Raw genomic sequence first — 55514 nt, 5'->3', positions numbered from 1 at the left:
CAGGAGCGGTTGCAGCACGCGCTTCGGCTCTCGGGCGAGCTGGACAAACTGCCGTTCAAGATCGAATTCGCGAACTTCGTCGGAGGGCCAGCGATCCTGGAGGCATTCAGGGCCGGGGCGGCCGATGTTGGCCAGGTCGGTGACGTACCGCCGATCCACGCACTCGCGGCGGGACAGGACGTGCCGATCGTCGGCTCGTACCAGACCAATCCGCAGGCGCTGAAACTCGCTGTCGCCCCGGGCTTGTCGATCACGAAGCTCACGGACCTGAAGGGGCGCAAGATCGCCTACGCCGAGGGCACCGCCCAGCAGGCGGCGGTGTTGAAAGCGTTGAGCAAGGCGGGTCTGAAAACCGGTGACGTGCAACTGATCCGGTTGCAGCTCGCGGAGTTCCTCGACGCGGTGCGCACGGGACAGGTCGATGTGGCGCCGCTGATCGAACCGAATGTGACCAGGTTGCTGCGCACTCCCGGCACGTCGCTGATCCCGGATTCGGAGACGAGCGGCATCTACAGCGGGCTCGCCTATCTGTACGCGCGGCGTGCCGTGGTGCAGGATCCGGCGAAGGCGGCCGCGACCCGGGCGTTGGTCGGCGCGTTCGTGCGGGCCTGGCACTGGACCAACACCCACAGTGCCGAATGGGCCGACGCGTACTACGTGCGCAACCAGAAGGTGAGCCCCGACGACGCGCGGCGGATCGTGGAATCGCTCGGCACCTATACGTTCCCGCACCTGGACCAGCAGTTGGTCGCGCGTCAACAGAGCACGATCGACGCGATCGATGCCGCCGGTGAGTTGCCGAAGAAGATCACCGCCGCCGACGGTTTCGACCTGCGTTTCGACGCGGCGGTCACCGAGGCCGTCACCGCGAGCGGCGCGGCCTTCGCCGGGGCGGTGAGCTGATGGCGACCCTCGAAGCCGGTGTGGTGCGGCGTGTCCGGGCACACCGGACCGGCGAGCCCGAATTGGCTCCGCGTGGCCGCGGCAAGCGAAGGCTCGGCCCCGGCAAGCCCATTCCGTTCGGTTTCGCGCTCGGTCCGGCGTTGCTCGTCGGCGCGTGGGTCGTCGGATCGGCCACGGGTGCACTGGATCCCGAGACATTGCCCGCACCGTGGACGGTCGCGCGGACGGCGGGGGAGTTGATCGCGGACGGGCGATTGCAGTCCAATCTGCTCACCTCGCTGCAACGGGCGGTGATCGGGCTGGTGCTCGGTGTGGTGATCGGGGTGGTGCTCGCGCTGATCGCCGGGTTGAGCCGGGTCGGGGAGGCGCTGGTCGACGGCCCGGTGCAGATCAAACGCGCCATTCCGACGTTGGCGCTGATCCCGCTGTTCATCGTGTGGTTCGGGATCGGCGAGGAGATGAAGCTGATCGTCATCACGACCAGCGTGCTGATCCCGATCTACCTCAACACCCATGCGTATCTGCGCGGTGTGGACGCGCGCTATGTGGAGCTTGCCGAGACGGTCGGGCTGTCGCGGTGGGGATTCCTGCGCCGCGTCGCACTGCCCGGGTCGTTGCCCGGCTTCTTTCTCGGGCTGCGGCTCGCGGTGACGATTTCGTGGCTGGCGCTGGTTGTCGTCGAACAGGTGAACGCGACCAGCGGCATCGGATATCTGATGACGCAGGCGCGCACCTACGGGCAGATCGACGTGATCGTCGTCGGCCTGGTGATCTACGGACTTCTCGGACTCTTCGGCGACCTCGCCGTGCGGACAACGGAACGGAAGGTACTGGCATGGCGACAGACGCTGGGCGACTGATCGAGCGCGACGACCGCGCGGTGGTGCGGACCAGGGGCCTCACCCGAGGCTTCGGGCAGCGTGTCATATTGCGGGGTATAGATATTGCGATCCGTCGCGGAGAGTTCGTGGCGCTGCTGGGACGCAGTGGGTCGGGTAAGAGCACGCTGTTGCGCGCCCTGGCCGAACTCGACGGACAGGTACCGGGCTCCGGAGAACTGAACGTGCCCGGACGGCGCGCTGTGGTGTTCCAGGATTCGCGGCTGCTGCCCTGGGCACGGGTACTCGACAATGTGGTGCTCGGACTCACCGGCCGCGACGCCGCCGAGCGCGGCCGGTCAGCGCTGGCCGAGGTGGGCCTCGGTGGACGCGAGAAGGCTTGGCCCCGTGAGCTTTCCGGTGGCGAACAACAGCGGGTGGCGCTGGCCCGATCGCTGGTGCGCGAGCCGGAACTGTTGCTGGCCGACGAACCGTTCGGCGCGCTCGACGCCCTCACCAGGATCCGCATGCACTCGCTGTTGCAGGCGCTGTGCGCACGGCATCAGCCCGCCGTGTTGCTGGTGACCCATGACGTGGACGAGACACTGCTGCTGGCCGACCGGGTGCTGGTCCTCGACGAGGGCCGTATCGCCATCGATCAGCGCATCGACATCGCCCGACCGCGCAGGCACGCCAACCCCGAGTTCATCCGGTTGCGTGAGGTGCTGCTGGCCGGGCTCGGCGTGGACACCACCGACCTCGAGACAGTGAAGCAGGCATCGTGAACGCACCGCGGCAACTGAGTCTGAACGCCTTCATCTACCCGTCCGGTCATCACGAGGCCGCTTGGCGGCATCCCGACAGCCGGCCGGACCGCATCTACGACGTGACCTACTACCAGGAGATCGGGCGCACCGCGGAGGCGGCGAAGCTGGACGCGGTGTTCTTCGCCGACGGCCCCGCCTTGCGTACCGACGTGCGCCACAATGCCGCCCCCGGGCTCGAACCGATCACGTTGCTCACCGCGATCGCCTCCGCCACAACGCATCTGGGGCTCATCGCTACCGCGTCGACCACGTACTACGAGCCGTACAACCTCGCACGGTTGTTCTCCTCGCTCGACCACATCTCGGGTGGTCGGGCCGGCTGGAACATCGTCACCACCGGAACCGACCTGGCGGCAGCCAATTTCGGTCTCGACCGGCATCCCGATCATCGTGAGCGGTATGCCAGGGCGCGTGAATTCGTCGACGCGGTGGTCGCGCTGTGGGACAGCTGGGAGGACGACGCGATCGTGCTCGACCGGGCGGCGGGCATCTACGCGGACGCGGACAAGATCCATCCGATCGATTTCGTCGGTGAATACCTGCGGGTGCGTGGACCTTTCAACTCGGCCCGGACACCACAGGGGCGGCCCGTGCTGGTGCAGGCCGGTGCCTCCAACGAGGGCCGTGCGTTCGCCGGCCGGTACGCCGAGGCGATTTTCACGGCGCACCAGCGCCTTTCGGATGCCCAGGCCTTCTACGCCGACATCAAGGCCAAGGCCGCGGAGTACGGGCGCGACGCCGAGGAGGTGCGGATTCTGCCGGGCATCAGCCCGTTCACCGCCGACACCGAGTCCGCGGCGCGGCGTCTGGAGCGTGAGTTCAACGAGCTCACCGTGCCGGAATACGGGTTGAAGCAACTGGAATCGATCACCGGGACGTCGCTGCGCGGGTACGCGCTCGACGAGGTGGTGCCGGTGGAGGTCTTCGCCGGGGCAGGCGATGTCACCGACAATGCGCGCAGCAGGCTGCAGGTGGTGGCCGGAATCGTCGAGCGCGAACGACCGACGTTGCGCGGATTGCTGCACCGATTGGCCGGTGCGCGCGGTCACCGGGTGATCGCCGGAACCCCCGAACAGGTCGCTGACACCATAGAGGAATGGTTCACCCACGGCGCGGCCGACGGATTCAATGTGATGCCGCCCTGGTACCCCGGCGGACTCGAGGTGTTCACCTCGACGGTGGTGCCGATCCTGCAGGAGCGCGGGCTGTTTCGCACCGAGTACTCGGGAACGACATTGCGCGACCACTTCGGACTCGCCCGACCCGCGAGCCGATTCGCGCCCGAACCGGCGAGTGTTGGATGAGCGACGAAAGTTGTTGTCCGGCTGATAGCGGTGGATCGGTTGCCGGGCGGTGATGCTCGACGATTCTCCTGTTCGGCTGCGGACGCTTGTTCTGCCGGTCTTCGCGCCGATGGTGTTGTACGGCATCGGGACCGGTGCCGCCGCGCCGATGTACGCGCTGCGGGCCCTCGACCTCGGTGCGTCGGCGGGTGCGGCCGGGTTGATCGTCGCGTTGAGCGGGCTCGGCATGGTTCTCACGGACCTGCCCGCCGGGCGGATCGTCGCGCGGATCGGGGAGCGGGCCGCGATCGGTGTCGGCAGCGGGCTCGGTCTGGTCGGCGTGGCCGCGGCGATCCTCGCGCCGAATATCGGTGTGCTGGCGGTGGGTTTGCTGCTCATCGGTGCGGCCGGCGCGGTGTGGGGGCTGGCCCGGCAGACCTATCTGGTTTCGGTGGTGGCACCGGAGCAGCGCGGGCGGGCCCTGTCGACATTGGCTGGTGCGCACCGGTTGGGGTTCTTCGGTGGGCCTTTCCTCGGCGCGGCACTGGTGCACGGGTTCGGTCCGATCGGGGCACTGTGGTTGCAGCTCGTGACCACCGTGCTGGCGGCCGCGGCGATGCTGACGATCGGGTCGGGCGCCCCGGACGAGCCGTCGTCGCGGCCACTGCACACGGTGGTCTCCGAAAACCGCAGGGCACTCGGCACTCTCGGCCTCGCGGCGGTCGCGGTCGGGGCGGCGCGCGCGTCGCGATCGGCGCTGCTGCCGCTGTGGGCCGTGCACCTCGGTATCGACGCCGCGACGACGAGTCTGCTGTTCGGGCTGGCGGGTGCGCTCGACGTGCTCATGTCCTACCCGGCCGGAGTGTGGCTGGACCGGGCGGGCAGCCGCGTCACCGGCGTCGCCTGCGGCATCTGTTTCGCCGCCGGTTACGCGGCATTGCCTTTCACCGATTCCGTGCTCACCATGGGCGCGGCCACCATGCTGCTCGGCCTGGCGAACGGACTGAGCAACGGTCTCATCATGACCGTCGGGGCGTTCGCCGCCCCACCGGACCGGCGCGCCGAATTCCTCGGGGCGTGGCGCGTGACCCACGACGCCGGGATGTTCGCCGGGCCGGTCGCGGTCGGGCTGGTCGGCGCCTTCGCCGGGCTGGCCGCCGCTGGTGGGCTACTCGCGGGCATCCTCGGGCTCGGGACGGTCGCGATGTATCGGTGGTTCCCCGGGCCGATCTCGCGTACCGACGGCTGACCAGCCTTGCGGCCCACGGCTGTCGGCTATCGAACCGGTGGCTGCCACCCGGGATCGCGACCGGTGACACCGAGGATTCGGTCGATGAGCGTGGCATCGGGGGAGACCGGTACTTCGGGCCCGTAGATTCCCATGCCGCGCCCTTGCTCGGCGGTGGCCGCGGTTTCGGCGTAGACGTCCGCGAGGAGATCGTCGTCCCACGACACCGGCGTGCCGAGCGCTCGGGACAGGTCCCAGCCGTGCACGATCAGCTCGCCGACGACCATCCCGCCGATCATCGCCGAGGGCAGTTCCGTCGGTCCACCCATGTGGGTGACGCCCGCCCACGCCGCGGGCTCACGCCAGATGGTGGCGAGTTCGTCGAGCTGCGTTTCGAGGGCGGCCGCCCACTCTGCGGTGACCAGGTCGACGTCGGATTCGGCAGCGGCAGGCGGCGGAACACTTTCCTTACGACCCGCCCCGATCAGCGACGGGCCCCAGAACAACAAGTGATTCAGCAGAGCTCGCACATCGAACTCGGCACACGGTGTCGGCGCGTTCAGCTGATCCGGTGTGACAGTACGGATGATCTTCGACAACGGCACCGCAGCGCGGGCCACACGTTCGTTCTCGGACATAGGGCGAGCAAACCACCGGCCGCCCACCCGTGTCTTGAACAAACGCGACATACACTGCCGGCGTGCAGCGAGACCCACGGGAACTCGGCGGTGCGTGGCGCACCTCGCAACGCCACACCTTCACCGAGCCGCCCGCCGAACTGGCGGGATACGTGGAACGGTTCTGGGCGGTCGCCTGGAATTACGACCGGCCCTACCGCCAGCTCGTCGTACCGCTGCCCAACGTCCACCTCACCTGTCGGGACGGGCGTGTCGAACTGCACGGCCCGTCGTCCGCACACGTGTATCGCGAGCTCTCCGGCATCGGTTCCGTGTTCGGGGTCGCCTTCCGACCGGGGATGTTCCGGCCGTTCCTCGGCGCATCCGTCGCGTCGTTGCGCGACCGAACGATCGACGCCACAACGGTTTTCGGACCCGGCGTGACAAGTCTCACGGATCCCGCAGCGGCCTGCCGGTTCCTCGAAGCCCGGCTGCCCGCGCCCGACTCCCGCGCCGATCTCGCCGCGCGGGTGGTGGCCGGTATCGCCGCCGACCCCACCGTGACCAGGGTCGACGAGGTTGCGGATCGGTTCGCGACCACGGTGCGTGGGTTGCAGCGGCTGTTCGCGGAGTACGTCGGAATCGGTCCGAAATGGGTGATTCGGCGGTATCGGCTGCGGGAGATCACCGAGCGGCTCGAGAACGGAGGCGAGGTCGACTGGGCGGGGCTGGCCGTCGACCTCGGATACGCCGATCAAGCCCACCTCAGCCGGGATTTCCGCACCGTTTTCGGGGAACCGCCGACGGGTTACGCCCAGCGATACGACGGCTTCGGCGGCTGACGCTCGTCGGGCCGGGGCCGCGGCGGCCGCCCCTACAGTGGAGATATGTCGACGTTCGAGCGGCATCCGTCCACCGTCGCGGACTACGACGACGCGCGACGGCGGGAACGGCTGCGTGAAACCCGGGCAGGACACGGGCGTTGGGGGCGCGCCCGACTGGTGGTGATGCGCGCGGTCGGTGTGGTCCTGATCGGGCTCATCGTGTTCGCGCAGTACTGGAAATACGATGTGACGCCCGAGCGGGCTCGGCTCGAACAGACCGCGCCCGACCTGCTGCCGGTTGCGTTGCCCGCCGATTCCCGGAACTGGGACACCGCCGTGGTCGATCTCGTCGGCCTCGGCGGAGTGAACGCCGTCCCGACCGCGTCGGCGCTGCCCGTGCTGAACCAACTCGGTGTGGTGTGGGCGGTGCGTTACGACGACGCCGGTATCGACACCAAGGTCATCGCCGACATGATCGTGCGTGCCGCCCGCTACGGCGCCGTGCGCAATATCGTGCTGGTGGGGCACAGCATGGGCGGGGTGGTCGCGCTCGAGGTGGCCCGCCACATCCACCTGGGCAGTGACCGGCGATTGGTCGGAGTGGTTCTCGACTGCACGCCGATCGACCTCCACGCCGTTCGCCCCGAAAGCCGCAGTCGCGGAGCCGAACTGCTGCGCTGGACCGGCTGGCTGCCGGGCGCGCGGGAGAGCAGACTGCTGCGCTTCACAGTCGAGATGGCCGCCCGGCGTGAACGTTTCACCGTTCCCGGCGCACCGCTGCCCGGGATCGACTTCGGTGAACTTCGCGAGGTGGCCGAAGAAGTGCTGCGCGACAAGATCTTCTCCGAGAACGCGGCGAGCAACGGCCTGATCGAATCGCAGTTCCTGGCCATCGTCGCGGGTGGTGGCGCCGCCGATCTGCGCGCGCTCGCCCGGCCGAACCCCGATCGCGAAAGCCCGGCCGTCGTGTTCATCCGCCCCGGCGACGCCACGCGCGACGACGTCGTCGATGTCGAGTACTCGCGCCGGGTGCTGGCCGAGCACGCGGGCGGGGTCGACGGCAACCTCCTCGTGGTGCGGGCGGCCGGAACCGGTCACGCGAACCCGATACAGCGACCGCGCGAATACAACGCCGCGATCGAGTCGCAGGTGCTGCCGTTCCTGTTCCGCTATCAGCAGGCGGTCCGCGACCGCCGGTGAGGAATCAGCGCACCCGGGAGCCGAGGATGGTGCGCACCCCGGCGATGAACAACTGCAGGCCGAAGTCGAATCGTGCGGTGGCGTCCGGTGTCTCGAACAGGGGAGTGTTGTCGGCGGGCAGGGCGCCGACCGAGTCCATCTGCATGCGCGACTGCTCGTCGACGGTCTGGCCGAGTACGTAGTAGAGCAGGGTGTAGGCCGTGAGTTCGGCTTCCTCCCTCGTCATGCCTGCCCGGATCACGATGCCCGCCAGCCGTTCTCGCGCCTTGCTCGTGGTCAACCGCGACGCGTAGGTCGCCGAGACCAGTTCGGCACCGTCACGGTAGGCGAGCAGGCAGTCGCGCAGCCGATGCGCGAGCTCGGTGAGCTGCTCGGGCCACTCGGTGGCGGCGATCGGCTCGTCCATGGGTGCGAGGATCCGGTCGGCCACCGCGCCGAGCAGCGACTGCTTGTCCTTGACGTGCCAGTACAGGGCGCCCGGCTGCACCTGCAGCGACCCGGCCAACCTGCGCATCGTCAGATCCGCCAGCCCGTACTGATCCAGAATCGTCACCGCGGCGTCGACCACGTCCGTCTTCCGCAGCTGCACAGGTGTCCTTCCGCCGATTCGCGACCCGAGTGTCGTGACTCACTACTTCCCGCTACCCTATCCTGAACACCGTTCAAGTTGCACGGCCACCACCATCACCAGCGGCGCGTGCACGCCCCCGACGAAGGGACATCACGTCGTGACGCAGGCACCCGTCCGTACCGACATTCTCGCCATCGCCCGTGAGCAGGTGCTCGAGCGCGGCGTCGGCCTCACCGAGGAACAGACCGTCGAGGTGCTGCGCCTGGGCGACGACCAGCTCGAAGCCCTGCTCGAGCTGGCCCACGAGGTCCGCATGAAGTGGTGCGGGCCCGAGGTCGAGGTCGAGGGCATCATCAGCCTCAAGACCGGCGGCTGCCCCGAGGACTGCCACTTCTGCTCGCAGTCGGGCCTGTTCCAGTCGCCCGTGCGCGCCGCCTGGCTCGACATCCCCAGCCTCGTCGAGGCCGCCAAGCAGACCGCCAAGACCGGCGCCACCGAGTTCTGCATCGTCGCCGCCGTGCGCGGGCCCGACGAGCGGCTGATGGCGCAGGTCGCCGCAGGCGTCGAGGCCATCCGCAACGAGGTCGACATCCAGGTGGCGTGCTCGCTCGGCATGCTCAACCAGGAGCAGGTCGACCAGCTCGCCGCCATGGGCGTGCACCGCTACAACCACAACCTCGAGACCGCGAAGTCGCACTTCCCGAAGGTCGTCACCACCCACACCTACGAGGAGCGCTGGGACACCCTGCGCATGGTCCGTGAAGCCGGCATGGAGGTGTGCTGCGGCGGCATCCTCGGCATGGGCGAGACCATCGAGCAGCGCGCCGAATTCGCCGCGCAGCTCGCCTCGCTCGAGCCCGACGAGGTGCCGCTGAACTTCCTCAACCCCCGCCCCGGCACCCCCTTCGGCGACCTCGAGGTGCTGCCCGCCGCCGACGCGCTACGCGCCATCGCCGCGTTCCGGCTCGCGCTGCCGCGCACCATCCTGCGGTTCGCGGGCGGTCGCGAGATCACCCTCGGCGACCTCGGCGCCAAGCAGGGCATGCTCGGCGGCATCAACGCGGTGATCGTCGGCAACTACCTGACCACCCTCGGCCGACCGGCCGAATCCGACCTCGACCTGCTCGGCGAACTGAAGATGCCGATCAAGGCGCTCAACGAAACGCTGTAAATCGCTGTGTACGATCGGGAATCGACCAGGGCCGAGACGGCGACCGAGGAGGTGACCGCCATGGACGAACGCTACAACCCGTTCACGGGCAAGCGGATCGTGCCAGGGCTCGACGACGCGATGCCCGCGGCCGCCGCGCTCGGGCTGGAACCACCACGGTTCTGTGAGCAGTGCGGGCGCCGGATGGTCGTGCAGATCAGCCCGGACGGCTGGTGGGCCAAGTGCTCGCGGCACGGCGTCATCGAATCGGCCCAGCTGGAACGCCGGTAGTGGACGCGGTGAGCGAGCCACGGCCGCAGGTGCTGCGCCGCGAGGTGATCGGCGTCGGTGCCGTGATCGTCGCCGTCCTCGCGGTGAGTGCTGCTGCCGGTGTGGTGTGGGGTCTGCTCGCGCCGACCGAACGGTTGCGGGTGACCCAGCCCGGCCGGGCCGCGGTGCTCACCGGGGAGAGCATGCATCTGTTCGACGCCGTCGGCATGTTCCTCTGTATCGGTGCGGCGGTTGCGGTGCTCACCACGATCGCGGCCTGGCGGGTGCGGATCGTGCGTGGGCCCGCGCTCGTGCTCGGCCTGCTGTTCGCCTCGGCGCTCGGGGCGGCGATCATGATGTGGACGGGGGAATGGGTTGCGGGCCTGCGGTATCCGCGTCCCGATGACCCGCCCGTCGGTCAGATCATCGCCCTGCCCGCCGAAATCGGTACGGACATGGCGCTGCTCGTGCAACCGTTCCTCGCCGCGCTCGTGCTGCTGTTCCTCGCTGCCCTGCATCCCGCCGCCGATCTCGGGTCGGGAGCGGTGGGGCTGCTCGGCGATCTGCGCCCCGCCGATTTCGACGACGACGAAGAAGACTATCGCCTGCCCTACGGAGCCGAACAGTATCGGCCCAGCGGCGATTTCGACCCGAGTTCGCAACCTCGGGGCTGAGCCTTCCCACCGCGCTACCATCGGCATATCGGCAGGTAGAGAGACTGCGCGCGGCTCGAGAGGAGCAGTCGTGGCATTCATCGGTGGTGGTCCCGTCGTCGAGGGGATCGATGCGAAATTCTGGCGGCTCACCCAGCCGCTCACCTATCGAGGTGCGGTCGAAACTTTCACCGTGCCCGCGGGATTCCGCACCGACTTCGCCTCGGTGCCCCGTGCGCTCGTCTGGCTCATACCCCGCTACGGCGCCTACACCCGCGCGGCGATCCTGCACGACTATCTGTGCCGCACAGGTGAAGTCGGGCCGGCGGATGCCGACGGACTGTTCCGGCGCAGCCTTCGGGAAGCCGGTGTATCGGTGCCGCGTCGCTGGATGATGTGGGCCGCAGTGCGATTCGGTTCGCGCCTGCGTGGGGCAACCGCGGGCGATGTCCTCGGCTGGTTCCTGATCGCCGTGCCCTCGGTGCTGTTCCTCGCCGTCCCGGTCGTGGTGGTGACCACCGCACTCGTGGTGTTCTGGTTCGTGGAGCTGCTCTTCTGGGCAGTCGGCCGGGTCGCCACCCGCAGCGAGGTTCCGCCGCCCGCGCCTCAGATGAAAACGGCCTGACCCACGTCCGTGCGGGCCGGAAAATCGGTGGAATCCGTCGGACCCGCTGCCTACCCTGGGGACGACGAATTTTCGGGGGAGGACCTGGACATGAAGACCGAAGACAAGCAGGCACCACCCGCCGAGCGGCCCGACCTGGCAGCTTGGCGCAAGCGCCACGCGCTGCGCAGCTCGTCCGCGGCGACCGCGGTGCCGAGTGGCCGCACCTATCGACGCTCCACCAAGCACCGTGATCGGCGCTACGAATCCTGACGGCTACGCGGTTTCGCGGGTCAGCACCACCAGCGGCAGCGGCTTGTCCACCTTGGACTGGTAGTCGGCGAGCAGGGGGTTCTCGGTGAGCGCCCAGGCGGCGAACTCGTCGTACCGCTCGCCGGTGAGCACGTCGGCCCTGGCTTGGAACTTCTCCCCACCGAGCTCGATCGTCACACTCGGGTTCGCCTTGGCGTTGTGGTACCAGGCCGGGTACCGGTCCTCGATGAACGAACTCACATACAGCACATCGCCCCGATACAGCGCGCCGAGCGGAACCACATGGGGCTTACCGCTTTTCGCGCCCGTGGTCGTGAGCAACAGCAAGGTTGCGCCCGCATAGTCACCACCCACCTGGCCACCGTTCTCCCGGAACTCGGTGATGACATCGTCGTTCCAGCCGGTCATCTCCTCGGCCGAGAACTCCTTGTTCCAGGGGGCATCCGGATCGTCGTAGGAGGTGACTTTTTTCGTATCCGCCGCGTTGTTGTCCATGCGAGCAGTGTGACAGCGACCACCGACAAGTTCGGGCCGCCGACAACGTTCGCCGAGGTCAGGTGGGTGGGCGAAGGGCGGCGAATTCGTCGGTGACGCGCAGGCCCGAGTCGGTGAAGCGGTAGAGGGCCGCGGGGCGACCACCCGCGCGGCCGGAGGGTGCCGTCGCGCCGGTGGGGGTGATGACCTTGCGGCGGGTGAGGACGCGCTGGAGGTTGGTGGTGTCCACGTCGTATCCCAGTGCGGCACAGTAGATTTCGCGCAGCGTCGACATGGTGAAGGTGTCGGGGGCCAGGGCGAAGGCGATATTGGTGTAGGAGAGTTTGGCGGCCAACCGGGTACGGGCATGGTCGACGACGGTGCGGTGGTCGAAAGACATGTCCGGCAGGTTCGACACCGGGTGCCAGGTGGTGTCGGCGGGTAGTTCGGGTTCCGTGGTCAGCGGGACCAGACCCAGATACGCCGAGGCGATGCGGCGTGGGGCGGGCACGCGATCGGGCGCGCTGAACACCGACAGCTGCTCGAGGTGGGCCAGTTCGCGCACGTCGACCTTCTCCGCGAGCTGGCGCCTGGCCGAGGTGTCGAGATCTTCGTCGTCGCGCAGCCTGCCGCCGGGCAGCGACCACGTTCCCTTCTGCGGATCGAGCGCGCGTTCCCACAGCAAGACCGCCAGCTCGGGGTGCTTACCGTTTCTACCTGCGGAAACGTCGGAGCCGAAGCGGCGAACCTGGAACACCGCGGTGAGCGATTCGTGGATGGTGTTACTATGGGGCACGTTTTCGATTCTAAGTCGAAAACCTGGTTTGGTGCGAATCGTGGCGCGGATGCCGCTCGCACGAGGAAGGGAGCCACCATGGCGACGACGACTACGCAGCCGACGCTGATGGGTTCGGTCTTCGACGGACCCGGCGGATACGCGGGTGTCGAAGCGACGCCGGAGTGGGCGAAGGAGGTGCGGCGGCTGGCGCGCGAGCGCAACGCCACCATCCTGGCGCACAACTACCAGCTGCCCGAGATCCAGGACGTGGCCGACCACGTCGGCGACTCGCTCGCCCTCTCGCGGATCGCGGCCGAGGCGCCGGAGGACACCATCGTGTTCTGCGGTGTGCACTTCATGGCCGAGACCGCCAAGATTCTCAGCCCGGCCAAGACCGTGCTCATCCCGGACCAGCGCGCGGGCTGCTCGCTGGCCGACTCCATCTCCGCCGAGGAACTGCGCGCCTGGAAGGCCGAGCACCCGGGCGCGATGGTGGTGTCGTACGTGAACACCACGGCCGAGGTGAAGGCGCTCACCGACATCTGCTGCACGTCGTCCAACGCCGTCGACGTGGTCGCCTCGATCGACCCGGACACCGAGGTGCTGTTCCTGCCCGACCAGTTCCTGGGCGCGCACGTCAAGCGGGTCACCGGCCGCGAGAACATGCACATCTGGGCCGGTGAATGCCACGTGCACGCGGGCATCAACGGTGACGAACTCACCGAACAGGCCCGCACCCACCCCGACGCCGAACTGTTCGTGCACCCCGAGTGCGGCTGCGCCACCTCGGCGCTCTACCTCGCGGGTGAGGGCGCTTTCCCGGCCGAGCGGGTGCACATCCTCTCGACCGGCGGCATGATCGACGCGGCCAAGGCCTCCACGTCGAACCAGGTGCTGGTAGCGACCGAGGTCGGCATGCTGCACCAGCTGCGCAAGGCCGCGCCCGGCATCGACTTCCAGGCCGTGAACGACCGCGCCTCCTGCAAGTACATGAAGATGATCACCCCCGCCGCGCTGCTGCGCTGCCTGGTGGAGAACGCCGACGAGGTGCACGTCGACCCGGCGATGGCCGAGGCCGGTCGCGCGTCGGTGCAGCGGATGATCGCGATCGGCAATCCCGGCGGTGGGGAGTGATCTCCCCCGCGCGATCGAGCGGATAGACGATCATGAACGTCTCGTGGGAGGCCGAGGCCGACCTGGTGGTGATCGGCGGTGGCGTCGCCGGGCTCACGGCGGCCCGCACCGCCTCGCTGCGCGGCCTGCGGGTGCTCACCCTCAGCAAGGGCGGCCCCACCGACACCTCCACCCAGTACGCGCAGGGCGGCATCGCTGTTGTAGCGCCGCAAGGTGATTCGGTCGACTCGCATGTGCACGACACGGTCGAGGCCGGTGCCGGGCTGTGCGATATCGACGCGGTGCGCTCGATCGTCGAGGGCGGGCAGGCGGCGATCGCTGCGCTGACCGATCTGGGCGCGGTCTTCGACCTCGGCCGTGACGGTCAGATCTCGCGGACCCGCGAGGGTGGGCACAGCACGCGGCGCATCATTCACGCCGGTGGTGACGCCACCGGCGCGGAGGTGCAGCGAGCGCTCAATGCCGCCGGGCTGCCGGTGCTCTTCGGTGCAGCCGCGCTACGTGTGGTGACCGGTCCGGAGGGTGTGTGTGGTGTTGTCGCCGTGTCGGACAACGGTTTCGGCGTGGTGCACACACCCGCGGTGCTGCTGGCCACCGGTGGGCTCGGGCAGCTCTATGCCGCGAGCACCAATCCGCCCGGAGCCACCGGTGACGGGGTGGCGCTGGCGCTGTGGGCGGGAGCGGCGGTGGCCGATCTCGAATTCGTGCAGTTCCATCCGACGGTGCTCTTCACACCGGGTGGGGTCGGACGGCGGCCGCTGATCAGTGAGGCCGTGCGCGGCGAGGGCGCGAAACTCGTTGACTCCCACGGTGATTCGGTGACCGCCGGGGTGCATCCTCGCGGTGATCTCGCACCGCGTGACGTGGTTTCGCGGGCGATCGCGGCGCGGATGCGGGCGCTCGGTACCGATCACGTGTTCCTCGACGCGCGTCATCTCCCCGGTTTCGCGCAGCGGTTCCCGACGATCACCGCATCCTGCCTGGCCGCGGGTATCGACCCGGCCCAACAGCTGATTCCGGTCGCGCCCGCCGCGCATTACCAGTGCGGCGGAGTATCGACCGATACGTACGGGCGCACTGCAGTGCCCGGGTTGTACGCGGCGGGTGAGGTCGCCCGGACCGGGCTGCACGGGGCGAACCGGTTGGCGTCCAACAGTCTGCTCGAGGGGCTCGTGGTCGGTGAACGTGCGGGCGCGGCCGCCGCCGAACGCCTCGGGGTGCGCGCGCGGATCACGGAGATCGGTTCGTGGACAGCCGAATTCGCCGAGCGGGCGGTTGTACAGCAGGCGATGACCGAACATGCCTCGGTGGTCCGCGACGGGGACGGTCTGGCGCACGCGCTCGAGCGCATCGAGGCGGAGATCGGAACCGTGACGGTGCCGGATCCCGGTTCCGGTGAGGGGCGGCCGCCTGCTTCCGACGTGGTGTCGGTACCCGGTGCGGCCGGGCTGACCGACTCTCGCGGGGTGATGCAGTCCGAGCCCGGTGTGGCTTTCGGGGACGCCGGCGAATCCGTGTCCGTGTGGGCGCGACATCTGCGGTATGTCGAGGACGCGGCGTTGACCGTCACCGCTCGGGCGTTGTTGCGTGCGGCGGCGGTGCGCGCCGAGAGCCGAGGGTGTCACACCCGCTCGGATCACCCCGATGCGGTCGACGCCCAGCGGCACAGCACGATCGTCCGCCTCGATCCGCGCGGTGGTTTCGATGTGTCGGCTATGCCGGCAGCTACCGCGGTGGTTTGCGTGCGATGAGCGTCGTCGGCCGTTCCGATGGCAACCGCAGTGCGGGGAGGTCGTCGACGGTCTCACGCAGGCCGATCCGTCGACGGCCCCTCGTCGGCGGCCGCTCACTCGGGCGGCCCGGCGAAAACCTGTAGTACCCCGATTAATTGGTGAGGCGACGACCTCCCGCTCGACCCGGCGCGAGGTGCGCCCCGAGAACAGGAGTGCAGCAATGACTCTCGATGCCGCGTTGGACCAGGACGAACTGCTGGCCCTGATTCGCACCGCCCTCGACGAGGACCTGCGATACGGACCCGATGTCACCACGATGGCGACCGTGCCCGCCGACGCCGTGAGCAAGGCGTCGGTGGTTTCGCGCCAGCACGGCACCGTGGCGGGTATCGAGGTCGGTCTGCTCGTGCTCGACGAAGTGCTCGGCGCGGGCACCTACGAGATCACCGGCCGGGTGGCCGACGGGACCCGGGTGGAGCCTGGCACCAGCGTGCTGAGCATCGTCGCGCCGACGCGTGGCCTGCTCACCGCCGAGCGAACCATGCTCAACCTGGTCTGCCACCTGTCCGGCATCGCCACCGCCACCGCGGCCTGGGTGGACGCGGTGGAGGGCACGCGGTGCCAGATCCGCGACAGCCGCAAAACCCTGCCTGGCCTGCGCGCACTGCAGAAGTACGCCGTCCGTGTGGGTGGGGGAGTCAACCACCGCATGGGCTTGGGCGATGCCGCGCTCATCAAGGACAACCATGTCGTCGCGGCGGGCTCGGTCGTCGAGGCCCTGCGCGCGGTCCGGGAACTGGCACCCGACATCGCCTGTGAGGTCGAGGTCGACAGCCTCGAACAGCTCGACGCCGTCCTGGCCGAGAACGTCGAACTCGTCCTGCTCGACAACTTCCCCCTCTGGCAGACCCAGGCCGCCGTCCAGCGCCGCGACGCGACCGCCCCCGACACGAAACTCGAATCCTCGGGCGGCCTCTCCCTCGACCAGGCCGCCGACTACGCGAGCACCGGCGTCGACTACCTCGCCATCGGCGCCCTCACCCACTCCGTGCGCGTTCTCGACCTGGGTTTGGATATGTGAGCTGCCACCAGCGCCGAGGCGCTCGGCGGAGCTCTGCCAGTGCTACGAGCCGAGCGCTTGCTCGAGCTCGCCGCGACGTAGGCGCAGCTCGCGGCGCGCTCGGTTCAGCGGTGAACCGGTGAAGGGAATCCGGTCAAGATCCACCGCAGCAGCCGCGCGGAGCGCGAGTCGTTGCGCCGAAGCCGAGGCTTTGGCCGGCAGACCGATCTCCGTGGCGAAATCTGCCCAGTGCCGGGCGCGTAAGCCCTTGGTCCGACCGGCGATCGGCAGTGCCATGGATTCGTCGTCGTAGATCAAGGTGCAGGGAATGTCGTAGATAGGCGCGATATCCCAGCGGCCCTCGCTGTCCTGAAGGACGCCGACATTCTTCGCGTGCAGGTCGCCGTTGCCTGTCAACCAGGCGAACAGGAACTGTAGGTAGAGGTTTCGTGCCGCGAGGAGCGGGGTGCGCACTACACCGGTGACGGCTGCGACAACCTGGACCGCGTCGACATTGTATTTGGCGGACGGCGGCATACCCAGCAGCTGGGTGGCGTCTTCGAACGCGAGGCGGCGCCAGGTATCTCCCTCGCGAAGGCGGTCGAAGCGGCGGACGAGCAAGCCTGATTGCCCCGCTTTGTCGTGCACAAGATCCCAATCGGCGACTGCGAGTTTCAATGCGCGAGCCGCGGACAGGTGCGTGGCCTCGTTCTCGATCAGGTAGGGGTACTCCGGCTGTGGGAGTTTCAGGATGAACCGACCGAAGCCGGCTGCAATCGGTGCGCTGATCATGGACGCGCTGGCCTTGTTCTGGACGCCGGGGATGGCCTGCCGGTCGACATGATCGATCAGACGGCCGAATTCGAGCTCTCCGGGCGACATGCAGTCGACGAGCGCTGGAACGTCTATCGGGTCTGTGCCGTGGGGAAACACCTGAACGTCACCGGGTGCGTCCGCCCCCACGGCCAGGAGCAGGCTGAGCTCGTCGTCGGCGCTCGTCTTCACCGCGCGGCGAAGCACGGTCAAGCGGTGGCCCTCGGGCAGGAGTCCTGCGAAGAACGGCGGAACGGACCCCGATCCGCTGACAACCGGTGCGGTGTGAAGAGGCAAGGTAGAGGCGAGCGGATCACCGGAGTAGTCGGGTTCGTAGCGAAATTCGGTGCCTCCGTCGGCCGTCCTGCTGATCCTGGCGGCGAGACGGCCCGCTTTGTAGACGTCCGCGCTGCGGGCTCTGCGCAATGCTTCGAAATCGGTCACGGCACCACCGTCAATGCCAGTCCCACAGCGTCGGCCACCGCGGCGACCGTTCCGATACTGGTCGAACCGCGGCCGTGTTCGATATCGCGAACCGTGCGGGTGGAAGTTGCCGCAATCTCGGCGAGTTCCTCCTGGGTCAGTCGATGACGTCGCCGCTCCGCCCGGATCTTCCCGCCGATGTCTTCGAGTGTGCCCACCATCGCCTCCGATCGGCAGAATGTTGCCGAAATGATCGTCTCGCTCCGAAGCATACGCTCGGCACCAGGTAATCGGCAATATTCTGCCGAATTCGCAGATTTCGGCTGTATTCGTCAACATGATGCAGCAAATCGGCAGGATATTGCCGGATGGACAGGCTGTCAGGCCGTGAGTTCGCGTTGGAGTGGGGTGCGGAAGCGGGGGATGGCGCGGGTGGTGCCGAACCAAGTGGTGGTGCGGTCGATTTCGGTGTCGATGAGTTTTCGGGTTTCGGGGGAGACGTCTTCCAGGAGGCGGGTGACTACTTCGCCGTCGGGGCGTTGGGCCCAGCCGCCGACGATGCGGCCGTCGGCCCAGATGGAGGGGCCGATGTTGCCGTTGGTGTCGAAGAGGGCGGGGGCGTGCGGGCCGAGGAACCAGTTGCGGGACTGCCAGCCCATGGGGGTGGGGTCGAGGGCGGGGAGCAGGGCTGCCCAGGGCTCGGGGGTGAGGACAGGGGCGAGGTCGTCGGACAGGATGATGCCGGGGGTGCCGTCGAGATCGACTTCGGTGGTGTCCAAGGGGGACAGGGCCTTTCGGACCTCGGCGAGAGTCCAGCCGGTCCACCACTTCAGGTCGCTGACGGGGGCGGGGCCGAAGGCGTAGAGCCACCGGCGGACCAGTTCGGTGCGGGCATCGTCGGCGGGCATCGGTGTAAAGCCTTGGGGGAGCCAGGTTTCCACCGGGGACCAGGTGTACTGGCTGCTCGTCCAGCCGCCGTTGGGGCGGCCGCGGACGATGCGGCCCTCGGCGCCGAGGATCACCAGGACCCAGGTGGTGATGCTCGTGGGCTTGGAATACGACTTGCCGGGCGCGGTATCGATCTTGGTCTGCAGCCGGGGGACGTCCTTGCCCAGCTGCGCGCCGGTGGCCGCGCCGCGCGCCAGCAGCGCCGCGTGGGTCTCGGCCTCCACCTCGCGCAACCAGGCGTCGACGTCGTCGATCCCGGCCTGCTCGAGATAGCGGCCGTAGGCGCGGCGCTGCTTGCGGGCGAGCGCGTCGCAGGTGGAGGCTTGCAGGACCGGGAGCAGCTCGGTGGGGGCGACGAACATGGTGCGGCGCATGGCGAGCAGACGCAGTAGGGTGCGGTCGGCGTAGAGCGCCTTCTCCACATCCGCCGGGGTGAGGTCGATACCGCGCGCGCCGACCGACAGGAACACCGTCGCGGGGTCGGTGGCGTGCAGGACGACCATCGACCGGGCGATGTCGACCGGGTCGGTGGACCGGGCGGAGGGAGCGAGGCGATGCCGGATCGCCAGGCGGGCCCGCCGCTGCGCGCTATCGATCGAGACCATGCGCGGCATCCTAGGCGGGGCCACCGACAGAAACGCCCGCCCGCTTAGTGTCCATTTTGTGCAGACCGCCCGGTCACCGTTTTCGCTCCGACGCCCGAATCCCGTTGCTATCGTCCGCACATGAGCGTTGCGCCACCCGTTGTCACCGCGGCTGAGCTGGGCGTGGACGACGAGGAACGGCCCGCACGGTCCCTGTCGGGATTCCCGGCCAGGCTGGTCGGGATCGTCGCGCTCGCGGTGGCGCTGCTGTCGATCTGGCAGGTGTTCCGGCCGCTGGCCCAGGGCAGCCAGTACTACCTGGTGGTGTTCCTCGGGATCGCCTTGCCGCTGGTGTATCTGAGCTATCGGTCCTGGTGGGGCAGGCTCGACCGGGCCGACGCGCCCTCGGTGCTCGACTGGGTGCTCGCGGCGATCGCCCTGGTGGTGTGCCTGTATCCGATCCTGCCGGTGACCTTCGGTGACGCCGGCGGCGGCTACAACGCCTTCCTCGACCGTCAGGGCATGCTCGCTCCACTCGATGTGGCGATGGGTGGGTTGCTGCTTGTCCTCGTGCTCGAGGCATGCAGGCGCACGACCGGTGTCATCCTGCCGATCGTGTGCCTGGTGTTCCTGGCCTACGGCTACTACGGCGGGCTGCTGCCGCAGGACTGGGCCATCGCGCATGCCGGGCTGGACGTCGACCAGATCGTCGACGCGCTGTACAACTCCGGCAGCGGGTTCTACGGCACCCCGCTCGACGTAGCGGCCAGCTACATCGTGCTGTTCACCCTGTACGGCGCGGTACTCGAATTCTCCGGCGCTGCAAGGTTCTTCGTCGACCTGTCGGTGTCGCTGTTCCGTCGCTCGCACAGTGCGGCCGGGCGAACGGCGGTGGCGTCGGGATTCCTGCTCGGCACCGTGTCCGGGTCGGGCACGGCCACGGCGGTGAGTACCGGTGCGGTCACCTGGCCGATCCTGAAGCGAGCGGGGTACCGGCCGGAACAGGCGGGCGGCATGCTCGCGGCGGCGGGTGTTGGCGCGATCCTGTCACCGCCTACGCTCGGGGTTGCGGCGTTCATCGTCGCCGAGTACCTCGACGTGTCGTATGTGACCGTCCTCGGCTGGGCGCTCATCCCGACCCTGCTGTACTACCTCGGCATCCTGCTGTCGGTGGAGATCGACGCCCGTCGCATCCATGCGGAAGGCCGGGCCCCGGCCGATCTCGCCGACGGCCCGCTGCCGACTCCGTGGTGGAAACTGCTGGGACGCTTCGGGTATCACTTCTCGTCGCTGATCGTCATCGTGGTGCTGCTGCTCGCCGGCGTGAGCGCGACCCGTGCCGTCGTCTACGCCACGGCGCTCGCCTTGATCCTGGCCGTGCCGGACCGGATGCTGCGAGCTCGCGAGGCGACCGGAGTCGTATCGTCCTCAGGCGCAACGGCGACGAAGCAGGCGGCCACCACTGGCGTCTGGACGCGAAAAACACTGCTGCGGTTCGCGTTCGAAGCCCTTCGCGCGCTCTCACTCGGAATGCGCTCGGCGCTGCCGGTCGTCGCCGTATGTGCCGCAGCGGGTGTGATCACCGCGATGACCACCAAAACCGGCCTCGGCGCCCAGCTCGCCTCGCTGCTGGTGCGGGCAGGCTCGGTGCTCTCCGACGACCCCGCCGTCGTGCTCGCCACCACCGCGCTGCTCGCCGCGATCGCGTTGTCGCTGCTCGGTCTCGCGGTTCCGGTGACGGCGTCGTTCGTGATCGGCTGGGTCATCATCGGCCCCGCCCTGCTCGACCTGCACGTCGCCGCGCCCGCCGCCGCCATGTTCGTCTTCTACTTCTCGGTGCTCTCGGAGGTGACCCCGCCGACCGCGCTCGCCGCCGTCGGCGCCGCCGCCGTCACCGGGGCGAAGGCCATGCCGACCATGTGGTCGGCGCTGCGCTACGCGCTGCCCGCGTTCCTCGTGCCGCTGATGTTCGTGCTCACCGATTCCGGGCAGCACCTGCTCGGCCGTGGCGCGCTGCTCGACGTGCTGTGGGTGACCGCGGCCGCGTGCGTCGGCGTCGCGGCGCTGGCGGCCGCGACCGGCGGCTGGATCCTCGGCATCGGCGCGGTGGGGGCGGTGCCGCGCGTGCTCGCGGGCGCCGCCGGTCTCACGCTGCTGTACCCGCATCCGACGGCGACGGCGATCGGGCTCGGTGTGCTCGTAGTCGCCGCAGCGGCGGGGGTCGTCGAACGCGTGCGTCATCGAAAAGCCACGGGCACACCGTGATCGGTCAGCAGGCGGCGCCGCCGTCGAGGAGAGAGGTCGTCATGATCAGAACACTTGGCATCGTTGTCGCGGCGAGCACCGCCGCCGCCCTGCTCACCGGCTGCGGCGGCCGACAGGACTCGCCGACGGCGGACAGCGGCGGCGAGGTGAGCTGTGAAGTGAAGCAGGACACCAGAATCGGCATCGCCACCGGCAATGCGACCGGCGTGTACTTCGCGCTCGGCAACGCCTACGCCGAACAGATCTCGGCCGCCACCGACGGCAAGGTCAAGGCCACCGCGGCCGAGACCGGCGCCTCGGTGCAGAACATCCAGCAGGTGGTCGGCGGCACCTACCAGGTCGGCTTCTCGCTGGCCGACTCCGCCGCCGACGCCGTGCAGGGCAAGGGCAGCTTCACCAGCGTCCAGCCGGTGCGCGCGCTGGCCCGGCTCTACGACAACTACACCCAGGTGATCGTGCGCGCCGACGCGGGCATCAACTCCCTGGCCGACCTGCGCGGCAAGCGGGTCTCCACCGGCTCGCCCAAATCGGGCACCGAGGTGATCGCCCAGCGCGTCCTGCAGGCGTCGGGTCTCAACCCCGACACCGACATCTCCGCCCAGCGCCTCGACCTCACCAAGACCGTCGACGGTCTCAAGGACGGCTCGATCGACGCCATGTTCTGGTCGGGCGGCCTGCCGACGCCCGGCATCACCGACCTGTTCACCACCGCGAAGGACAAGGTCAGGTTCCTCGACATCACGGGGGCACTGCCGAAGCTGAAGGAGATCAACCCCGTCTACGAGGCGGGCTCGATTCCGGCCGCCACCTACGGCCTGAGCGCCGACGTGCCGACCGTGGTCGTGCCCAACCTGCTCGTGGTCCGCGACGATCTCGACGCGAACCTGGCCTGCGTCCTCACCAAGACCCTGCTCGACCGTAAACCCCAACTCGAGCAGGCGAATCCGGCCGCCAAGGGAATCAATGCCGACACCGCGAGCAAGACCGCGCCGGTACAGCTGCACCGCGGCTCGGAGGTAGCCCTGCGCTGACGTCGCCCGCCGCCACCCGCGCCCGACACGCGGGTGCCACGGTCCCCGCCACCCTCGGCTACCGGGGGTGACGGGGACCGTGTGCTGTGCGGGAACAACCCGTGGCGAGGCTCGGTTGTGCGAAACAGACGCCGACCGAAACGAGGATGCGATGACCGAGGCCGTGGCACGCGACGAACGCTGGCTGGGCGAGGAGCTCGATCTGGACGCCTATCTGGCCCGGATCGGCTACGACGGGCCGCGCACGGCCTCGGTCGACACCCTGCACGCCCTCGTACGCGCCCACACCACAACCATTCCCTTCGAAAACCTCGAGATCATCCTCGGCCGCGGCATCCCGCTCGACCTGAAATCCCTGCAGGACAAACTGGTCCGGCACGCTCGCGGCGGATACTGCTACGAGAACGCCGGACTCTTCGCCGCCGCGCTGGAACGCCTCGGCTTCGAGGTGCGCGGCCTGAGCGGCCGGGTGACCTTCGGTTCGCTGGCCACGGGGGCGATCCGGCCCGCCACCCACGCTCTGCTCCGCGTCACCGCTCCAGACGACGACCGGGTCTGGATCTGCGATGTCGGGTTCGGTGCCGGCCCGCTCGCACCGTTCGAATTGGCCGACAGCTCGGGCGAATTCACGGTGGGCGACTGGCGCTTCCGGCTCGAGCGCCGCGACAACCTGTGGGTGCTCTACCAGTTCGGCCGTGACGGCTGGATCGATCGCTACACCTTCACCGAGAACCCGCAGTACCGTATCGACTTCGCGGTGGGGAACCACTTCGTGTCGACCTCGCCACACTCACCGTTCACCACCCGGCCGTTCCTGCAGCGCTTCCGACCCGACGTCCACCACGTGCTCGACGACCTCACCCTGGTGACCGAATACCCCGACGGCACCAGCGAAAGCCGCGAGATCGCTGCCACCGACCTGCCGAAGGTGCTGACCGACGTCTTCGACATCGAACTGGAACCCGCCGACGCGGACGTGCTCGTCACCACACCCTGGCGCACCAACTGAGCTGATTTCGGTCCCACCGACACGGCTCGGCAGTTTGCTTCCACCGTGTCGCTACGGCAAATTGATGGTTACTTGCCGGGAAACAAACCCCGATCGCTGCGGTGGGGTCCGAATCAGTGGGGTCGTTCGTGCCGAAGGTTCATGTCGCGTTGCCGGGTCAGCCGGAGCAGGGGGTCCGTTCGAGCGGGGCCGCCGCCCGGCCCGGCTGGCGGTCGGACCTGGACGGGCTGCGCGGCGTGGCGATCGCCCTGGTCGTGGCGTTCCACGTGTGGGCGGGCCGGGTCTCCGGTGGCGTCGACGTGTTCCTCGTCCTCTCGGGTTTCTTCTTCACCGGCGCGATCGTGCGCGGGGTGGAACGCAGCGGCCGGGTAGCCGCCACCGACACCGCGCGCCGGACCCTGCGCAGGCTCACCCCCGCGCTGGTCGTCGTCCTCGCGGCGATCGCGGTCGCGACGATCACCCTGCGGCCCTACACCCTGCTCGGCGAAACCGCCGCACAGACTCTCGCCTCGATGTTCTACGTCCAGAACTGGTATCTGGCCGTCGCCGAACTCGACTACACCGCGCCCGACCCGACCGTGAGCCCGCTGCAACACCTGTGGTCGATGTCGGTGCAGGGACAGTTCTATCTGGTGATCTTCGCGCTCCTGGCCGGTTGGGCATGGTTGCGCCGCCGGGGCAGGGCCGACCGGGCGACGCTCATCGCGGCGCTGACCGGAATCGGGTTGCTCTCGTTCTGGTACGCCGCGGCCGGCACCGGCCACCATCAGGCCTGGACCTATTACGACAGTCTCGCGCGCGGGTGGGAACTGCTCGCGGGCGCTGTACTCGCCGTCGCCGCGCCCTGGCTGCGCCTGCCGTCCCGGCTGCGCGGCCTGGCGGCTGCGGTCGGGCTCCTCATGGTTTTCGCGTGCGGTCCGCTCTTCGACGGCGCCACCCAGTTTCCCGGCGTCGCCGCCCTGTGGCCGGTGACCGCCGCCTGCCTGGTGATCGCCGCCGGATTCGGATCGGGCACGACACCGGGCACCGCGACCCGCCTGCTGTCGGGACGGGTGTGCACCGAACTGGGCGCGATGGCCTATCCGCTGTACCTGTGGCACTGGCCGATTCTCATCTTCTACCTGGGCGAGACCGGGCGGACCGACGCCGGTGTCGTCGACGGCCTGGTGGTGATCGGTGTCTCGCTGATCCCCGCCTACGCCACCGCGCGCTGGATCGAGGCACCCCTGCGGATGGGGCCGCGCGGGCAGGAGACACCGCCGCACCGGGCCACCGGGACGCTCGTCGGCGCGCTCACCGTCGCCGTGCTCGCCTCGGCCCTCGGCTGGCAGATGGTGCTGCTCGCCAACCCGGCCGTGCCGCCGGAAAACCTCGACAGCCTGCGCTACCCGGGAGCAACCGCGCTGCTCTCCGGCGCCGAATTCCCCAAAGCTCCCATGCGTCCCACCGTGTTCGAAGGTCACGTCGACACCCCGTCGCCGACCACCGACGGGTGCATCACGCCCAACCGCGAGGTCCGCACCTGCGTCTACGGCGACCCCGACGCCACCCGCTCGATCGCGCTCGTCGGCGGCTCCCATTCCGAACACTGGTTGCCCGCACTCGAGGTGCTCGGCGCCGAACACGGCTTCCGGGTGGTGTCCTACCTCAAGGAAGGGTGCCCGCTGGTGCTGGTCGACGAGCCGTCCTACGCCGAATGGCCCTTCCCCGAATGTCACGAATGGTCGGTGGAAGTGCTCGACCGGCTGGCCGCCGAGCAACCGGACTGGGTGGTGACGCTGTCGACCCGCTACCGCCAGGACGCACCGGGCGACGAGGTGCCCGGCGAATACCTCGAGGTGTGGTCGGCGCTGCAGGATCGCGGGCTCAATGTGCTCGCCCTGCGCGACACGCCGCGGCTGCGACGCGACGGCGTGTTCTACCGGGCCCCGGACTGTCTGGCCCATCGCGGCGACCCCGACAGTTGCGGGATGGACCGCGCCGAGGCGCTCGACGCGGTCGACCCGGCCGCCGAACCGGCCGCCGGCTACCCGAACATCTACCTGCTCGATCTCTCCGATGCCGTGTGCCGCCCGCAACGCTGCCGGGTCGTCGAGGGCAATGTGCTGATCTATCGCGACGAACACCACCTCACCGCCAGTTACGCCCGGTCCCTCGCCCCCGAACTCGGCCGCCAGATCGCCGCCGTCACCGGCTGGTGGTGAGAGCGAGATCACCACGCACGCCGCGGGTCCGGCTACCCTCGGACCGGTGCGCATACCCCGCAAGGCATCGGTCCTGCTCGTCGCGCTCGCTGTCGTGCCCGTCGCGTGTTCGTCCGGACCGGACCAGCCACAGACGGTCGCCGAGGCCTTCGCGAAGGCCCTGAGCAGCGGTGACGCGGCGGCCGCCGCGGCCCTCACCGACGCGCCCGACCAGGCCCGCCAGACGCTCACCACCCTGTTCGAGAACCTCGGCAAGAACGACACCGTGCGGGTGAGCGCCACCGACGAGTCGAGCTTCACCCTCGAATCCACCTGGAAACTCGGCACGGGCGGTCAGGACGAATGGACCTACACCAGCACCGGAACGGCCGACGAGAACGACTGGACGATCGACTGGAACCCCGCCACCGTGGCGCCCGGCCTCGACCTCGGCCCGCTCAGCTACAGCCCCGTACCGCCGAAACCCGCACGCGTACTAGACGCGAGCGGTGGTGAGTTGATGACCGAGCAGGTGGTGACCCTGGTGACCGTCGCCCCGGACGCCGACCTGCCCGCCGTGGCCGCCGCGCTCGCGCCGCACGGCGTCACCGAGGCCACCCTGAGAACGGATCTCGATGCGGCCCAAGGCAAACCGATCACCGCGGTCGCCCTGCGCGAGGCCGACATCGCACCGGTTCGTGACACGCTGACCGGGTTGCGCGGCGTGACCCTCGCACCTCAGCCGAGGCTGCTGACCGTCGACAAGACCCTCGCGGCACCGACTCTGGCCGGACTGACCGAACTGTGGCAGCACCAGGCCGACGACGCGGCGGGCTGGGCGGTACGCGCCCACACCCCCTCGGGGACCCAGCGCATCGCCGGTCCCGACGCCACCGCGACCACCGACATCGCCACCACCCTCGACATCGACCTGCAGAACGCCGCCGAAGGCGCGCTGGCGCCCGTGCCGACACCCGCCGCCATCGTGGCGCTGCGGCCCTCGACGGGCGAGGTGCTCGCCGTCGCGCAGAACGCACCCGCCGACGCGCAGGGCCCCATCGCGCTCACCGGGCTCTACCCGCCCGGTTCGACGTTCAAGACCGTCACCGTGTCGGCCGCGTTGCAGGCGGGCGGCGTCACCGCCGACACCGTCCTGCCGTGCCCCGGCCGCGCCACCATCGAGGGCCGAACCATCCCCAACGACGACGGTTTCGACCTCGGTGACGTGCCGCTGCACACCGCCTTCGCCCGGTCCTGCAATACGACGATGGCGCAGCTCGGTGTGCGCCTGCCCGCCGACGGGCTCACCCAGGCGGCCGCGCAGCTCGGTCTCGGCGTGGACTATGTGACACCCGGCTTGACGACAGTCACCGGGAAAGTTCCCGCCGCGCAGAATCCGGCGCAGCAGGTGGAGGCGAGCATCGGACAGGGCACGGTCACCGCGTCACCGTTCGGGATGGCGCTCGTCGCCGCCTCGCTCGCCCACGGAACCGCACCGACCCCCTCGGTGATCGTGGGCCGTCCGGGCACCGCCGACCGCCGGACCGAACCGGTGCCCGCCGCGGTGACATCGCAGGTGGAAGCCATGATGGCCGAGACCGTGAGCGCCGGAACCGCCACCGCCCTGCGCGACATCCCCGGCCTGCTCGGCAAGACCGGCACCGCCGAGTACCTCGACGACGAACACGCACACGGGTGGTTCGTCGGAATCCGCGGCGACCTCGCCTTCGCGGTGTTCGTCGCCGACGCGGGCAGCTCCGGACCGGCGGTCGAGTCGGCGGGCAGGATGCTTCGTGTGACACGATGAGCCATCTCACTCTCCGCAGGCGTGCAATCCCCCCGCTGCCGCACGCGGTCACCACCAGTCGAGCTACACTCGTCGGCGGGCCATACCCATGGTCAATACGCGGGATGTCACAATTTCGAGAAGGTTCGGAGTAGGCGCCATCGATACCGGTCAGAAGATCGCGGAGCATTACCGCCTGGTCGAGCGTATTGGTAGCGGCGGCACAGGCGTTGTATGGCGCGCTGTCGACGAACGCCTCCAACGCTCGGTTGCGGTGAAGCAGATCCACATCAAGCCGAGCCTGCCCGAGGCCGAGCGAGATGTGCTGCGCCAGCGTGCGATTCGCGAAGCTCGCAACGCGGCACGCTTCCAGCATCCCAATGCCATCGTCGTTTTCGACATCACCGAGCACAACGGTGATCCGTGCCTGGTGATGGAATACCTGAAGTCGGTGAGCCTCGCCGCGGAACTGGGCCAGAAGGGCCCGCTGCCGCTGCTCGAGGTGGCCCGCATCGGTGAGCAGGTGGCGTCCTCGCTGATCGCCGCCCACCAGGCCGGGCTCGTGCACCGCGACGTGAAGCCGGGCAACATCCTGCTCGGCGAGCACGGTGAGGTGAAGATCACCGACTTCGGCATCTCGCGGGCCGCGGGCGATGTGACCCTCACCGAGACCGGCCTCATCTGCGGCACCGCCGCGTACCTGGCGCCCGAAGTGGCGCGCGGCGCCGACCCGACACCGGCCGCCGACGTGTTCGCCCTCGGCGCCACCCTGTTCCACGCGCTGGAAGGCGAACCGCCCTACGGCGCCAACGCCAACCCGCTCGCCGTGCTCTATGCGGCCGCCAACGGCCAGGTGCGCGAACCGCACAATGCCGGTCCGGCCACCGATTTCCTGCTCGACCTGCTCAACCCGGAACCGCTCGATCGTCCGACGATGACCGAGGCCCGCGACGCGCTGGCCGCCTTCGCCGACGACGCCGACGCGGTGCCCGCGGGATTCGTCCCCGCCAGCGAGGCGTACGGCCGCCGCAATTCGGCGGCCACCACGCAGGTGATCCGGCAGTCCGGCGGCAGGCGTGCCTCGCACGCGGGTGCGTCCAGCGCGGCGACCCGTCAGATCCGTTCGCAGCCGCGCCCGCAGCCGCGCTACGACACCGCCGCGCATCCGCCCACCCAGGCCCAGCCGGCCCCCGCGCCCCGCAAGCAGCCGGGCAAGGGTCGTGCGGTGCTGATCGGCTCGGGTGTGGGTGCGGTGATCGCCGCGATCGCCGTCGCGATCAGTGCCATGAGTGGGTCGGACTCCGATTCGCCTCAGGTGCAGGCGAATTCGACGACGACGGCCCAGGCCGCCGTCGCGCCGACGACGACCTCGGCGATCCCCGCGCTGGGTCAGGCGCCCAATACCGGCACCGTGAACATCGGGTCGGCCGGTCTGCTGGTGGAGAACTTCTTCAGCGATCCCGCCGGGTCGTGGTCGATGCTCACGCCCGCCGCGCAGCAGGTGTACGGCAGCGAGGCCGAGTTCCGGCAGTACTGGAATTCGCGCGTCATCACCAGCTTCACCAGCATCACCGCCGTCAGCGGCAACAACGCCGACGGTTCGACCGATATGCGCCTGGCCAGCATCACCATCGACGGCCAGACCAAGTCCATGGTCATGCGCGTGGTGAACTACAACGGCAACCTACGCATCGACGGCGACACCCGCTAGCTCAGCCGCCGAAAACCGCTGGTCCGCCCGATACACACGGGCGGATCGGCGCGCGAGGAGGATGTGGCGGAAAACCGGTGGTTGCCGCCCATTAGGCTGGTACCTGACCTGATGCCACGCACAGAACAGGACCGCACTCCGATATGACTCCCCGCATCGAGCTCGCCCGCGTCGATCTGCGCGGTCGTACTCCCTCCGCCGCCGAGCTGCGCACCGCGCTGCCGCGCGGAGGGGTCGACGTCGACTCGGTGCTGCATCATGTGCGGCCGGTCGTCGAAGACATCCGCGACCGGGGCGCCGAAGCCGCGCTGGACTACAGCGAGAAGTTCGACGGTGTCCGCCCGAGCGCGGTCCGGGTACCGGTCGCCGAGCTGGGCAAAGCCCTCGACGCCCTCGACCCCGCCGTGCGCGCCGCGCTCGAGGTCGCCATCGAGCGGACCAGGAAGGTGCACGCCGATCAGCGCCGCACCGACTCGGTCACCGAGGTGGTGCCCGGCGGCACCGTCACCGAGAAGTGGGTGCCGGTCGAACGGGTCGGCCTGTACGTGCCCGGTGGTAACGCCGTGTACCCGTCGTCGGTCGTGATGAACGTTGTCCCGGCGCAGGCCGCGGGCGTGGAATCGCTGGTGGTGTCCTCGCCGCCGCAGGCGCAGTTCGGTGGGCTGCCGCACCCGACGATCCTGGCGGCCGCCGCGCTGCTCGGTGTCGACGAGGTGTGGGCCGTCGGCGGCGCGCAGGCCGTGGCGCTGCTGTCCTACGGCGGCACCGACACCGACGGCGCCGCGCTGGAACCGGTCGACCTCATCACCGGTCCGGGCAATATCTATGTCACCGCCGCCAAGCGGCTGTGCCGTGGCCTGGTCGGTATCGATGCCGAGGCGGGTCCCACCGAGATCGCCGTGCTGGCCGACGCCACCGCCGACCCGGTGCACGTGGCCGCCGACCTGATCAGCCAGGCAGAGCATGATGTGCTCGCCGCCAGCGTGCTCGTCACCGATTCCGTCGCCCTCGCCGACGCGGTCGATGCCGCCGTCAATGCCCAGCTGGCCGTGGTGAAGCACCACGACCGGGTGCGGGAAGCGTTGAGCGGCAAGCAGTCCGGGATCGTGCTCGTCGACGACATCGCCCAGGGCCTTCGCGTGGTCGACGCCTACGCCGCCGAACACCTCGAGATCCAGACCGCCGACGCGTCGGCCGTGGCCGCGCGGGTGCGCAGCGCGGGCGCGATCTTCGTCGGTCCGTGGGCGCCGGTGAGTCTCGGCGACTACTGCGCCGGGTCCAATCACGTGCTGCCGACCGCGGGCTGTGCGCGGCACTCCTCGGGGTTGAGTGTGCAGACCTTCCTGCGTGGCATCCACATCGTGGAATACACCGAGGCGGCGCTCAAGGATGTCGCCGGACACGTGGTGGCGCTGGCCAACGCCGAGGATCTGCCTGCGCACGGTCAGGCTGTGCAGGCGCGGTTCGAGGCGTTGTCATGAGCACTCCCACCGTGCCCGGAGCCTCGGCGACCCTCGACCAGCTGCCGTTGCGCGACAACCTGCGTGGCAAATCTCCGTACGGCGCACCGCAATTGACGGTGCCGGTGCAGCTCAACACCAACGAGAACCCGCACCCGCCGAGCCGTGCGCTCGTCGACGATGTCGCCGAGTCGGTGCGGGCCGCCGCCGCCGACCTGCACCGCTACCCGGATCGGGACGCGGTCGCGCTGCGCCACGACCTGGCCGAGTACCTGACCCGCCAGACCGGAGTCGCCGTCGACACCAGCAATGTGTGGGCGGCCAACGGGTCCAACGAGATCCTTCAGCAGCTGTTGCAGGCCTTCGGTGGACCGGGCCGCAGCGCACTGGGTTTCGTGCCGTCGTATTCGATGCACCCGATCATCTCCGAGGGCATCGACACCGAATGGCTCGAGGCCGCGCGCGGCAGCGACTTCTCCCTCGACATCGACTACGCCGTCGCGCAGATCGCCGAACGCCGTCCCGACGTGGTGTTCGTGACCAGCCCGAACAATCCGACCGGGCACAGCGTCCCGATCGACGACCTCGAGCGGGTGCTCGACACCGCGCCGGGCATCGTGGTGGTGGACGAGGCGTACGGGGAGTTCTCGGCCGCGCCGAGCGCGATCACCCTGATCGACCGGTACCCGACCAAACTGGTCGTCACCCGCACGATGAGCAAGGCGTTCGCCTTCGCCGGTGGGCGCCTCGGTTACCTGGCGGCCTCGCCCGCCGTGATCGACGCGATCCTGCTCGTCCGGCTGCCGTATCACCTGTCGGTGGTCACCCAGGCCGCCGCTCGTGCCGCCCTGCGCCACGCCGACGAAACACTCGCCAGTGTGGCCGAATTGGCGTCCCAGCGCGATCGGGTCGCCGCGGCGCTCGCCTCGTTCGGGTTCCAGGTGATCCCCAGCGACGCCAATTTCGTGCTGTTCGGCCGGTTCACCGACGCGGCCCGCGCCTGGCAGCACTACCTCGACGCCGGGGTACTCATCCGCGATGTCGGCATTCCCGGCTACCTGCGCGCCACCATCGGGCTCGCCGCGGAGAACGACGAGTTCCTGCGCGTGAGCCGCGATATCGCCGCCACCGACCTCACTCACTAAAAGCGTGGAGAAACAGACCATGAGCAGAACAGCGCGGGTGGAACGGGTCACCAAGGAATCCTCGATCCTGGTGGAGCTGAACCTCGACGGCAGCGGCAAGACCGAGATCTCCACCGGTGTGCCGTTCTACGACCACATGCTCACCGCCCTCGGCGCCCACGCCGGGTTCGACCTGGTGGTGCGCGCCGAAGGCGATATCGAGATCGAGGCACACCACACCGTCGAGGACACCGCCATCGTGTTCGGGCAGGCCCTCGGGCAGGCGCTGGGCGACAAGAAGGGCATCCGCCGGTTCGGCGACGCCTTCATTCCCATGGACGAGACCCTCGCCCACGCCGCCGTCGACGTGTCGGGCCGGCCGTACTGCGTGTTCACCGGCGAACCGGAACACCTGGTGCACACCATCATTCCGAGCGCGGGGCCCGGTGCGTCGTACTCGACGGTGCTCAACAAGCACGTGTTCGAGTCGATCGCGCAGAACGCACGGATCGCCCTGCACGTCCGGGTGCTCTACGGGCGCGACCAGCACCACATCACCGAGGCCGAATTCAAGGCTGTCGCACGGGCTCTGCGTGCGGCCGTCGAGATCGACCCCCGCGTGAGCGGTGTGCCGTCCACGAAAGGTGTGCTGTGAAATCCGTCGTGCTGCTGGACTACGGCTCCGGCAACCTGCACTCCGCCGAACGCGCCCTGGTGCGGGCCGGTGCCCAGGTGGAGGTCACCGCCGACCCGACCGCGGCGTTGGCGGCCGACGGGCTCGTCGTCCCCGGTGTCGGCGCGTTCGCGGCGTGCATGGCCGGGCTGCGCGCGGTGCGTGGTGAGCGCATCATCGGGCAGCGGCTGGCCGGTGGACGCCCGGTGCTCGGCATCTGCGTCGGCATGCAGATCATGTTCGACCGGGGTGTCGAGTTCGGGGTGGAGACCGAGGGCTGTGGTGAATGGCCGGGCACGGTCGCGGGGCTCGAGGCCCCCGTCCTCCCGCACATGGGCTGGAACACGGTGAAAGCGCCCGCCGACAGCACCCTGTTCGCCGGCATGGACGCCGACACCCGCTTCTACTTCGTCCACTCCTACGCGGCCCAGCAGTGGGAACTGCCCGAAGCCGACCACATTCCGCCGCCCAAACTCACCTGGGCCGAACACGGCGTGCCGTTCCTCGCCGCCGTCGAGAACGGCCCGCTCTCGGCCACCCAGTTCCACCCGGAGAAGTCCGGCGACGCGGGTGCTCAGTTGCTGCGCAACTGGATCGGGTCGCTGTAGGTCAGCCGACCCTGGGGTCGTCGGCGGTGGATTCGATCGTCTCGCCCGGGGTGTAGTACAGCTCCACGACGTTGTCGATGTCGAGGTGGCGATGCCAGTGGCCCTTCGGCACGACGACGAATTGTCCTGCGGTGAGCCGGTTCCGGTGACTGCTGTCGTCGGTGAGGATCTCCACGGTGACACTGCCGTGCAGGACCATCAGGAATTCGTCGGTATCGGGGTGCAGTTCCCAGTCGGAGCCGGGGAGTTCGGCGCCGTGATACATGCAGAACGCTCCGGTGTTGAACGGGGCCAGTTCGCGGAAGTCGAACTGGTCGAGGGTTTTCGCGGTGGTGATGGGGTCGTGTTTGCGCATGGTTCGGCCCTTCTGGGACGGGTTCTGTCGGTGGTTGTCAGGGGGTCGGGTGGGGTGCCGGGCCGGTTTCGGCGCCGTGCCCGGCGGTGACGAAGGCATGGATCGGGGTGGCGCAGGCGACCGGGTCGTCGAACCAGGGGTTGTGGCCGCCGGGCACGTCTTCGAGGTACGCCGTGGGGATGTGTTCGAGGCTGGGGAGAGCGTCGGTGGGGGAGAGGATGACGTCATCGCGGCCCCAGACGAAGAGCAGTGGGATGTCGAGTCGGCTCAATTCTGTTGGGGTGAGGATGTTTTCGGGGCGTGGTGTACGGCCGTCGAGGAGTCGCGTCAGCAGCGAGCGATAGGCGGCGGCTCGGCCCGGTCGGCGGAGGGGGAGCCGGTGCAGGTCGACGAGGTCGTCCGACATGGTGGCTACCGCCTGCTCGCCGAGGGCCTCGGTGAGGGCGGCTTCGGCGAGGAACCGGGGTGAGGGCAGACCCATGAGCGCCTGTTCCATCCGGCCGCGGAGCGGAGTGGTGAGGGAGACCATCGCGGGGATGGGCCGGGCGCCGGGGAGGGCGGTAGCCGGTGCACCGATGAGTACGGCGCGCGAGAGTCGGTCGGGCGCGTCCAATGCTGTCCAAAGTGCGCACAGGCCGCCCAGGGAGTTGGCGATGACGGTCGCTTTCGGCAGGCCGAGCGCGTCGAGAGTTCCGGTCAGCGTGGCGACGGCGAATTCGCGCAGTGAATGGCCGGTCCAGCGCGGTGAAGGGGCCAGTCCGTGGCCGGGGAATTCGACCAGGATGTGTCGGTAGCCGGGGAGTTCGGCCAGAAGCGGTGCGAAGCCTAGCGCTGGTGCGGTGATGCCGTTGAGGTAGATCAACGGACTTCCCGAGCCGACGCTGAGCACTCTGGCACGCGGATCACGCTGCGGCAGCGGATGTTCGGTGATGGTCAGACCGTGTGCGCTGGCAACCCGCTGTTCGATCGCGCGAATCCGATTGTCGAGAGTGGGCGTCATGGATCAACTGTCGCGCGGGGAGTTCGCGTAGGTCTTGAACGAATGTCCGCTCTGGGGCGGGGGTGCAATGCTCGTCAGTGCGTCAGTGCGTCAGTGCGTCAGTGCGTCAGTGCGTCAGTGCGTCAGTGCGTCAGTGCGTTGGTGCGTGATGGGGTGAGGGGTGGCGGACGCGGGGATGTGTGCGCGATGACGCCGGGCGGCGGTATGTGCGGGTGGCGGTGGGTGTGCGCCGGTCGATCAGTGGGTCAGTGTGCGCGGCGTGGTTCCGGCGAAAGCGACGATCTCGCGATGGAGGTGGGGCTGGTCGGCGTAGCCACAGATCGCGGCGACGTCTGCCACGGACTGCCCGGCGGCGAGGCGATCCAGTGCGCGGCGGAACCGCACTATCTTCGCGGCCTGCTTGGGGGCGACACCTGTTTGTGCGGTGAATCGGGACCACAGTCGCTGGCGGCTCCACCCGGTCCACTCGGCCAGCTCCTGCACCTGTACTCGGCCACCGGTGGCGACGATGCGGTTCCAGCATGCCGCGACCTCGGGGTCGGCGGCGCCGACTGGTTCGCGGTGGGCGAGGAATGTCGTCAGGATGGTGAATCGCGCTGCCCACGTGGATGTTTCGGACAGTTGCTCGCGCAGTAGGGTTGCTTCACGTCCCCACACGGCGTCGAGATCGACCACCTCGCCGCGCAATTCGGAGGGAGCGGCGCCCAGTAGAGTGCGCGTGGACAGGGGCGACAGGCGTATCTCGAGGCATTCGATGCGGTCGGCCGTCACCTGCTGTGGCATCGGTGCCAGTCCGGCGACGACACCGCCGAGCTGCCGCTGTTCACCACCGGCTGTGACCCGCAGCGGAGCATCGCCGAACTGGATCACCACGGTCACCTCCGGCCGCGCGCACACCCGCATCGGCGCGCCTGCCCCGAAGCGCTCCAAGAACCCGCCCATCATTGCGCCCGGAACCCGGTTGGAATCGGGAGCCGCAACCTCCCAGTCCCCACCCAGTTCCGCTTCGGACACGATCGGGCGCATCTCACCAGCGTAGGTGGGTGGTGACGTATGCGCCGCCGATCAGTCGCAGCGGGGCGCTGCACGCGCTCGGGGCGTGTCGACCGTCGTAGTGTCGTCGAGGCGGTATGGGCGGCCACCCAAATGGCGGGGTCGATGGGCACGCCGCACAGATGAGGTCGAAACCCTTACTGACCGGCTATATGTCGATCAGGAGTGGTCGACGCGGGCTTCGGTGGCGGCCTCGGTGCCTGCGGCCCAGCCTTCGGCGCTGCGGATGGTGATGCCTTTCGCGCGGGCGGTGGGGAAGAAGGTGTCGAAAGCCTTGTCGATTTGGTGTTGCCGGGCCGCCAGGACGGGGAGGAGGTGGTTCGGGGCGTGGGCGATCGTGGTGTCGGTGGCCTCGGTGAGGCGCTCGCCGATGCGGGTCGCGTAGGCGGTGAGGAAGGCTTTGCGGTAGTGGCGGGAGCGGGATTCGCCGGTGTCGGCGGTGTCGATCATCGTGCGGGTGGCCTGGACCAGCAGGGAGGTGGACAGGAGCTCGACGAGGTCGAGGTCGGTGTCGTCGCCGACCACGGTGACGAAACCCCATTCGGCGGCGAAGATCGCGCGGCAGCGATTGGCGTGCGCCACCCGGTCGATGAGCAGGGCTTTGGCGTCGGTGTAGGGGGTGTCGAGCCAGATGCGGCGGGTGGCGGGGAGATCGCTCGACGGCTCGAGCAGCAGGTGATCGATGGCGTACTTGGTCATCAGCTCCTGCGCCTTGGCCGACAGCGTCTCGGCCTCGTCGGGGAACGAGGTGGATTCGGCCTTGGCGAGCAGACCACGCACCCGGCCGAGCACCTTCTCGTCCACACCGTGTCGGGGCCGGACCGGCCCGGACGATTCGAGCTTCGGCAGTCGCAGCAACAGCGCGAGCGCTTCGATCACCGTTGTCAGCGCCTCGCTGCCGGTGAGCAAGGCACGATCGGCCCACGCCCGCAGATGCGGAGTCGTCCACCAGACGGAGGCATCGAGCTCGTCGAGCTCCGCGTCCCACCTCGCATCGGGATGATGCTCCGCCATCAGATCCAGCAGATACCCCACCGCGAACTCGTCGAGGCGTCGGCGCGCGGCCTGATGGATGTCCCCCGGCAGCCAGCCGAGATCAGAGGCGTGGGCAATGAGCCGCCGACCTGCCAATTCGACACCTGCGGCGAGCTCGTCGGTAACAGTCACCGTGCCGATCGACTCGGTCCCGCCCCGCGCGGCAGCGGCGATGACCGCCTCGGCGATGGTCGCCGGATCACCCGACAGCGCGTCGAAAGCGGTCGGCGGAGCGGGTTTGCGTCCGGTGCGACGCCGACGGTTCTGTTTGGCCATGGTCTACCGATCGTCCCCCGCGCCCGGTCCGGTCAACAAGCGGGCCGGATCTTCCGCTCGGTAGGCCTCGTACCCGTGCGTCATCACCGATCAGGACCGTCCGCCGCATCGGAAGCTGTCACAGGTTCAGCCGAGGTGCGAGCGGTCTCGGTGACCGTGCGGACGAAAGCGGTGCCGGCAGGCGACAAACCGGAGGCGCGCCAGACCAGGCCGTATTCGATGGGTGGGAGGTCGTCGAAGGGGAGGTAGACCAGGCTGGGGCGAGGGTAGAAGTGACCGGCTTGGGCGGCGGCGAGGGCTGTGCCGTTGCCCGCTGCCACCTGGACCATGACTTCCTGCCAGTACGGCATGGTCATCGAGCGATGGATCGGTCGCCCCGAGGGGGTGTGGGTGGGGAAGTGGTGGTCGAGGAAGTAGCCCGCCAATCCCCGTGCGGTGAGCAGTGTTTCGTCGGCCAGGTCCGCCACGGAGACCGAGGTGCGGGTCGCCAGGGGGTGGGAGGTCGAGACGACGAGGACCTTCGCGTCACGCAACAGGACCGGGCCGCTCACCAGATCCGGTTCGACGGCGGGGTACTCGAGGAAGACCAGGTCGAGTTCGCGGCGCCGCAGCTGACCGAACCGGTCCGACAGCTGGACCTCACGCAGCTCCACCGTGCACGCGGGCCGCTCGGCGCGGAACGCCGTGGCGGCCGACATCAGCATCTCACTGCCCAGTGGGTGCGTGAAGCCGGCCCGCAACACCTCCGCGGCACCCGCGCTGTCGGCCGCCCTGGCCAGTGCGGCCAGAATGCCGTGATGATGCGGAGCGAGGGCGTCGCGCAGCTGAGTCCCCAAGGGAGTCAACGACACCCGTCGACTCGTCCGCTCGAACAGTGGTGCGCCGATGCGCCGTTCCACGGTGTGGATCATCTGACTCACCCGGGCCCGCGATACCGCGAGCCGCTCCGCCGCGCGCCCGAAGTGCAGTTCCTCGGCCAGCACCAGGAAGGTTTCCTGCTCCTGCCAGTTCACCGTGTGCTCCCGGCGCACTTCACGGCGGTGCGGACGAAGGCCGCCGCACGCGCCGACAGACCCGACGCGCGCCACTGCAGACCGTATTCGATCGGCGCCTGCTCCTCGAACGGCACATAGACCAGGTCGGGTCGTGGGTAGTACTCGATGCCCTGGGCGGCCGTCACGGTGACACCGATATCCGCGGCGACGTGGGCCAGCAACTCCTGCCAGTACCGTGTCGTCGTCGAACGGCGGATCGGCGACGCGGCGGGAGTCACCGGCGGAACCACGTGATCGAGGAAGTAGTCCGGCACCCCGCCGATGAACAGCACGGTCTGCCCGGTCAGATCCTCGACGGTGACCGAGCGTCGCCGCGAGAGCGGATTGCGGGTGGACACCGCCAAAACCCGGGCATCGCGCAGCAGCACCGGACCGCACACCAGGTCGGGTTCGGTGGCGGGGAATTCGATGAGCTGCAGATCCAGCTCGCCCGAGCGCAACGCGCTGTAGCGATCGGAGAGCTGCACCTCGCGGATATCGAGAGTGCAGCCGGGGTGGCGTGCGCGCAGGGCATCGCCCGCCCCGATCAACAGCTTGCCCGCCAGTGGGCTGGAGAAACCGACTCGCAGCACGCCGTCGATGCCGCGCGCGGTTTCGGTCACCTCCGCTACCGCGTCCAGTACGCCGCAATGGTGCGGGAGCAGATCGTCGCGGAGCTGAACGCCCAAGGGCGTCAGGGAAACCCGACGGCTCGTCCGCTCCAGCAGAGGTGCGCCGACGCGGGCCTCCAGTGTCTGGATCAACTGGCTCACCCGGGCCCGCGACAGCAACAACCGATCCGCCGCTCGCCCGAAGTGCAGTTCCTCGGCCACCGCGAGGAACGTTTCGATCTCTTGCCAGTTCATCCATCACCTCTCATCGGTAAAGGTTCTTTACCGACCGGTGAGTATTTTGCCTGGTGTTCGCCGGTGCACTGCTCCGACCGCCTCGTCGGCGCCCGCCCGACACGCGAAGGCGCTGGGCGACAACGCCGAATCGGGCAGTGCCCGGTGCTGATCGACTGCCGGCCGGGCACCGGCAACGGAATCGGTAATCCTGCCGCAAACGTGGCGGCAATTGTTTATGGCGGAAATGCACTCGGAGACAAAAGAATGCGGTGACGTGCACCTGGCACGTCACCGCATTCGACACCGACCTGAGGGGAGTGGTCGGCAAGTCCGGCTATACCGAATTACTCGGCGGGGGTGTTGAGTTCGCGCGCGCCGAGCAGGATGTCGACGATGTTGGCGCCACCACTGGTGAGGCTGTCGAATGCCGAGCTGCCGGTCTCGAGCACCTCGAGGCCCGCGAGAGCGGCGGCCGAACCGGTGCCGGCGGCACCGAGACCCGCCGAGCCGGTGCCCGCGGCACCGAGACCGGCCGAACCGGTGGCCAGAGCAGGCAGGGCGGCGGCGGAACCGGTACCGGCGGCACCGGCGCCCGCGGCGCCCGCACCAGCGGATCCGGTCGCGCCGAGGGCGGCCGAGCCGGTGGCACCGAGGGCGGCGGAACCGGTGGCGGCGGCGGCCGAGCCGGTGAAGGCGTTGGCGGCGGCGGCGGGACCGAGCACGGCGATGGCGAGGGCACCGGCAACAGCGAGGGTCTTGCGAGTCATGAGATTTCCTTTCGGTGCCTGCAATCACAGGCTGGTAACGCAAAGGGGCGGTGCGGCGATGAACTCGGTAGGGGTTGGTGTTCCTGCCGACAAAACGGAAAGTTAATCGATGCGGGAAACGAATTGCTAATTGATTCCACGTGGTGATTATCACCATTAATACTTGGTAAACGGAATGTTTCCGCAGGTCAACCGGGTCTGTTCGATCGATCACATAAGGGCCGGCGCATAGCTGGCTAATGGACTTCAGGAATCGGGCAAACTTGTGGCACACGATCCGGCGTGCGATTCGCGCATGCGGCCGAAGCGGGTGGAGTGACGCGGAGCGCACCGACCAGGACCGTTGCGGGCCCACGGAGCAAGACCTACTAGTCTGATCGGCGTGAGTCTTGTGCTGTTGCCCGCGGTCGATGTCGCCAATGGGGAGGCCGTGCGCCTCGTACAGGGGGAGGCCGGTAGCGAAACCGGATACGGGTCGCCCCGCGACGCCGCCCTCGCGTGGCAGGAGGCCGGTGCCGAATGGGTGCACCTGGTCGACCTCGACGCGGCCTTCGGCAAGGGCAGCAACCGTGAACTGATCGCCCAGGTGATCGGTGAACTCGACGTGAAGGTCGAACTCTCCGGCGGCATCCGCGACGACGACTCGCTGAAGGCCGCCCTGGCCACCGGCTGCGCGCGCGTGAACATCGGCACCGCGGCGATCGAGAACCCACAGTGGTGTGCCCGCGTACTCGGTGAGTACGGCGACCGGATCGCGGTCGGGCTCGACGTCAAGCAGATCGACGGCGAATGGCGGCTGCGCGGCCGCGGCTGGGTGACCGACGGCGGCGACCTCTGGGAGGTCCTCGAGCGCCTCGAACGCGACGGATGCGCACGCTATGTGGTCACCGACGTCTCCAAGGACGGCACGCTCACCGGCCCCAACCTCGAACTCCTCAGCCAGGTGGCCAATGCCGCCGAGGCGCCCGTCGTGGCCTCCGGCGGCATCTCGGTGCTCGACGATCTCGTCGCCATCGCCGGCCTCACCGACGAGGGTGTCGAAGGCGCCATCATCGGCAAGGCGTTGTACGCGGGCCGGTTCACGCTGCCCGAAGCCCTGGCCGCGGTGCGCTGACCTCGCCATGACCACCGCGCCGAGCACCGCCGAACTGACCGACCTGCTGGCTGTCGCCACCCAGGTGCTGGACGGGGTGGTGCCGCGCTATCTCGAGGGTGTCGGCGCGCCGAGCGCGGTCGCCAAGGGCCGCAACGACTTCGCCACCGAACTCGACCTCGAACTGGAACGCACCATCTCCGCCGAGTTGCGGCAGCGCACCGGAATCGCGGTGCACGGTGAGGAATTCGGCGGTCCGGAGCTGACGTCGGGCACGGCCTGGGTGCTCGATCCGATCGACGGCACCTTCAATTACTCGGTGGGACATCCCATGTCGGGTATCCTGCTCGCCCTGGTGCACGAGGGCGAACCGGTGATCGGGGCGACCTGGCTGCCCGGGTTGGGCCGCCGGTACGCCGCCGTCAGCGGCGGTCCGGTGTATCTCGACGGGGTGGCGTTGCCGCCGCTGGCGCCCGGCAAACTCGGCGAGGCCATGATCGGTTTCGGCGCGTTCAACCTGGATTCGGCCGGCCGCATCCCCGGCCAGTTCCGGTTCGACCTGCTCGGTGCGCTGAGCCGGTTGTCCTCCCGGGTCCGCATGCACGGCGCCACCGGAATCGACCTGGCGTTCACCGCCTCCGGTGTGCTCGGCGGCGCGGTGGTGTTCGGTCACCATCCGTGGGACAACGCCGCCGGGGTGGCGCTGGTGCGGGCCGCAGGCGGGGTTGTCACCGACCTGGCGGGCGAGCCGTGGACCATCACCTCCGGCTCGGTGCTCGCCGCCGCACCCGGTGTGCACGAAGAACTCCTTGACATGATCTGCGCGGTCAGCGACGAAGAACGAGGTTGAACACGATGGGTACCAGCACACAGCAGAGCACGCTGGCCGTCCGCGTGATCCCCTGTCTCGATGTGGACGCGGGCCGGGTGGTCAAGGGCGTGAAGTTCCAGAACCTGCGCGACGCGGGTGATCCGGTGGAACTGGCCGCCACCTACGACGCCCAGGGCGCCGACGAACTCACCTTCCTCGACGTGACCGCCTCCACCGGCGACCGGGCGACCATGCTCGACGTGGTGACCCGCACCGCCGAACAGATCTTCATCCCGCTCACCGTCGGTGGCGGGGTGCGCACGGTCGAGGACGTGGACCGCCTGCTGCGCGCCGGGGCCGACAAGGTTTCGGTGAACACCGCCGCCATCGCCCGCCCCGAGGTGCTCTCGGAGATGTCGCAGCGCTTCGGTTCGCAGTGCATCGTGCTCTCGGTCGACGCCCGCACCGTGCCCGACGGGCAGCCCGACACCCCGTCCGGCTGGGAGGTCACCACCCACGGCGGCAAGCGCGGTACCGGTATCGACGCCGTCGAATGGGCTGTGCGCGGCGCCGAACTCGGTGTCGGCGAGATCCTGCTCAACTCCATGGACGCCGACGGCACCAAGGCGGGCTTCGACCTGCCGATGATCGCCGCCGTCCGCGCCGCCGTGCACGTTCCGGTGATCGCCAGCGGCGGTGCGGGCGCGGTGGAACACTTCCCGCCCGCCGTCCACGCGGGCGCCGACGCGGTGCTCGCCGCCAGCGTCTTCCACTTCGGCGACCTCACCATCGCCCAGGTCAAAGACGCCATGCGCACCGACGGCATCACCGTCCGCTGACCCGGCGCCGACCCTCGGCGGTCTCCGTCGTCGGTGCTACAGACCCATGTCCGTGGCGATGACGGTGCGCAGGGTGTCGGAGGTGTCGCCGCCTTGGAGGCGGTCCACGCGGTGGTCGGCGTAGAGGCGGGCGATGGGCGAGTCGGTGAGATAGCCCGCGCCGCCGTGCAGTTGGAGGCAGCGGTCGATGACCCGCGTCGCGGTCTCGGTGGCGAAGAGTTCAGCGGAGGCGGCGTGGGCCGGGTCGAGTGCGGCGCTGTCGTGGGCGGCGAGCGCACGATCGATCACGGCCTCGATGGCATCGACCTCGGCTCGGCAGCCCGCCAGTTCGAACTTGCCGTGCTGGACGGCGGCGACGGGGCGGGCGGCCGGAAGCCGGTCGCGGGTGTGGTCGCGGGCGAAGCGGATGGCCGCCTTGGCCCGGGCGTAGGCGCCGAGCGCGATATTCAGTCGCTGCTGTGGCAGTTGGGCGGCCAGGTGCGCGGCGGCCCGGTGTGGGTCGCCGAGCAGGTCGGTGGCGGGGACTCGCACATCGGTGAAGGTGAGTTCGGCGGTGCCACCGACTTTGCGGCCCAATGTGTCGAGGCGCCTGCCCACCAGGAAACCGGCCGCGCTTGTGTCGACCACGAGTAGCGAAAGACCGTAGGACGGGTCGTCGGGCCGCGGCGGTGCGGTGCGGGCGCACACGATGACCCGATCGGCGTGCACCCCACCGATGACATAGGTCTTCGAACCGTTCAGCACATAGCTGCCCTCGGCGGTCAGTGGCGCGGTGGTGCGCATCCCCTCCGGTTCGGTGCCCGTCCCCGGCTCGGCCACCGCGAGGGCGAACATCGTGTCGCCGGTGACGATCCCCGGCAGCCACCTGGCCTGCTGCGCCGGGGTGGCGAGCGAGGTGATCAACGGCAGGCAGCGCCCCAGGTGCGCGCCCGCCCCGCCGAAGGAGACAGCGGCCCTGGCGATCTCCTCGGCGAGCACGCCACGATAGGCCAGTGAGTCACGCCCGGCACCGCCGAACTCCACCGGCACCTCGAGACCGAAGACCCCCAGATCCCCGAGCCGGTAATAGAATTCGCGCGGCACGAGACCGTCCTGGTACCAGCGGCCGAAGCTCGGGACGACCTCGGCTTCGATGAAGGCCCGAATCGTGGCCCGGAAGGCGACGAGTTCGGCGTCGAGAACTGTTCTGCGCATCAGCGATTCCCCTGTTGTCGGCGCGCCTGTGCGCACGGGCCGGGCCGCGAACACCCCCGTGTTCGCGGCCCGGCAGCGGACGAGATCTACTTCGCGGGCGCGGGTACCGCGGGGTCCTTGCAGTAGGCGCCCAGCTCGGCCGGGCACGGTGCGAGGATGGTGGAGAAGTACTGGTAGGCGGCGAACAAGGCCAGCGGACCACCGACGGTGACCAGCCCGACCATCCCGCCCACCGCGCCGAGCGTGGCCGCGCCGAGCACACATCCCGCCACGGTGGCGCCCACCCACGGTACGAGCAGCACGATCACGGGGCTGGCGATCGTCGCACCGGCCGCACCGCCGACCAGGCAGCCCACCCCGCCGCCGACCACGGCGCCGATGATGGCGGCCACCGCGCTGCCGATGGTGAGCCGCTGGGCGAGCACACCGAGCGCGGATTGGTCACGGGGGGTGAAGGATTCGGCGATCTGCTGCACCGCGGCATCCTGGCTGATGACATTCGTGGCCGCCTCGGCCGGTGTGCCGCCGTCACGTGATGGTGTGAGGGTGGCGCGGTCACCGTCGATCGCCGCTGCGATCGGGAAGACCTTGTCGTCCATCCGGTACGACAGCGGCAGCGCCGCGACGGGCACATCGGCCTCGGTGGTGAGCACGAGCTGACCGTCGACGACCTGCAGTTTGCCGTCGTTCGTCGAGAGCACGGCCGCGTCGCCCTGCCTGCTGATCTCGTAGTGGACCTCGGTCTGGGTCGGCTCGGCGTGAGCGTTCGCGCTGCCGACGCACAGGGCGAGCGCCGTCATGGCGGCCGTCGCGAGCGTGGTTGACATCTTCATGGTGATCCTCATCGATCGTGGGGTGAATTTGTGCCTCGCGGCACGGGACTACTTGCCGGAGGTATCGATCAGGCCCTCGGTCAGCGACCAGTGCTCGCCGGCGAAGGTCTGGATGCCGACCGCCTCGAGCGGGAAGCCGTCGCCCGCACCGGTTTTCATGCTGATACCGGGCAGCATCAGGTCGGCGGAGACGTTGTCGAGGGAGCGCATCGCGTCGCGCAGGCCCTCCCTGGTCGGGCACTTCGCCGCTTCGAGGGTCTTGTGGAAGCTCTGCGCCATCGCCCAGCCGGCCATGGCGTGCTGGTTCTCGGTGTCGGCGCCGGGCGCGTACTGGGTGAGTTCGGTCTTGAACGTCTGCATACCGGGGTCGGTGGCCCAGCGCGGATCGGCGGGGTCCTTGAGGAACGCGGCGCTCACGGTGCCCTGGATATTCGGCAGGCCGACCGGGCGCAGGGTCGCCATGGTGTTGGAGACCTGGGTGAGCACGTGCAGCGGGTTCCAGTCGGTGTTGCGCACGTCGGCGGCCAGGGCCTGGGAGGCGAACTTCGGTGTCGAGAAGTTCAGCATCACATCGGCTTCGGAATTGGCCAGGTTGCGCACCTGCGCGTCGACGGTGGGGTCGGTGACCTCGAAGCTCTGCTCGGCGACCACCTTCACCCCGCTGCCCTCGGCGCCTTGGCGGAACGCGGCGAGCAGGTCCTTGCCGAAGTCGTCGTTCTGGTACAGCACCGCGACGGTCGCGGTGGGGCGCTGCTTCTTCACGTACTCGGCGTAGGCGAGGCCCTCGGTGCGGTAGCTGGGTTGCCAGCCGATGGTCCACGGGTTGTCCTCGGACCCGAACTTCGTGGCGCCCGTGGCGACGAACATCTGCGGCACCTTGCGCTGACCGAGGTAGTCGGTCACCGCCGAGGAGGTGGCGGTGCCGAGGGTCTGGAAGACCGCGAACACCTGGTCCTGTTCGACCAGTCGGCGGGTCTCCTCGACAGTCTTGGGCGGCTGATAGCCGTCGTCGCGGACGAGGTATTCCACCTGGCGTCCACCGATGCCGCCCTTCTCGGCGTTGACGTAGTCGAAGTAGGCCTTGATGCCCTTGGGCACCTCGCCGTAGGCCGAGGCCGGACCCGACAGCGGGTACACGCCGCCGAGCTTGATGGTGCTGTCGGTGATGCCGGTGGTCTGCTGACCTCGGCAATCGCCTTCGCCGACGGTCCCGGTGTCGGCGTTGCGGCCACCGCACGCGGTGAGCGTGGCGACCAGTGCGGCGGCCACCCCGAGACACTGGATTGTCCTAGTGCGCATGAGTTCTCCCTTTCCGGACGCGTTGTCCGAGCCAGTGCGCCCATCGGGTGGCCAGACCGGCCAGTCCCTGGGGTGCGAGGTACATGACCGCGATGATCAGCAGTCCGAAGATGACGCCGGGCGCGGCCTGGTTGACGTCTTGCGCCAGGCTCGGCACGAACATCACGAACAGCCCGCCGAGCACCGGCCCCCAGGTGGTGCCGAGCCCGCCGACGACGAGCCCGGCCAGCAGGGTGATCGACAGAGTGAGCGCGAACGAGTCGGGGGAGACGAAGGCGATCACCCAGGTGTAGACGCAGCCCGCGACGCCGGCCAGCAGCGCGCTCCAGGCGAAGGCCAGGGTCTTGTAGTGCGCCAGGTTCACCCCGAGCACCTCGGCGGCGGTCTCGTTGTCGCGCACCGCGTGCAGGGCGCGACCGACTTTGGAACGCAGCATCCCGGCGACCAGCACGAAGCTCAGCACGGTGACAGCAAGCGCGAGGAAATACAGCCACTGATCCTCGGCGAGCCCGGTCCAGGCAGGCGGCACCGGCTTGTCGACGCCGAGTCCCATCGAGCCGCCGGTGAGTCCGTCGAACCGTTTCAGCAACGGGACCAGGAAGATCGCGATCGACAGGGTGACCAGTGCGAGATACAGCCCGCGCAGGCGCAACGCCGGGATGCCGAGCGCGAACCCGAGCACGAAGGTGATCACCGCCGCCAGCGGGATCGTCGCCAAATACGGTGTGTCCCACTGGTGCATCGCGATCGCGGCCGTGTAGGCGCCGATCGCGAAGAACGCGCCGTGACCGAGCGAGATCTGGCCGGTGTGGCCGACGAGCAGGTTCAGCCCGAGCAGGGTGACCGCGTAGATCATGGCCATCGCCAGCTGGAAGGTGTGGAAGGGCACCAGCTGGAACGGTGCGGCGCAGGCGAGCAGGAGTACCGCGACCGTGCAGACCAGCGGAAGCTGGGGGACGCGGATTCCCGGACGTGCCGGTTCCGCCTGGGGTGCTACAGGATTCGCTGCCGAGATTTTCACGTCACTCATACTCGTTCCACCGCCGCGTGTCCGAACAGACCTTGGGGGCGAAGCAACAGCACGCCCAGGATGATCACCAGCGGCACACCGATCTTGAGTTCGGTGCCGATCGCGTCGACGTAGGCGCCGGTGAGGGTTTCGGCGACGCCGACGATCAGGCCGCCCGCTACCGCGCCGCCGGGGGAGTCGAACCCGCCGAGCGTCGCCGCCGCGAAGGCGTAGATCAGGACGCCGCTCATCATGTTGGGATCGAGGAACAGCAGCGGCGCCGACAACACCCCCGACACCGACCCGACCAGCGCCGCGAGTCCCCACCCCAGCGAGAGCACGGTGCCGACCCGGATGCCGACGAGCCTGGCGGACTGCGGATTACACGCCACCGCCCGCATCGCCAACCCGATCGCGGTGTAGCGGAACAGCAGATACAGCAGGGCCATCACCAGTCCGACGACGGCGAAGATGCCGAGGCTGCCGTACCCCACACTGACATCGGCGACGCGCAACGCGCCGTCCGGGAAGGGATTCGGGAAGGACTTCACCTGGTAGGACCAGATCCAGCCCGCTGCCGCGTGCACCGTGAAGAACAAACCGACCGTGACGATCACCAGGGTGATCTCCGGTTTGCCTTCGACCGGCCGGATCACCACCCGCTCGATCACCATGCCCGCGAGGAACGAGATCACCAGCGTGAGGACGAGTGCCGCCCAGAACGGCATCACCTGACTCAGCTGCCAGGCCAGGAATGCCGAGAACATGGCCAGCTCGCCCTGGGCGAAGTTGGCCACCCCGGTGAACCGGTAGATCAGGACCAGGGCCAGCGCCAGCCCCGCGTAAATCGCGCCCGCCGAGAGCCCCTCGACGAGCTGCTGCACGAATTCGGTCACGGCCGCACCCGGTATCCGAGGTAGGAGCGGACGACCTGCTCGTCTGCCTTGATCTCGGCGGCGCTGCCGGACAGGACGATCCGGCCCGTCTCGAGCACATGTGCCTGATGGGCGACACCCAGCGCGAGGTGGGCGTTCTGTTCGACGACTATCACGGTGGTGCGTTCCTCTGCGTTGATGGTGTGCACGATCCCGAACAGCTCCTGGGTGACCAGCGGGGAAAGCCCGAGCGAGGGTTCGTCCAGCAGCAGCAGTCGTGGGCGCAGCATCAGCGCCCGGCCGATGGCGAGCATCTGCTGCTGACCGCCGGACAGCCCGCCCGCCGGGTCGCGCTGCTTGTCGCGCAGGATCGGGAAGTAGTCGTAGACACGGCGCAGGTCGGACTCGACGCCCGCGCGGTCGCGGCGGGAGTAGGCGCCGAGGCGCAGGTTCTCCTCCACCGTGAGCGGGGCGAAGGTGCCGCGGCCCTCGGGCACGTGGGCGACCCCGAGCCGGGCCATCGCCTCGGGTGCCCGCCCGGCCACCTCGTCACCGTTCAAGCGCAGGGTGCCACGCACTTTCACCATGCCGCACAGCGCGCGCAACAGGGTGGTCTTGCCCGCGCCGTTGGGGCCGAGGATGGCGCACACTTCGCCCTCGGCGACCGAAAAGCTCACGCCGTGCAGCACTTTCGCCGCGCCGTACCCCGCGTACAGGTCGGTGACGGTCAGGAATTCGCTCATGAGGCAGCCCCCAGATAGGCGCGGACGACAGCCGGATCGCTCTGCACCGCTTCGGGTTCGCCCTCGGCGATCACCTGCCCGAACTCGAGGCAGACCACCCGGTCACAGGTGTTCATCACGAAGCCCATGTGGTGTTCGACGACGACAACGGTGAGGTCGAGTTCGGTCTGCAGGGCACGAAGACGTTCGGCGAACTCGTCGACCTCGCCGTGGCTCAGCCCGTTCACCGGCTCGTCGAGCAGCAGCAGCCGGGGCCGCACCGCCAGGGCGCGCGCCAACTCGATTCGCTTGAGGGTGCCGAACGGCAGCCCGGCGGCCGGGTGGTCGGCGACGTCGGTGAGGTCGAGCCGCTCGAGCAGTTCGTCGGCGTCGGCGCGCAATCGCCGTTCCTCCCGGCCGACCCACGGCATCCGCAGCCCCGCCGAGACGAAACCGCCGCGCGTGCGGTGATGGGTGCCGACGAGCACGTTGTCGCGCACCGACATCCGGGCGAACAGGCCGAGGTTCTGGAAAGTGCGGGCTATGCCGAGGCCGGCCAGCGCATCGGGGCGCACCGTGGTCAGGTCGGTGTCGAGGTAGCGCAAGCTGCCGGAGGTGGGACGGTTGCGCCGGGTGAGGCAGTTGAACAGGGTGGTCTTGCCCGCGCCGTTGGGCCCGATCAGACCGACCATCTCGCCCGCGGCGACCGTGAACCCCACATCCTGCAGGGCGGTGATCCCGCCGAAGCGCACCGTCAGGTGGGTTATGTCGAGCATGCGAGGAACACTAAGAGCGCTGGTCAGCACCCACATCGGACGTTGTGGACCAAGTTTTCGGCCAGGCCTCGTCCGCTGCGGACAGTGTGATCTGGTTGACACCTCGAACGCGGCGCTGCAAACTCCCCGAACATGTCAGCTGGATCACAACTGCTCGGCTACTCCGATCCGGTGCACGCCGAGCGCGCCCGGATCGTCGGGTGCGCCTACGAGCACGCGGACGAGATCGCCGACGATGTGATGGCCAAGCTGCGCGTCGAACTGCCCGGCTACGGCACCGCCGACCCGGGGTTCCTCGCCGACGTGCACGACCAGCTGGCCCGGCTCAGCCGCACCGGGCTCGGTGCCCTGCTCGAGCACAAACGGGTCACCCCGGCCGACGTCTCCTACGCCAGGCAGGCCGCCGCCCGCCGCGCCCGCTGCGGGCTGCCGCTGGTCGACTACATCGCCGCGTTCCGGCTGGGTCAGCGCGCGATCTGGAAATCGCTGCTCGCCCACGCGGGCGACACCGACGCGGGACGTGAAGCGGTGTTGTCGCTGGCCGGACCGCTGGCCCGCTACACCGACCTGATCAGCACCCAGGCCACCGACGCCTACCTGGAATTCCAGCAGTACGTCACCGCGGAATCGAGCCGCGACGGCCAGGCATTGATGGACTCCCTGCTCGACGGTGCCCTGCCCGCGAGCGGACCGCACCTGTCCGTGGCCACCGCGCACGGGATCGGCGCCGAACGGACCGCGCCGCTGGTGGTCGTCACCGCGATGGTTCTCGATCCCGCGACGGCGGCCGACTCCCTGTGCGAGACGAGGCAAGTGGTGTCGGCCGCGCTGGCACGCACCGGTGTCAACGGGTTGCGCACCCTGTCGGTGGTGCGCGATACCGAGATCGTGGCGATCCCGGCGCTGCGACCCGACGGGTCGGCCGAGCAGCTGTGCGAACGACTGCGGACGCTGCGTGAACAACTCGCCGCCGACGGTGTGGCACTTGCCGTCGGGGTGAGCACCTCGGTCACCGAGGTCGGCCAGATCCCCCGGGCACACCGGCAGGCCAGGGCCGCCCTCGCCCTGCTTCCCGAGGACGGTGGCGTGCTCGCGCTGCCGCAGATGACGCCGTTCCGGTACCTGCTGCTGCGCGCCGACGACACCACCCGCCAGCTCGTCGACCCCCGCGTCGGCGCCGCCCTCGCCGACGACCGCGCCCGGGGCGGCACCCTCGCCGACACCGTCCGCGCGTTCGCCGCCGCCGACATGAACCTGCGCGAAGCCGCCGACGCCCTGCACATCCACCTCAACACCGCCAAGTACCGGCTGGGCCGCATCCAGGAACTCACCGGACGCAATGTGCGCAGCGTCAACGACCTCGTCGAACTACTGGTGGCGATCGAGCTGTTATAAACGACGGATGAGTCTGGATCCTGCCATTGCCGCTCGCCTCAAACGCAACGAGGCCGGGCTGATCGCCGCGATCGCGCAGGAGAAGGCGACCGGCGACGTGCTGATGATGGCCTGGATGGACGACGAGGCCCTGGCCCGCACCCTCGAAACCCGCAGGGGCACCTACTATTCGCGTTCGCGCCAGCAGTACTGGGTGAAGGGGGAGACCTCGGGGCACACGCAGTACGTGCACGAGGTGCGGCTCGACTGTGACGGGGACACCGTGCTGCTGATCGTCGATCAGGAAGGGGCGGCCTGCCACACCGGCACCCACACCTGCTTCGACACCGATGTGCTGCTCGCACGCGAGGCCGAGTGAGATGACCGTGCCGGAGGTCCTCGCCGAGCTCGCCGCCCTCGACAACCCGCGCGTTCGCGAGGTCAACGAGAAGCACGGCGACGACCACGGCGTGAACCTCACCGAGCTGCGCGCGGTCGCCAAACGGCTGAAGACCAGTCACGACCTCGCCGTCGAGCTGTGGGCCACCGGCGACACCGCCGCGAAACTGCTCGCCCTGCTCGTCTGCCGCCCGAAAGCCTTCGACCGGGCCGAACTCGACGCGATGATCCGCGCCGCCCGCACCCCGAAGGTGCACGACTGGCTCGTGAACTATGTGGTGAAGAAGAACCCGCACGTCGAGGAGCTGCGCGTGGCCTGGCTCGCCGACCCGGATCCGGCGGTGGCGGCCGCCGGTTGGGCGCTCACCGCCGAACGGGTGGTGAAAAAGCCTGCGGGACTTGACCTCTCGGGGATCCTGGACGATATCGAAGCGCACATGAAGACCGCCCCGGACCGCCTGCAATGGGCGATGAACACCTGCCTGGCCCAGATCGGTATCACCCACCCCGAACACCGGGCCCGTGCCGTCGATATCGGGGAACGGCTGCGGGTGCTCGCCGACTATCCGACCTCGCCCGGCTGCACTTCGCCGTTCGCACCCACCTGGATCGCGGAAATGGTGCGCAGGCAGGGCGATTGAGCGTCAGCGGCGTCGTTCGCCGACGACCTTCGACGACGGCAGGCGCCCGGCTTTGGAGGTTCCCCGCAGGGTGTCACCGTCGACGGTCACATCGAATGCCAGGTTCAGCCGCAGGGGTTTGGTGACGGCCTGTTTCCAGGTGAGCCGATCGCCGTCGGCGCGGAGCTCGGTGAGTGGCACGTCCTCGCCTGCTCCGTGCGCGACGCCGGTGAGTATCCCGTCCTGCTCACGGATTTCGACCACGGCGTCGATCGTGCCGATCGGGGTGGCGATGGACATGTTCCAGGTGCCTGCGAAGGACATGCTGATGCGATTCCTGACTGTTCGATGAATGTCGCTGCTCAGAAGGCGGTCGGTGTCAGACCGTCGGCGCGCCAGACGGTGCCACGCCGCTCGTGTGCGAAGAGCTCTTCGACGGCATGCGCGACGCGGGGCCCCAGTTCACGCTCGAGCAGATACAGGCCGAGATCGAGGCCGGAGGTGACACCCGCGCCGGTGACCAGGTCGCCGTCGTCCACGATCCGGGCCGAGACCGCGTGCGCGCCGGTGGCGTCGAGCAGATCCAGGCCGAGATGGTGGGTGGTGGCGTGACGGCCTTCGAGCAGGCCGGCCATGGCCAGGACCAGCGAACCTCCACAGACGGTGGCGACCGTGACCCCTGGGGCTCTCATCGCCTGCGCGAGGAGCGCGGGCAGCTCGGTACTCAGCGTGCGACCGAGCAGCACCGGGATGGGCTGGTCCGGTTCCCATTCGCCCGCACCCACCTCTGCTTCCGGCACCTCGCCGAGGTCGCCCACCCGGCCCGAAGCCCCGGGCACCACAACGATGTCCGCACGTTCCGGGTCGAGGGTGCCGGTGGCGCGCAGTGTCAGTCCGCCGGTGCCGCTGATCACCTCGCGAGGGCCCTGTGCGGAGACCAGCTCGACGGTGACCGCACCGTCGGAAGCCACGCCGCCCGCGTACAGCACTTCATAGGGAGCGATGGCATCGAGTGGGTCGAAGCCGTCGAAAAGGACGATCTGAATATGCATGGATGAGTTCCCTCGCGTCGATATCCGCTGGACATCCCACAGTCAACCGGTGCTCGCCGTGAGAGCCCAGTGGCACTGGCGACAGGTTTCGACGGAAAAATGCCGACCTCGCTACCCTCGTGCCATGCACACCGTCGCCGTCCTGGCACTGGACAAGGTGATTCCGTTCGACCTGTCCACCCCGATCGAGGTCTTCTCACGGACCCGGCTGCCCGACGGACGACCCGGCTACCAGGTGCGGGTCTGCGCCGAACACGCCGAGGTCGACGCGGGCGCCTTCACCCTGCGCGCCCCGTGGGGCCTGGACGGACTCCGGAACGTGGACACGATCATCGTGCCGGGCATCGCCGATCCGACGGCGCCGCTCTCACCCGCCGTCCGCGAGGCACTACGCTCGGCCGCCGCCGAGGGCACCCGCATCGCGTCCATCTGCGTCGGCACCTTCCCGTTGGCCGCCACGGGCCTGCTGGCCGGGCTGCGCGCCACGACCCACTGGCATGCGGCCGGCGCACTGGCCACCACCCATCCCGACATCGACGTCGACCCGGACGTCCTCTACGTCGACAACGGTCAGTTCCTCACCTCGGCGGGCGCTGCGGCGGGAATGGACTTGTGCCTGCACATGATTCGCCGCGACTACGGCTCGGCCGTTGCCGCGCACGCCGCCCGGCTGTCGGTGATGCCGCTCGAACGCGAAGGCGGACAAGCGCAGTTCATCGTCCACGACCACGTCCCGACACCGCAGGGCTGTGAGCTCGAAACGCTGCTCACTTGGCTGCAGGAGAACCTGGCCGAGGACCTCAGTCTCGCCGATATCGCCGAGCGGGCCGGAATCAGCACCCGCACGCTGATCCGGCGCTTCCGTGAACACACCGGAACCACCCCGCTGCGCTGGCTGCACCGCGCCCGGATCCGGCAGGCACAGCATCTGCTCGAAACCACACAGCATTCCGTCGAACGGATCAGCGGCCAGGTCGGTTTCGGGTCGGCCACCGCTTTCCGGGAGCGCTTCAAGCGCACCACCGGCGTCAGCCCACAGAGCTACCGGCGCACGTTCGGCTGATCCGGCTTCGAGGTCTAGTCGCACCCCTCGGCGAGGACATGGTCCAATTGGCTGGACAGGCTTTCGCCGAGGGCGGCGAGTTGGGCTGTCTGGGCGCAGTCGAGGCCGTCGAGCACCAGTTTGCGGACGGCGTCGAGATATCCGGGCGTGGCCTCGACGACCTTCTCGAAACCGTCGTCGGTGAGCACCGCGTACACCCCGCGTCTGCCCGCCGCCGAATCGCGGCGCGCCCAGCCGAGTCGCTCCAGTTTCGACACCACATGCGAAAGCCGCGATAGCGAAGCATTTGCCTTGTGGGCGAGATCACTGAGCTGCATCCGGTGCCCGGCTTCCTCCGAGAGCAGGCTCAGCACCCGGAATTCGAAATGCGTGAGCCCGGACTCGCGCTGCAATCGGGTGTCGAGGGCGGCCGGAACCCTTGTCATCAGGGCGACTACCGCCTGCCAGGCGCGCTGTTCTACCGGATCCAGCCATCTGGTCATGGCTGAGGCCGCCTCGCGGTCGGGCGGCACGGATCGAGGAGAGGGACGCGCACCGGACCGAGTTTGCCACGACGTCGCTGTGGCGTCCGCCGGATCGCCCGCGTCGTGAGGTCACTCACAACCCGGGACGCGTCATCGAAGCATCAGTATTCGCGAGACTCCTGCGGCGGGACCGTCGGTTCGGGGGTGGCCTTGGCGGCCCGGCGGCGGTTGATGCCCCGCTTACCCATCAGACCGAGCGCCAGGGCGAAGATGATCGCGGCCACGATCGCACCGACCAGACAGGCACCGCGGAACGCGGGCGCGTCGACATCGAGGATGCGTTCACCGGCGTGCGCCGCATTGTTGCCACCGAGCACGATGGTGAGCGTCATCAGGTTCGGCAGGGAGCCGAGCAGCGCGATGACGACTGCCACACCGGCGATGAACTTGCCGCCTTTGCGCTTCCACATCCGCACCGCGAGCAGCAACAGCAGCAGCGGCACCAGCGTGAACACCAGGCCGTAGACAAGACCCCACCAGATGCCCTGGGTGAAACTGCCGTGCACGAGGCTCGCCAGGCGCTGCGCCCACCATCGTGGGATGAACGAGGCCAGGATGAAATAGGCGATCACCAGCACGACCGCTGTCGCCAGGATCATGATCGCCCGGTTGCGCCACACGGTAGCTGTGGACTTCTGACCGCTCGACCGCACTTCGCCGGATGTCATTCCCCCAGCGTAGGTGTGCCGACGGCGCCGGGCACCGATCCGTGCCCGGCGTTTCTCCTCGCTATCCGGCGGATTTCGCCCGTTCACGCAGAAAGCGCAATGCCTCGTCGGCGTGCACGGCCGCGCGCAGTTCACCGGTGACGACCTTCAGGATCGTGCGATCGGTATCGATGACGAAGGTGTGCCGCTTGACCGGGGCCAACTTGCCGAGCAGTCCACGCTTGACGCCGAAACCGGCCGCGACCTCGCCGTCTGCGTCGGACAGGACCGGATAGTCGAGCCGCTGCTTGCCGGCGAAACCGGCCTGCACCTCGACACTGTCGGTGCTGATCCCGGCACACGACGCACCGAGGGCGGCGAACTCGGCGCTCAGATCACGGAAATGGCACGCCTCGGCAGTGCAGACCGGAGTGTTGGCGGCGGGGTAGAAGAACAGGACGAGCGGCCCGCCTGCCAGCAGGGCATCGAGGGAGCGGAGTTCGCCGGACTGATCGGGAAGTTCGAACGGGGGCGCGGTCTGACCTGGCTGCATGCGCACGACCCTAACGGCCGGTGCCCGCGCGCAAAAGGTCCCCGTTCACGGATGCGAACGGGGACCCGCCTTTTCGACCAGCCCTGCGGCTCTAGGGAATCCGCAACAGCGCTTTGATCTCCGGGTTGCGGATCTCCATCACGTCGAGGATGCCGTGCACGCGCAACATCGGCTCCAGCTTCAGGAGGCGATCGCGGTGCGCTTCGTACTCGACCGGGAAGGACTTCTCGTCCAGATCCTGCATGGCCTTGGCGTAGGTGACGAACGACGTGAGCGCGTTCGCCGCGGACTGCTGTCCAGGACCGTTGTAGTGCTGCGACACAGGGGCCTGCCTGCCCATCTGTGCGCCCTGATGCGAGGGATTCAACATGGCTCCTCTCGGAAGAAGGGATACCGCATGCGACATGGAACGCGCGCGAGTGTAGTGATGCCGGTCACGACCGCA

59 protein-coding genes (1 of these 59 only partly in view) are annotated in these 55514 nt (G+C 68.9%); 32 read left to right on the top strand and 27 right to left on the bottom strand.

Features of this window, described 5'->3' with window-relative positions; all coding sequences use genetic code 11:
• The 5 genes in view from AB0I19_RS24740 to AB0I19_RS24720 are tightly spaced (at most 52 nt apart) and all read left to right on the top strand, a layout consistent with a single transcriptional unit that may run on beyond the window.
• Positions 1-903: the 3' portion of an ABC transporter substrate-binding protein gene (locus AB0I19_RS24740; protein ID WP_357151541.1), read on the top strand. 189 nt of this gene lie to the left of the window's left edge; only the last 903 of its 1092 coding nucleotides appear in the window; its start codon lies off the left edge, out of view; its stop codon occupies positions 901-903.
• The gene (locus AB0I19_RS24735) at positions 903-1763 is read left to right on the top strand and encodes an ABC transporter permease (protein ID WP_357151539.1); all 861 of its coding nucleotides are present in this window, start codon (positions 903-905) and stop codon (positions 1761-1763) included. The genes AB0I19_RS24740 and AB0I19_RS24735 overlap by 1 nt, the downstream gene beginning before the upstream one ends.
• Positions 1739-2506: an ABC transporter ATP-binding protein gene (locus AB0I19_RS24730; RefSeq protein ID WP_357151537.1), complete on the top strand. Its 768-nt coding sequence runs from the start codon at positions 1739-1741 to the stop codon at positions 2504-2506. Before AB0I19_RS24735 ends, AB0I19_RS24730 begins: the two co-directional genes overlap by 25 nt.
• Complete coding sequence (locus tag AB0I19_RS24725) at positions 2500-3852, top strand: LLM class flavin-dependent oxidoreductase (RefSeq protein ID WP_357151571.1); 1353 nt, start codon at positions 2500-2502, stop codon at positions 3850-3852. Before AB0I19_RS24730 ends, AB0I19_RS24725 begins: the two co-directional genes overlap by 7 nt.
• Positions 3853-3904: 52 nt before the next feature.
• On the top strand, positions 3905-5080 hold the full coding sequence (locus AB0I19_RS24720; protein WP_357151535.1) for an MFS transporter: 1176 nt from the start codon (positions 3905-3907) through the stop codon (positions 5078-5080).
• A 26-nt stretch (positions 5081-5106) separates the two neighbouring features.
• On the opposite strand, the gene AB0I19_RS24715 is transcribed toward AB0I19_RS24720, so the two are convergent.
• Complete coding sequence (locus AB0I19_RS24715) at positions 5107-5697, bottom strand: TIGR03086 family metal-binding protein (protein ID WP_357151533.1); 591 nt, start codon at positions 5695-5697, stop codon at positions 5107-5109.
• 62 nt (positions 5698-5759) lie between these two features.
• On the opposite strand from AB0I19_RS24715, the gene AB0I19_RS24710 reads away from it, so the two are divergent.
• Positions 5760-6518: a helix-turn-helix domain-containing protein gene (locus tag AB0I19_RS24710; RefSeq protein ID WP_357151531.1), complete on the top strand. Its 759-nt coding sequence runs from the start codon at positions 5760-5762 to the stop codon at positions 6516-6518.
• Between the two features lie 45 nt (positions 6519-6563).
• A complete protein-coding gene (locus AB0I19_RS24705; RefSeq protein ID WP_357151529.1) occupies positions 6564-7700 on the top strand; it encodes an alpha/beta hydrolase in 1137 nt (378 codons plus the stop codon).
• A gap of 4 nt (positions 7701-7704) precedes the next feature.
• On the opposite strand, the gene AB0I19_RS24700 is transcribed toward AB0I19_RS24705, so the two are convergent.
• On the bottom strand, positions 7705-8289 hold the full coding sequence (locus AB0I19_RS24700; RefSeq protein ID WP_067498719.1) for a TetR/AcrR family transcriptional regulator C-terminal domain-containing protein: 585 nt from the start codon (positions 8287-8289) through the stop codon (positions 7705-7707).
• Positions 8290-8428: 139 nt separating this feature from the next.
• On the opposite strand from AB0I19_RS24700, the gene bioB reads away from it, so the two are divergent.
• The 5 genes from bioB to AB0I19_RS24675 all read left to right on the top strand — a co-directional run bounded on the left by bioB (position 8429) and on the right by AB0I19_RS24675 (position 11221).
• Positions 8429-9442, top strand: coding sequence for a biotin synthase BioB (gene bioB / locus AB0I19_RS24695; RefSeq protein ID WP_067498720.1), 1014 nt, complete (start codon positions 8429-8431; stop codon positions 9440-9442).
• Between the two features lie 60 nt (positions 9443-9502).
• Positions 9503-9712, top strand: coding sequence for a hypothetical protein (locus tag AB0I19_RS24690; RefSeq protein WP_357151527.1), 210 nt, complete (start codon positions 9503-9505; stop codon positions 9710-9712).
• A gap of 8 nt (positions 9713-9720) precedes the next feature.
• Positions 9721-10365: a DUF2567 domain-containing protein gene (locus tag AB0I19_RS24685; protein ID WP_357151525.1), complete on the top strand. Its 645-nt coding sequence runs from the start codon at positions 9721-9723 to the stop codon at positions 10363-10365.
• 70 nt (positions 10366-10435) lie between these two features.
• Positions 10436-10969, top strand: a complete 534-nt coding sequence (locus tag AB0I19_RS24680; RefSeq protein ID WP_357151523.1) for a DUF1353 domain-containing protein — start codon at positions 10436-10438, stop codon at positions 10967-10969.
• Positions 10970-11059: 90 nt separating this feature from the next.
• Complete coding sequence (locus AB0I19_RS24675; RefSeq protein WP_357151521.1) at positions 11060-11221, top strand: hypothetical protein; 162 nt, start codon at positions 11060-11062, stop codon at positions 11219-11221.
• A 3-nt stretch (positions 11222-11224) separates the two neighbouring features.
• On the opposite strand, the gene AB0I19_RS24670 is transcribed toward AB0I19_RS24675, so the two are convergent.
• Together AB0I19_RS24670 and AB0I19_RS24665 are read right to left on the bottom strand one after the other, a co-directional pair.
• Entirely contained in the window at positions 11225-11716 is a 492-nt protein-coding gene (locus AB0I19_RS24670) for a nitroreductase/quinone reductase family protein (protein ID WP_357151519.1), read from the bottom strand.
• A 58-nt stretch (positions 11717-11774) separates the two neighbouring features.
• Positions 11775-12491 carry an NUDIX domain-containing protein gene (locus tag AB0I19_RS24665; RefSeq protein WP_067498728.1) on the bottom strand — a complete coding sequence of 239 codons (717 nt, stop codon included), beginning with the start codon at positions 12489-12491 and terminating at the stop codon, positions 11775-11777.
• A gap of 78 nt (positions 12492-12569) precedes the next feature.
• Between AB0I19_RS24665 and nadA the strand changes: the two genes are divergently transcribed.
• From nadA to nadC, 3 genes are all read left to right on the top strand, one after another.
• A complete protein-coding gene (gene nadA / locus AB0I19_RS24660; protein ID WP_067498729.1) occupies positions 12570-13607 on the top strand; it encodes a quinolinate synthase NadA in 1038 nt (345 codons plus the stop codon).
• 32 nt (positions 13608-13639) lie between these two features.
• Positions 13640-15358 carry an L-aspartate oxidase gene (locus AB0I19_RS24655; RefSeq protein ID WP_357151517.1) on the top strand — a complete coding sequence of 573 codons (1719 nt, stop codon included), beginning with the start codon at positions 13640-13642 and terminating at the stop codon, positions 15356-15358.
• Between the two features lie 202 nt (positions 15359-15560).
• Positions 15561-16421 (top strand): carboxylating nicotinate-nucleotide diphosphorylase, encoded by an 861-nt coding sequence (nadC, locus tag AB0I19_RS24650; RefSeq protein WP_357151515.1) that lies wholly within the window; start codon positions 15561-15563, stop codon positions 16419-16421.
• 42 nt (positions 16422-16463) lie between these two features.
• On the opposite strand, the gene AB0I19_RS24645 is transcribed toward nadC, so the two are convergent.
• The 3 genes from AB0I19_RS24645 to AB0I19_RS24635 form a co-directional block, all read right to left on the bottom strand.
• A complete protein-coding gene (locus AB0I19_RS24645) occupies positions 16464-17657 on the bottom strand; it encodes a HipA domain-containing protein (protein WP_357151513.1) in 1194 nt (397 codons plus the stop codon).
• A complete protein-coding gene (locus tag AB0I19_RS24640; RefSeq protein ID WP_357151511.1) occupies positions 17654-17854 on the bottom strand; it encodes a helix-turn-helix domain-containing protein in 201 nt (66 codons plus the stop codon). The genes AB0I19_RS24645 and AB0I19_RS24640 overlap by 4 nt, the downstream gene beginning before the upstream one ends.
• Positions 17855-18016: 162 nt before the next feature.
• On the bottom strand, positions 18017-19189 hold the full coding sequence (locus AB0I19_RS24635; protein ID WP_357151509.1) for a winged helix DNA-binding domain-containing protein: 1173 nt from the start codon (positions 19187-19189) through the stop codon (positions 18017-18019).
• A 120-nt stretch (positions 19190-19309) separates the two neighbouring features.
• Between AB0I19_RS24635 and AB0I19_RS24630 the strand changes: the two genes are divergently transcribed.
• From AB0I19_RS24630 to hisH, 10 genes are all read left to right on the top strand, one after another.
• Entirely contained in the window at positions 19310-21433 is a 2124-nt protein-coding gene (locus AB0I19_RS24630; protein ID WP_357151507.1) for a TRAP transporter fused permease subunit, read from the top strand.
• 41 nt (positions 21434-21474) lie between these two features.
• A complete protein-coding gene (locus tag AB0I19_RS24625; RefSeq protein WP_357151505.1) occupies positions 21475-22464 on the top strand; it encodes a TAXI family TRAP transporter solute-binding subunit in 990 nt (329 codons plus the stop codon).
• 151 nt (positions 22465-22615) lie between these two features.
• On the top strand, positions 22616-23473 hold the full coding sequence (locus AB0I19_RS24620; protein WP_357151503.1) for an arylamine N-acetyltransferase: 858 nt from the start codon (positions 22616-22618) through the stop codon (positions 23471-23473).
• 128 nt (positions 23474-23601) lie between these two features.
• The gene (locus tag AB0I19_RS24615; protein ID WP_357151502.1) at positions 23602-25677 is read left to right on the top strand and encodes an acyltransferase family protein; all 2076 of its coding nucleotides are present in this window, start codon (positions 23602-23604) and stop codon (positions 25675-25677) included.
• Positions 25678-25723: 46 nt separating this feature from the next.
• Positions 25724-27463: a penicillin-binding transpeptidase domain-containing protein gene (locus AB0I19_RS24610; protein WP_357151501.1), complete on the top strand. Its 1740-nt coding sequence runs from the start codon at positions 25724-25726 to the stop codon at positions 27461-27463.
• Between the two features lie 88 nt (positions 27464-27551).
• Complete coding sequence (locus tag AB0I19_RS24605) at positions 27552-29153, top strand: serine/threonine-protein kinase (RefSeq protein ID WP_084457573.1); 1602 nt, start codon at positions 27552-27554, stop codon at positions 29151-29153.
• A 143-nt stretch (positions 29154-29296) separates the two neighbouring features.
• Positions 29297-30634 carry a histidinol dehydrogenase gene (hisD, locus tag AB0I19_RS24600; protein ID WP_067644779.1) on the top strand — a complete coding sequence of 446 codons (1338 nt, stop codon included), beginning with the start codon at positions 29297-29299 and terminating at the stop codon, positions 30632-30634.
• Positions 30631-31758 (top strand): histidinol-phosphate transaminase, encoded by a 1128-nt coding sequence (locus AB0I19_RS24595; protein ID WP_357151500.1) that lies wholly within the window; start codon positions 30631-30633, stop codon positions 31756-31758. Before hisD ends, AB0I19_RS24595 begins: the two co-directional genes overlap by 4 nt.
• 19 nt (positions 31759-31777) lie before the next feature.
• Positions 31778-32392 (top strand): imidazoleglycerol-phosphate dehydratase HisB, encoded by a 615-nt coding sequence (hisB, locus tag AB0I19_RS24590; protein ID WP_157105161.1) that lies wholly within the window; start codon positions 31778-31780, stop codon positions 32390-32392.
• Positions 32389-33018, top strand: a complete 630-nt coding sequence (hisH, locus tag AB0I19_RS24585; protein WP_067644773.1) for an imidazole glycerol phosphate synthase subunit HisH — start codon at positions 32389-32391, stop codon at positions 33016-33018. Before hisB ends, hisH begins: the two co-directional genes overlap by 4 nt.
• A 1-nt stretch (position 33019) precedes the next feature.
• Here the strand turns inward: hisH and AB0I19_RS24580 are convergent, their stop codons facing one another.
• The 7 genes from AB0I19_RS24580 to AB0I19_RS24550 all read right to left on the bottom strand — a co-directional run bounded on the left by AB0I19_RS24580 (position 33020) and on the right by AB0I19_RS24550 (position 39386).
• Positions 33020-33373, bottom strand: a complete 354-nt coding sequence (locus AB0I19_RS24580) for a cupin domain-containing protein (RefSeq protein ID WP_357151499.1) — start codon at positions 33371-33373, stop codon at positions 33020-33022.
• 37 nt (positions 33374-33410) lie between these two features.
• On the bottom strand, positions 33411-34373 hold the full coding sequence (locus AB0I19_RS24575; RefSeq protein WP_357151497.1) for an alpha/beta hydrolase: 963 nt from the start codon (positions 34371-34373) through the stop codon (positions 33411-33413).
• Between the two features lie 237 nt (positions 34374-34610).
• Positions 34611-35399: an AraC family transcriptional regulator gene (locus tag AB0I19_RS24570; RefSeq protein ID WP_357151495.1), complete on the bottom strand. Its 789-nt coding sequence runs from the start codon at positions 35397-35399 to the stop codon at positions 34611-34613.
• Positions 35400-35585: 186 nt separating this feature from the next.
• Positions 35586-36737 carry a DUF2786 domain-containing protein gene (locus AB0I19_RS24565; RefSeq protein WP_357151493.1) on the bottom strand — a complete coding sequence of 384 codons (1152 nt, stop codon included), beginning with the start codon at positions 36735-36737 and terminating at the stop codon, positions 35586-35588.
• 83 nt (positions 36738-36820) lie between these two features.
• Positions 36821-37750 (bottom strand): LysR family transcriptional regulator, encoded by a 930-nt coding sequence (locus tag AB0I19_RS24560; protein WP_357151491.1) that lies wholly within the window; start codon positions 37748-37750, stop codon positions 36821-36823.
• Entirely contained in the window at positions 37747-38637 is an 891-nt protein-coding gene (locus AB0I19_RS24555; protein ID WP_357151489.1) for a LysR family transcriptional regulator, read from the bottom strand. The genes AB0I19_RS24560 and AB0I19_RS24555 overlap by 4 nt, the downstream gene beginning before the upstream one ends.
• Before the next feature lie 326 nt (positions 38638-38963).
• A complete protein-coding gene (locus AB0I19_RS24550) occupies positions 38964-39386 on the bottom strand; it encodes a hypothetical protein (protein WP_067644751.1) in 423 nt (140 codons plus the stop codon).
• Between the two features lie 382 nt (positions 39387-39768).
• Between AB0I19_RS24550 and priA the strand changes: the two genes are divergently transcribed.
• From priA to hisF, 3 genes are read left to right on the top strand one after another with little or no spacing between them, the layout of a single operon-like run.
• On the top strand, positions 39769-40500 hold the full coding sequence (priA, locus tag AB0I19_RS24545) for a bifunctional 1-(5-phosphoribosyl)-5-((5-phosphoribosylamino)methylideneamino)imidazole-4-carboxamide isomerase/phosphoribosylanthranilate isomerase PriA (RefSeq protein ID WP_067644748.1): 732 nt from the start codon (positions 39769-39771) through the stop codon (positions 40498-40500).
• A 7-nt stretch (positions 40501-40507) separates the two neighbouring features.
• Positions 40508-41329: an inositol monophosphatase family protein gene (locus AB0I19_RS24540; RefSeq protein WP_067644745.1), complete on the top strand. Its 822-nt coding sequence runs from the start codon at positions 40508-40510 to the stop codon at positions 41327-41329.
• Between the two features lie 5 nt (positions 41330-41334).
• A complete protein-coding gene (hisF, locus tag AB0I19_RS24535) occupies positions 41335-42129 on the top strand; it encodes an imidazole glycerol phosphate synthase subunit HisF (RefSeq protein WP_357151487.1) in 795 nt (264 codons plus the stop codon).
• 36 nt (positions 42130-42165) lie between these two features.
• Here hisF and AB0I19_RS24530 read toward each other — a convergent pair whose 3' ends face one another.
• The 7 genes from AB0I19_RS24530 to AB0I19_RS24500 form a co-directional block, all read right to left on the bottom strand.
• Complete coding sequence (locus AB0I19_RS24530) at positions 42166-43323, bottom strand: acyl-CoA dehydrogenase family protein (protein ID WP_357151485.1); 1158 nt, start codon at positions 43321-43323, stop codon at positions 42166-42168.
• Between the two features lie 86 nt (positions 43324-43409).
• Positions 43410-44156, bottom strand: coding sequence for a hypothetical protein (locus tag AB0I19_RS24525; RefSeq protein WP_357151483.1), 747 nt, complete (start codon positions 44154-44156; stop codon positions 43410-43412).
• 48 nt (positions 44157-44204) lie between these two features.
• The gene (locus AB0I19_RS24520) at positions 44205-45455 is read right to left on the bottom strand and encodes an ABC transporter substrate-binding protein (protein WP_357151481.1); all 1251 of its coding nucleotides are present in this window, start codon (positions 45453-45455) and stop codon (positions 44205-44207) included.
• Positions 45445-46485, bottom strand: a complete 1041-nt coding sequence (locus AB0I19_RS24515) for a branched-chain amino acid ABC transporter permease (RefSeq protein ID WP_357151479.1) — start codon at positions 46483-46485, stop codon at positions 45445-45447. Before AB0I19_RS24515 ends, AB0I19_RS24520 begins: the two co-directional genes overlap by 11 nt.
• On the bottom strand, positions 46482-47360 hold the full coding sequence (locus AB0I19_RS24510; protein ID WP_356987277.1) for a branched-chain amino acid ABC transporter permease: 879 nt from the start codon (positions 47358-47360) through the stop codon (positions 46482-46484). Before AB0I19_RS24510 ends, AB0I19_RS24515 begins: the two co-directional genes overlap by 4 nt.
• Positions 47357-48082 carry an ABC transporter ATP-binding protein gene (locus AB0I19_RS24505; protein WP_357151477.1) on the bottom strand — a complete coding sequence of 242 codons (726 nt, stop codon included), beginning with the start codon at positions 48080-48082 and terminating at the stop codon, positions 47357-47359. The genes AB0I19_RS24510 and AB0I19_RS24505 overlap by 4 nt, the downstream gene beginning before the upstream one ends.
• A complete protein-coding gene (locus AB0I19_RS24500) occupies positions 48079-48837 on the bottom strand; it encodes an ABC transporter ATP-binding protein (RefSeq protein WP_357151475.1) in 759 nt (252 codons plus the stop codon). The genes AB0I19_RS24505 and AB0I19_RS24500 overlap by 4 nt, the downstream gene beginning before the upstream one ends.
• A gap of 132 nt (positions 48838-48969) precedes the next feature.
• Here AB0I19_RS24500 and AB0I19_RS24495 point away from each other — a divergent pair, with 132 nt between their 5' ends.
• From AB0I19_RS24495 to AB0I19_RS24485, 3 genes are read left to right on the top strand one after another with little or no spacing between them, the layout of a single operon-like run.
• On the top strand, positions 48970-50232 hold the full coding sequence (locus tag AB0I19_RS24495; protein ID WP_357151473.1) for a helix-turn-helix domain-containing protein: 1263 nt from the start codon (positions 48970-48972) through the stop codon (positions 50230-50232).
• A 7-nt stretch (positions 50233-50239) separates the two neighbouring features.
• Complete coding sequence (gene hisI, locus AB0I19_RS24490; RefSeq protein ID WP_357151471.1) at positions 50240-50590, top strand: phosphoribosyl-AMP cyclohydrolase; 351 nt, start codon at positions 50240-50242, stop codon at positions 50588-50590.
• 1 nt (position 50591) lies between these two features.
• Positions 50592-51251, top strand: a complete 660-nt coding sequence (locus tag AB0I19_RS24485) for a DNA alkylation repair protein (protein WP_357151469.1) — start codon at positions 50592-50594, stop codon at positions 51249-51251.
• 3 nt (positions 51252-51254) lie between these two features.
• On the opposite strand, the gene AB0I19_RS24480 is transcribed toward AB0I19_RS24485, so the two are convergent.
• Together AB0I19_RS24480 and AB0I19_RS24475 are read right to left on the bottom strand one after the other, a co-directional pair.
• Entirely contained in the window at positions 51255-51554 is a 300-nt protein-coding gene (locus AB0I19_RS24480; protein WP_357151467.1) for a hypothetical protein, read from the bottom strand.
• 38 nt (positions 51555-51592) lie between these two features.
• Positions 51593-52282 carry a DJ-1/PfpI family protein gene (locus AB0I19_RS24475; RefSeq protein ID WP_357151465.1) on the bottom strand — a complete coding sequence of 230 codons (690 nt, stop codon included), beginning with the start codon at positions 52280-52282 and terminating at the stop codon, positions 51593-51595.
• 124 nt (positions 52283-52406) lie between these two features.
• Here AB0I19_RS24475 and AB0I19_RS24470 point away from each other — a divergent pair, with 124 nt between their 5' ends.
• A complete protein-coding gene (locus AB0I19_RS24470) occupies positions 52407-53345 on the top strand; it encodes a helix-turn-helix domain-containing protein (RefSeq protein WP_357151463.1) in 939 nt (312 codons plus the stop codon).
• A gap of 14 nt (positions 53346-53359) precedes the next feature.
• Here AB0I19_RS24470 and AB0I19_RS24465 read toward each other — a convergent pair whose 3' ends face one another.
• From AB0I19_RS24465 to AB0I19_RS24450, 4 genes are all read right to left on the bottom strand, one after another.
• On the bottom strand, positions 53360-53827 hold the full coding sequence (locus AB0I19_RS24465; RefSeq protein WP_357151461.1) for a MarR family transcriptional regulator: 468 nt from the start codon (positions 53825-53827) through the stop codon (positions 53360-53362).
• Between the two features lie 143 nt (positions 53828-53970).
• On the bottom strand, positions 53971-54468 hold the full coding sequence (locus AB0I19_RS24460) for a permease (RefSeq protein WP_357151569.1): 498 nt from the start codon (positions 54466-54468) through the stop codon (positions 53971-53973).
• 130 nt (positions 54469-54598) lie between these two features.
• Positions 54599-55069, bottom strand: a complete 471-nt coding sequence (locus AB0I19_RS24455) for a peroxiredoxin (protein WP_067644699.1) — start codon at positions 55067-55069, stop codon at positions 54599-54601.
• Positions 55070-55160: 91 nt separating this feature from the next.
• Positions 55161-55439: a hypothetical protein gene (locus AB0I19_RS24450; protein ID WP_357151459.1), complete on the bottom strand. Its 279-nt coding sequence runs from the start codon at positions 55437-55439 to the stop codon at positions 55161-55163.
• Positions 55440-55514: the final 75 nt, after the last annotated feature.

Source organism: Nocardia sp. NPDC050413 (genome assembly GCF_040655475.1).
In the GTDB taxonomy this organism is placed as follows: Bacteria; Actinomycetota; Actinomycetes; order Mycobacteriales; family Mycobacteriaceae; genus Nocardia; species Nocardia coubleae.
This window is presented reverse-complemented; position numbering and strand designations above follow the sequence as displayed.

Excerpts from the sequence above, each read along its gene's own strand:
- AB0I19_RS24470 (WP_357151463.1), top strand. The coding sequence starts at position 52,407 with ATGCACACCGTCGCCGTCCTGGCACTGGACAAGGTGATTCCGTTCGAC.
- AB0I19_RS24670 (WP_357151519.1), bottom strand. The coding sequence starts at position 11,716 with ATGGACAACAACGCGGCGGATACGAAAAAAGTCACCTCCTACGACGAT.
- AB0I19_RS24495 (WP_357151473.1), top strand. The coding sequence starts at position 48,970 with ATGTCAGCTGGATCACAACTGCTCGGCTACTCCGATCCGGTGCACGCC.
- hisD (WP_067644779.1), top strand. The coding sequence starts at position 29,297 with ATGACTCCCCGCATCGAGCTCGCCCGCGTCGATCTGCGCGGTCGTACT.
- AB0I19_RS24500 (WP_357151475.1), bottom strand. The coding sequence starts at position 48,837 with ATGCTCGACATAACCCACCTGACGGTGCGCTTCGGCGGGATCACCGCC.
- AB0I19_RS24620 (WP_357151503.1), top strand. The coding sequence starts at position 22,616 with ATGACCGAGGCCGTGGCACGCGACGAACGCTGGCTGGGCGAGGAGCTC.
- AB0I19_RS24465 (WP_357151461.1), bottom strand. The coding sequence starts at position 53,827 with ATGACCAGATGGCTGGATCCGGTAGAACAGCGCGCCTGGCAGGCGGTA.
- hisF (WP_357151487.1), top strand. The coding sequence starts at position 41,335 with ATGGGTACCAGCACACAGCAGAGCACGCTGGCCGTCCGCGTGATCCCC.
- AB0I19_RS24635 (WP_357151509.1), bottom strand. The coding sequence starts at position 19,189 with ATGGTCTCGATCGATAGCGCGCAGCGGCGGGCCCGCCTGGCGATCCGG.
- AB0I19_RS24540 (WP_067644745.1), top strand. The coding sequence starts at position 40,508 with ATGACCACCGCGCCGAGCACCGCCGAACTGACCGACCTGCTGGCTGTC.
- hisB (WP_157105161.1), top strand. The coding sequence starts at position 31,778 with ATGAGCAGAACAGCGCGGGTGGAACGGGTCACCAAGGAATCCTCGATC.
- AB0I19_RS24450 (WP_357151459.1), bottom strand. The coding sequence starts at position 55,439 with ATGTTGAATCCCTCGCATCAGGGCGCACAGATGGGCAGGCAGGCCCCT.
- AB0I19_RS24565 (WP_357151493.1), bottom strand. The coding sequence starts at position 36,737 with ATGGCCAAACAGAACCGTCGGCGTCGCACCGGACGCAAACCCGCTCCG.
- AB0I19_RS24630 (WP_357151507.1), top strand. The coding sequence starts at position 19,310 with ATGAGCGTTGCGCCACCCGTTGTCACCGCGGCTGAGCTGGGCGTGGAC.
- AB0I19_RS24530 (WP_357151485.1), bottom strand. The coding sequence starts at position 43,323 with ATGCGCAGAACAGTTCTCGACGCCGAACTCGTCGCCTTCCGGGCCACG.
- AB0I19_RS24715 (WP_357151533.1), bottom strand. The coding sequence starts at position 5,697 with ATGTCCGAGAACGAACGTGTGGCCCGCGCTGCGGTGCCGTTGTCGAAG.
- AB0I19_RS24580 (WP_357151499.1), bottom strand. The coding sequence starts at position 33,373 with ATGCGCAAACACGACCCCATCACCACCGCGAAAACCCTCGACCAGTTC.
- AB0I19_RS24605 (WP_084457573.1), top strand. The coding sequence starts at position 27,552 with ATGGTCAATACGCGGGATGTCACAATTTCGAGAAGGTTCGGAGTAGGC.
- AB0I19_RS24625 (WP_357151505.1), top strand. The coding sequence starts at position 21,475 with ATGATCAGAACACTTGGCATCGTTGTCGCGGCGAGCACCGCCGCCGCC.
- AB0I19_RS24555 (WP_357151489.1), bottom strand. The coding sequence starts at position 38,637 with ATGAACTGGCAAGAGATCGAAACGTTCCTCGCGGTGGCCGAGGAACTG.
- AB0I19_RS24595 (WP_357151500.1), top strand. The coding sequence starts at position 30,631 with ATGAGCACTCCCACCGTGCCCGGAGCCTCGGCGACCCTCGACCAGCTG.
- AB0I19_RS24515 (WP_357151479.1), bottom strand. The coding sequence starts at position 46,485 with ATGAGTGACGTGAAAATCTCGGCAGCGAATCCTGTAGCACCCCAGGCG.
- AB0I19_RS24570 (WP_357151495.1), bottom strand. The coding sequence starts at position 35,399 with ATGCGCCCGATCGTGTCCGAAGCGGAACTGGGTGGGGACTGGGAGGTT.
- AB0I19_RS24505 (WP_357151477.1), bottom strand. The coding sequence starts at position 48,082 with ATGAGCGAATTCCTGACCGTCACCGACCTGTACGCGGGGTACGGCGCG.
- AB0I19_RS24720 (WP_357151535.1), top strand. The coding sequence starts at position 3,905 with ATGCTCGACGATTCTCCTGTTCGGCTGCGGACGCTTGTTCTGCCGGTC.
- AB0I19_RS24455 (WP_067644699.1), bottom strand. The coding sequence starts at position 55,069 with ATGCAGCCAGGTCAGACCGCGCCCCCGTTCGAACTTCCCGATCAGTCC.
- AB0I19_RS24705 (WP_357151529.1), top strand. The coding sequence starts at position 6,564 with ATGTCGACGTTCGAGCGGCATCCGTCCACCGTCGCGGACTACGACGAC.
- AB0I19_RS24690 (WP_357151527.1), top strand. The coding sequence starts at position 9,503 with ATGGACGAACGCTACAACCCGTTCACGGGCAAGCGGATCGTGCCAGGG.
- nadC (WP_357151515.1), top strand. The coding sequence starts at position 15,561 with ATGACTCTCGATGCCGCGTTGGACCAGGACGAACTGCTGGCCCTGATT.
- AB0I19_RS24525 (WP_357151483.1), bottom strand. The coding sequence starts at position 44,156 with ATGAAGATGTCAACCACGCTCGCGACGGCCGCCATGACGGCGCTCGCC.
- nadA (WP_067498729.1), top strand. The coding sequence starts at position 12,570 with ATGGCGACGACGACTACGCAGCCGACGCTGATGGGTTCGGTCTTCGAC.
- AB0I19_RS24735 (WP_357151539.1), top strand. The coding sequence starts at position 903 with ATGGCGACCCTCGAAGCCGGTGTGGTGCGGCGTGTCCGGGCACACCGG.
- AB0I19_RS24480 (WP_357151467.1), bottom strand. The coding sequence starts at position 51,554 with ATGTCCTTCGCAGGCACCTGGAACATGTCCATCGCCACCCCGATCGGC.
- AB0I19_RS24485 (WP_357151469.1), top strand. The coding sequence starts at position 50,592 with ATGACCGTGCCGGAGGTCCTCGCCGAGCTCGCCGCCCTCGACAACCCG.
- AB0I19_RS24520 (WP_357151481.1), bottom strand. The coding sequence starts at position 45,455 with ATGCGCACTAGGACAATCCAGTGTCTCGGGGTGGCCGCCGCACTGGTC.
- AB0I19_RS24655 (WP_357151517.1), top strand. The coding sequence starts at position 13,640 with ATGAACGTCTCGTGGGAGGCCGAGGCCGACCTGGTGGTGATCGGCGGT.
- AB0I19_RS24575 (WP_357151497.1), bottom strand. The coding sequence starts at position 34,373 with ATGACGCCCACTCTCGACAATCGGATTCGCGCGATCGAACAGCGGGTT.
- AB0I19_RS24675 (WP_357151521.1), top strand. The coding sequence starts at position 11,060 with ATGAAGACCGAAGACAAGCAGGCACCACCCGCCGAGCGGCCCGACCTG.
- AB0I19_RS24730 (WP_357151537.1), top strand. The coding sequence starts at position 1,739 with ATGGCGACAGACGCTGGGCGACTGATCGAGCGCGACGACCGCGCGGTG.
- hisI (WP_357151471.1), top strand. The coding sequence starts at position 50,240 with ATGAGTCTGGATCCTGCCATTGCCGCTCGCCTCAAACGCAACGAGGCC.
- AB0I19_RS24475 (WP_357151465.1), bottom strand. The coding sequence starts at position 52,282 with ATGCATATTCAGATCGTCCTTTTCGACGGCTTCGACCCACTCGATGCC.
- AB0I19_RS24460 (WP_357151569.1), bottom strand. The coding sequence starts at position 54,468 with ATGATCCTGGCGACAGCGGTCGTGCTGGTGATCGCCTATTTCATCCTG.
- AB0I19_RS24550 (WP_067644751.1), bottom strand. The coding sequence starts at position 39,386 with ATGACTCGCAAGACCCTCGCTGTTGCCGGTGCCCTCGCCATCGCCGTG.